Raw genomic sequence first — 57,671 nt, 5'->3', positions numbered from 1 at the left:
CTTTGTATCGCGGTCCAAGCGATGAAGCGTTTGATAAAGATGGGAAACGCATCGAACGTAGTATCTATTCACGACCATGGATTGAAAATGCCAGTAGTGAAATACCTGTGACTGTAACGATAAAAGGGCAATGGAATGTAGAAGAAACTCCGTTTTGCAAGGTGATTTCTTCTGATAAGAAGCAAACAGTTTTGCAGTTCAGTTGTAAAGATGGTGCTAGCTTTGAAGTGGAGTTAAGGAGATAAAAGTCAGACAATAGGAGATCATTTGCTTTTCCTGATAAGGGAACACTAGTTTCTCTTGGAGAAACCATAGTTTCCATGCCGTTGAAACTATTGTTTCTCGGTGCTGAAACTACAGTTTCCCAATGCTGAAACTTTAGTTTCCCGGTACGAAACCTTTGGTTTCAAGCCTTGAAACTAAAAGTTTCCCCACGAGAAACAAAGGTAATGCATTCATGAAATAAATAGGATTGCCTGGAGCTTCCAGAGTGAATACCTCCGCGTTGTGAAATGTAGTTTATCTGTTTCTGGTGACAGCATTATTGTTGTCACACTGCTGTCACCTATTGCTGTCACGGTGTTAATTGTTAATAATCAAACCGTTAAGCAGCAATCGGTGACAGGTGACAGATATATAATTAAAATAATTGTATAGAGAGGTTAGAACATAAACATGGCAACGGCAACAATACGGTTGTTACATACGGCATGGGTATCTTGAATTTTCCCATTGGACGTATTGAGCGAACCATACCATGCAGAGCTTAATGTATATTCCAACCCGAATTTCCAGTGGGGGACATTGTAGGTCAGTTCTGCTCCTGCCGTAACTAATTGGTTAAGGTCTGTTCCTGTTCCATAAAGTTTTGCATCATTTCCTTTGGGAGCATATAGTGCATCACTTGTTCCCAGATTCTTGGCATAGCCTACGAAGATTCCCGGCTTCCATTTCTGTCCGTAGACAACGTTGAACCAAGAGCTGGAGAAACGTATCGGAGTATATTCTTGTTCTCCCGTTTGTTCGTTGACAGACTTGATCCCGAATCCGCCCAAACCGGAAGCTTGTGTCAGATTGGATCCTAATACACTCTTCGCAGCGATGAACCAGTCTTTGTTGGTGTATTTCACATGAGCTTCGTATGAAAGAGTTGTGATGCGTTCGTCTACTTTGTATTTATCTGTATTTACTATAGACTCCGTACGTGGTTTCAATGATAACAACTCAATGCCTACGCCGGCCAGCAAACCGCCATTCTTATAATCAGCTCCGACATAAAATTCGGGAATACAGCTTTGCTTCAGATACTTATGTGTTTTCCCTTCCGGTCCTTGTGAAGTATATTGTGATTGCCACACTGCGGCTCCGGTAAGTTGGAAATTCTTGTTTGTATAGCGATAACGAATTTGTGGCGCACGGCTGAAGGGCTGAAACGGTGCTCCTACGGAGAGATTAAGAATCTGCGGAGACACATCTCCGAATAAGGGATGCCAGTTCTGTCCGAGTAATAAAGCTGATTTTCCCCAATCCAGATTCAAATAAGCATGACGAAGGCGAATGACCGAATAAGAAGTGCCTGTGCCGCGGAAGTCGACTTCTACTTTGGCAGATGTCTTGGCTGTTCCCAGTTTTGGACCGGCAACGTCTACTCCAAGGCGCGAATATAAAGTATAGAAGTTACTGTTGGGTGTTGAGTTCAAATCGTTCCCCTCCGGATCACGCACTTTGTCTTTTGGATACATATAAAACAATCCGTCTACGGTTTCTTCGTTAGCACGACTATTATAATAGAAGTCAGTACGAATCTGTCCATAGAATTTGAACTTGAAATCCTGCATTTGTGCGAAACTGCCTGATACGGTTATCAGACAAAGAAAGATTAGAATGTATTTTTTCATAATGTGCATGTTTGTAAACGGGCGCAAAATTACGTAAAATTACTGGTTATCAGTTCATCGTTGATTAAAAAAGGCAAGGATTGCCTGATTATATTTGTTGAGACTTGTGCTTTTATGAATTGCTTTCAGTAATTTTCTGTCTGCTTGCGGCATTAAATATTCCCAGAAAGTTTTCATTTTGTTCAGAAGTTGTTCGTCTCCTCCTTCCAACTGTTCTGCATATTGATTGTATACGCATTTGTGCATAGATTGCAATTTTTCTCTCATTTCATCGAACTCGAGTGCACGGTTTTGTCTATACTCCAAAGCTAATGCCGGGTTGGCAAGTAATCCCCGTCCTATCATCATTCCGGCTAGTCCGGGAAACTGTTCCTGAATGCGGTGAATATCTTCTACACTATTGATATCTCCATTATAGATGAGCGGATGCTTGCAGGCATTCTGAAAAGCCTCAAACGCTTTAAGGTCAACTTCTCCTTTGTATTGCTGTTTTCCCAAGCGGGGGTGCATAACCACTTGTCGCAAGGGTAGCTCATTGATAATCGGAGCCAGTTTCAGACATTCTTCCGGATCTTCCCAGCCCAACCTCATTTTGATGGAGAAACTTATTTGCGGATATTCTGTAATCAGGCTAAGTAACGCCTGAACTTCTTCGGGATAAGGAAGAATGCCGGAACCATTGTGGCGTTTAGCCAGCATAGGAAAAGGACATCCCATATTGATGTCGACTTCTTTATATCCCTTTTCAATGAATAGGGATAAGATTTTTTCTGCTTTTTCAAAAGAAGGGGCTATCAGTTGGGGAATCAGATGGGCTACCTGATTATTCCCGGGTTCGATTCCTCGCACATCTCTATGGCGGAATCCGCCTTTTTCGAGTCGTACAAATGGGGTATAATAAGTATCTATACCTCCGAAGCAGGCAGCATGAGCATTACGGTAAAACACTTCGGTGTAACCTTGTAATGGGGCAAAATGAATAGGAAGAGTCTTTGGCATTATTTTTATTTTTGTGCAAAGATACAGAAAAAGTAAAAGAGAGGAACCTCGCGGTCCCTCTCTTTCTGATGTTAAATTGATTAAAGTCTGATTTTTATAAACGTTTTCTATGATTGAAGGTTAGAAAAATTGGGGGATATATTTTTATTCTACAACGTTTATAGTCAGTTCACGTACTACTTGACCACCTTGATGGACGTAGTTTGCATTGTTGGCTACGAAAGTAGCGGTATATGTACCGGCCTCTTCATAGGTATGTGAGTATATCTCCAACGATTGCGAGATATTCTTGATAGCTACACCAGCGTCAGGATCGCAGGAACCGTTAAGGAGGATGGAATTGGAGATAAGCCAAGTATCTCCTTTTGTATACCCTGCTGCTCCGCCACTGGTTACGAAATCGCTTGGCTGGCTAATTCTCCAGAAATAAGGAATATTACCGTCTACAGTAGCATATGCTATTTTATCTGCATATTCTGCGCTTTTCATCTCTTCAAGTGTGAGGTTTTTATTTCCTAATGCTTCCTTCAATTTGGTAAGATGAGTGTTGTTTTTTGAAAGATCATCTAAATTGTAGGTTACATTTAAAGCCGAGAATTCGAAGTTCTTTGCATTAATTGTGGTTGATTTTCCATTGTTGAACTCCAGATTAAGCTGTAAGCCTTTAATATGTATTACAGGCATTGTGCTGCTATTATCAAGAGGGTTGAGGCGGAAAGCAATGCTGATTTCTTTACCCAAGTAAGATATTAAAGGACAAGAATAGTCTTTAGTATCTTTGGTTGCTTTAGGAAGCTCATCTTGGCTGACAAGTTCTGTCCATTCGCAATTAGTAACTGCTTCTTTGTCTTTTTCCACATTGTTGCCACTAATTCCTTCGAATTGATCGGATATTAATATGTGAGTAGAACCTTCGATGGTTTTCGCACTACCATAGTCATATACTACGGAGAAGTTGATTTCACATTTTTCTACGTCTTCCGGTTGCATTTCAATTCTGTTCCGGTGTTTGTATTCGTGCCCTATCTCACCGCTGAAGAAACTGATAAAATCAGGGTCACCATCGAAGCTGAACGTTACCGGGCTTCCTTTCTTTACAGTCACAGTTTTGCCATCGAAGCTTACATTGCTGTCTGTCACCACGCCAACTTCCATTGCTGTCTCTTCTTTCAATTCCTTGTCGCATGAAGCGAGACAGAGTCCGGCAAAAGCGATAGTCATCAAACTTTTATATATTGTCTTCATATCCTTTTTCTTTTTAAAGTTAATAAGAGATTTACCAACCCGGATTATTCGTTTTAATAGCACCGTTCGATCCTATTTCATTGGCAGGAATCGGGAAATAGTTGTAAGACTTCGGAATATTGAAGTAAGTGTATACATTGATTCCGAATTTCCAGGATTCGTCAGTCTGTGCCTTGTCCACTTGTTCCTGCATCAGTTTGTAATAGTCTCCCCAACGGATCAGGTCGAAACGTCGTGTATATTCGAAGCAGAGTTCCATAGCGCGTTCGTCTTTGATAGCTTTGCGGAAGTTCTCTTCATCCAGATTTGCTTGAAGCTTGCTGATTCCTGCACGTTCTCTTACTGCATTGATACACTCATAAGCAAGATCATTAGGACCATGGTTGACTTCATTTTCAGCTTCTGCAATCATCAGCAGAATGTCAGAGTAGCGGAGAAGAGGAAAGTTGATGGAAGTATCGTTCTTGCTCTTCTTGTCTGCTTCATATTCTCTACGATATTTGGCAGCAGCTCTGTTACGGTTCTTATTAGCATCATTCTTCGATTCGCGATCACCGTAAGTAGAACCTGGATCTGTTTTGCCATAGCTGAAGGATTGATCCCAATATTGTTGTTCCACTTCATCTCTTTTTCCTTTCACAAATTCACGACCGTCTACCGGAGTGCCTTCTCCTGCTGATTGGGTGTAGGTGAATGGAGCTATATTCCAGTTGCAACGGTCAATGTCACCGTTTGCTTCATACAATTCCAGTAGCTTAGGAGTATTCCAGATAAAAGCGTATGCATAACCCGGGTCACCTTTACCGGTGATGGAGGCTTTGGAAGAAAGGTCTTTTCCCTGAATACCGATGATATTACCAATTCTACCTTCTGCGCGTACATCCGTTGAACGGTTACCAGCAAATTCTACCTCCCAGATACTCTCATTAGCTTTGGCACCATCCTTATTGAGAGCTGTGTTATACTTGTCAGAACAAATGTCGATAAAGAAATCCCAATATTTGGCAGTCAGTGAATGACCTTCGTTTTTAACTAACTGCGCATAGTAACTTGCCTTCTTGAAATATTCTGTAATCTCGGCGCTGGTCGTACTGTTGGCCAAACCTACTTCCTTGTCACGTTTAGGCTCACCGGCTCTGAACATATACACACGTGCCAGCATTCCCCAAGCTGCCGATTTGGAAACACGTCCCGGCAAATAGTTCAACTCTTGAGCAGATTTAAGATCCTCGGCAGAACCATACATCTCTTTGATGATAAAGTCATAAATCGTCTGTTTGTCCGTACGTGGAATAGAGAGATTGTAAGCATCTTCTGTAGAAGTAGTCTTAAAAGGTACATCTCCCCAACATTCTACCAAAGTGAAATAATAGAATGCGCGTAAGAAGCGGGCTTCCGCTTTATACTGCTTGCGGGTATCATCGTTTATATCGGGCACTGCATCAATATTCTCCAGGAAAATATTGGCTCTGTTGATACCGGAGTATAAGGTATACCACAATGCTGCAACAGTCGGATCACTCGTATTGGCATTGTTGCAGATCAAGCCACTTTTGTTAGGTCCGCGGTTAGCCCCTCCATAGTGTCCCAGATCGTCACCTCCTACAAGGTATAAGAATTCATTTCCGTAGAAGGAACTTTGCCCCAGAATAGCATAGGTTCCTGTTAGCCAAGAGGCAGCATCCGCTTCATTCTTGAAGTAATTTTCAGGGGTAGTGTACGTCGGGTCTTTTTCCAGGAAATCGCAGGAAGTCAGGTTAAGTCCGACAAGAAGTGATATGATGATTATTTTTATTGTTTTCATATACATAATTGTTTGAAGGATGATTGATTAGAAACCTAAGTTTATACCAAAACTGATAGAGTAGGCTCTCGGATAAGCGGAGAAGTCCAGTCCCGGAGTCAGTGCGCCTTCACGGATAGATACTTCCGGATCGTAACCGGAATATCCTGTACATGTCCATAGATTCTGACCTGCAACGAATACACGCGCATTGTCTATCTTCCATTTCTTGGTCAGTTGCTTCGGCAGTGTATATCCTAAAGATACGGTTTTCAGACGAAGGAAAGAACCGTCTTCGATAATACGTGTAGAGAACACTTTGTTAGAGCCGGAGTCGGTAGCTCTCGGAATATTGCTTTCCGGGTTTTCCGGTGTCCAACGATTTGCGTAACTTGCGTATTGGTTCAAGTCGCGTGTCTTATTGCTGTTCTCGAAGAACAGGCGGTTGGCATTCAATACATCGTTTCCATACGACCATTGGAAGAAGATACTCAAGTCGAATCCTTTGTATTCGAAATTGTTGGTAAATCCACCTGTATGTTTCGGCATACCGTTACCGATCATAGTACGGTCGTTATCGTCGATAATGCCGTCACCATTCAAGTCTGCGTATTTCGGCATACCCGGTTGTGTATTGCTTTCGGAAGAGAAGTAAGGAACATTACGTTTCAGTGTATATGTATCGCCCACTTTATCAAAATCTTCATATTTGTATGTACCTTCATAGATGAATCCGTACATCATTCCCATCGGATAACCCACTTTGGCAATGTAGCTGTATTGTGAGTTGTAGTTCTGGTCAAATTTGGCTGCACTCAACAGAGAGGATTGGTTTTCGGCCAATTCCAATACTTTGTTCTTGTTGAATGCGATATTAAAGTTGGTAGTCCAAGAGAAATGGCGGTTCCTGATATTGGTCGTGTTCAAGGTAAATTCGACACCTTGGTTGCGTACCTTTCCTACATTCTTCATGGCACTGAAATAGCCGGAAGAAGTGGGAAGTGCAGTATTCAGCAACAAATCACGAGTCGTTTTACGATACCAGTCTACGGTTAGTCCGATACGTTCGTCCAGGAAGCCCAAGTCCAGACCCAGATTCCACTGCTCGGTCGTTTCCCATTTCAGTTTTCTGTTTCTTAAAGAAGTAGGCACTGTACCTACACTTGTCAGACTGTTTTCGAACGGATATACACCACTTGGTAGGCTACCGATCGAAATAAAATCTCCAACTTTATCTTTTAATATCTGATATAAAGCATATGTGTCATATTCACCTACGCGGTTGTTACCGGTTAATCCCCAGCTTGCTCTTAATTTACCGGAAGAAACAACAGATTTCAATGGTTTCATGAAATCCTCTTCCATGAATCCCCAAGCCAATGAACCGGAAGGGAAGTAACCGAAACGGTTATCACCACGGAACTTGGAAGAACCGTCGGAACGGAAAGAAACTGTTGCGTAATACAATGATTTATAGTTATAATTCAAACGTCCCAGGAAAGAAAGCATAGACCAGGAACTCTTTAATGATTTGGTTGTACTCGGAGTTCCTTCACTCATTCCTGCCATTCCGAGTGCTTCGTTTGGAATTTGCACTGTTTTGTATGAATAGTATTCATAGTCAGAATTTTGCAGGGTTACACCTACCATACTATTAAAGAAATGCTTCCGTTTGATATTGGTCTGATAGGTCAGAATGTTTTCGTTCAACCATGTTGCACGTTGAGAATGGTAGATTTCTGCATTTACCTTATCGGATGATTTCGGATTACCATAGCGGGTCTTCGAGTTGTTGAATGTTTCCCCTTTGCGGGTATCGAACGTGTAACCGCCGGAAACTTTCAACTTCAATCCTTTGATAAATTCATATTCTGCAAATCCGTTGAACTGGATATAGTTCGCGTACGTCTTACGATATTCGTTTTTCAAAGACATGATAGGGTTGAAACGATAGTCGTTGGTATTGTTTATCGCATCGTCCATAATATTGTCCATCAACGAGTTTAATGGTCTGTCCGGTTCTGTCACAGGGCGATATCCCCATACACTATAGAACAGGTTATTCATACCACTGTATGAGTTCTGAGAAGGAGAACCACCGGTGGTTGTAGTGCTTGAATAGTTGGTTGTCAGATAGATTTTCAGTTTCTTCTTTTGAATGGTAGTACCCATACGGCCTTGTATACGCTTGTAGTTTGATTCCAACAAGATACCGTCCTGGTCATAATAAGATAAAGAAGCGTTGTAACGAACTCCTTCCGAACCACCGGTCAGGCTGACATTGTGGCTTTGCATCCATGCGCTGCGGAAGATTTCATCCTGCCAGTTATATTGCGGGATATTCCTATAATCTTCCAGTCCCCATTTCTTGCCGTCATAATTCATGAAGTAGGTAGTTTCCATATCTTTTGGACTACGTTCCGCCTGTAGTTTGACGAACTCATAGGCATCCATCATCGGGATTGTTTTAGTGATATGCTGAATACCGAAACTTCCGTCGTATTTAATTTTAGGTTGTCCGATTGTACCTTTCTTGGTGGTAATCATCACAACGCCATTAGCGCCACGGGCACCGTAGATAGCGGTAGCAGAGGCGTCTTTCAGAAAATCAAGAGATTCTATATCATTCTGATTGATGGCTGCGGCTACGGAAGGGTCTTCCACCGGGAAACCGTCAATGACATAAAGAGGAGAGTTGTCCTGTGTCAATGAGTTGTTACCACGGATAACGATGTTCATCTGTCCGCCCGGCATACCTTCGCCCGAACTTACGTTGACACCGGCGATACGTCCGCCCAATGTCTCGCCGAAAGAAGCGGTCGGAGTGCTAAGCAGTTCTGCCATGCTGGCTTTGGCAACAGAACCCGTCAGGTCTCTCTTGCGTATTTCCTGATAGCCGACTACTACCACTTCATCCAATGTCTTTGTATCTTCCTTCAATGTGATAACCATTGGCTTTTGAGTGTCCGCCTTTATTTCTACAGTGACATAACCAATGAAAGAAATAACCAATATTGAATTCTTATTGGGTACGTTAAAAGCAAATTTACCATCAAGGTCAGTGATTGTTCCTTGTGAAGTACCTTGTACCTGAACACTGGCTCCCGGCACTCCTTCTCCTAAGTTGTCCTTCACTGTACCTTTAACAAGTACCTGTGCAAGTACAAAAGAAACAGAAAATAAGATCAGTCCGATGGAGGAGAGCATCCTTTTTCTAGTTTGAGTGGATAAATGTTTTTTCATATATTAAAAATTAAGTGATTTTATTGAATCTACGCTTGCAAAGATAGACGGATTGAATATTCTAATATGGATAGAATTATTCAAGATTGGTGCAAAATCATACAATTTTTCTGTTCTCATAAACTATTTCTCTTTTATGGATTCTAGTAATTCGGATAACTCTTTCACTATGTCGGGATGTTGTTTTGATACATTCGTTTTCTCCGATGGATCGGAGGATAAATCGTAAAGTTGAGGCTGTTTGTCGTTGCCTAACTCCATTTTCGTCCAATGTTCGATGGCGGGGCCGTCGCTCGGTTCGATGTATTTCCATTGACCTTTTATGATGGCAAGTGTGTTATTGAGATTCTGTTGAACGACATACTCACGGTTTGTATTATTTTTGCCGAGGAGAACGTTCAGATGTTCCTGACTGTCAGGGGCAGCTCCTTTGCGTAAAGGTTGGTCCAAAAGTGAGGCGAGCGATGCATACACATCTATTTGAGAGAAAAGAGCTTGTTGCTTGTTCGGCTTCACCCGGGCAGGCCAACGGACAATAAATGGAACGCGTGTACCCGCTTCGTAAGCACTGTATTTCCCGCCACGGTAGATCCCCATCGGAGTATGTCCGTTGAGAAGTTCGTAAGCATGGTCTTGATAGCCGTCGTCGATAACAGGGCCGTTGTCGCTGGTAAAGATAAGGATGGTGTTGTCTGCGATGTGGAGGCTGTCCAGTGTGTGCATGATTTCACCGATAGTCCAGTCCAGTTGCAGGATGACGTCGCCACGAGTGCCGAGTCCGCTTTTGCCTGCGAAACGTGGGTGGGGGATGCGCGGTACATGTACGTCTTGCGTACCCATATATAAGAAGAAGGGTTCTTCCTGATGGGATGCAATGAAATTCTTAGCCTTGTTGGTGATGATATCAGCTATGTCTTCATCTTTCCAAAGAGCGGATTTTCCTCCGGTCATCCAGCCGATACGGGGAATGCCGTTGATAATTGTATTGTTGTGTCCCTGGCTGGGTTTTAAAGTGACGAGCTCCGGGTTCTCTTCTCCCGTAGGCCAGTCGCCGACTTTGTGGTCGTAACTTACGGTGATAGGATCATTGGGGTCAAGTCCTACGACATGTCCGTTTTCTACAAATACACAAGGTACACGGTCTACGGTAGCCGGAATAATAAATTCGTAGTCAAAACCGATGCTTTGTGCATTAGGGGTAATCCGGTTGTTAAAGTCGGTTCCACCTTTCGGACCGAGTCCCAGATGCCATTTGCCTACTGCACCGGTTGCGTATCCTGCATCTTTCAGCATATCTGCCATGGTGACGCAGGTAGTGTCGATAATGAGTTCAGAGTTGCCGGGAGCGATTCCTGTGTTTTCTTGTCTCCAGGGGTACATACCTGTCAGGAGTCCGAAACGGGAAGGAGTGCTGGTGGCGGAAGTTGCATAAGCATTGGTAAATTGTACTCCTTGTCCTGCCAGCCGGTCGATGTTGGGGGTACTCACTTTCGTTGCTCCATAACAGCTTAAATCACCAATGCCGAGATCATCTGCAAATATATAAATAATGTTAGGCTTTTGGTTATTCTGCCCATTGCTCTTTTGGGGTGCTTGATTGCATCCTGACAGCGTGACGATGCCGGACAACAGGGGAAGTAGACGCGAAACGTTTTTCATAATGCTGAATGTTTTAGGAAATAATGTAATGAACACAAAGATAAGCGATTGGAAGAAAAAGAATGAGTAGGAATGTACAAGTGAAGTACAAAATAGTACACTTAAGAAGTTACCTTCTTTATTCGGGCGAAGATGTCCGGACTAAGAAACCGTTTATATCATAAATTTAGGCACGGATCACACGGATTAACGCTGTTGTTTTCGTAACCATACTATTTTCCGCCACGCCAATTTTATCGGCTGTCTTTCAGCCGATAAAATAAAAATGCCCGTAAGAAAATATTTTTGTTTTAACATTCCGGTTTATAGAAACATGGCAGAAGAGCCTTCTTGTCGCAGTCCTTACCATGAAGAATACATTCAAACAAGTGTTTCAGGTAATTCTGAGGGTCTATGCCGTTCAACTTACAGCTTTCTATCAGAGAGAAGGTGAATGCAGAGTTTTCTGCCGCATCCTCACTGCCAACGTTCATACAGTTCTTGAGCAGCAGCTTTACAGGTTTCATCCTTTGCTCACAGAGGTTGTTCGAGATTTCTGCTGAACCGTCCTTGAGGATATTTCTCAAGGATTTCCACTGGTTTATCGTATAGTTCACGGCCTTTCTCATCAGTTCGTTAGCCATAATCTTCGCATCCTGCATCATAATGACCACCTTATGATGGATACGTTCAAGAATCGGTCCTGTTAGCTTAAGCCTTCTTTCCTTAATCTGCTCACCGCTGAGTTTCATCATACGGAACAGGTCTTCATTTCTGAACATCTCACCGATAGGATCTATTATGTCCATCGCTGTTCTGTCTGAAGGCAGGGCATCAACCCACAACCTTCTACAATGCGTCCAGCATCCTATATGAAGCACCTTTGAGTCGTCTCCGTCAAACATCCTGTAAACCGTATATCCGTCAGTGGATATGGTTCCCATAAAATATTCCAGGAATGATTTTGCCGCATCGGACGACCTGCTGCCGTTATTATAGTGATAATAGACCATCTTAATATGCTTGGCAAAGAAAGCCCATAAGTACTTTCTCCTGTAAGCCTTACCTTCCTTTGTTTCCACTCCAACAAGCTCAGTAGTCTCATCAACCATAAGGTAATTAGCTCTCTGTACAAACTCCTTGAAGACATCTTCCATGAACTCCCTTAGTTTGGCGATTCCGTTATGGATATAGCTGTTCAGCGTGGTATTGCTTATGTGGATACCCTCTCTTGCAAGCAGTCTTATCTGTCTGTTCTCAGGCATGCTGAAGTCATATTTCAGACAAAGCAGACGGGCAAGCAGTTCAGGAGAGAAGATACCTCCAAGGTTTTTCAGCGGATGTTCCATGGTGCTTGTGAAAGTGCCGTCCGCAAGCTTTACCCTTGCCACCTTGTAAACATGCTCCACGTTATAAGCCCTTACATGTTCTATGACCCTGTATTCCCACACATCAGGCATACCGTTGCGGTTCATAAACCGTCCCCCTTCTGGAAGCGTGTAATACTCGTCCACTTCATGTACTACCACCTTGTCAACTTTCAATTTTGTTTTCCCGGCACGTGGTGCGGTTTCCTTTCTCCTTGAAGGTTTGCTGTTCTGGGCAGGTATGTTGCCGGAAGAGGTATTGCTGCCGGTTTCGTTATCATCGGTCTTATTATTATCATCCTTCCTGTCAGAACCGTCATACTCGGATTGTTCCAGAGCGGACTTGTCGAGATTACGGTTGTTCAACAGCCTTCTTTGCTCGGAAGTACGGCCGAAACGGTGTTTCCTGCTGTCCTCAAGCTGAAGTCTGAGATTGGAGATCTCGTTTGCCAGCATCCTGTTCACCTCATCCTTTGCTTCAAGCTGCTTTCTCATAAGTTCCATTTCTTTCCTGTAATGTTCAACCGTGGTTGACTGCTTTTCGATGGTATCTTTGAGATCATTGATGGTATCTATCAGATTTTTAGAGTTCTCCCTGTTGGATTCTTCAATAGACTCAAGCCTCGCAATCAATTCTTTATTCTGTTTGCGAAGACCTGCCTTTTCCTCATTCGCCAGACCCAGCTGGCAGCAAAGTAACTCGTATGCTCTTTCATCAATCATGATATAAAGGTACGAAAAATCAGGCACTTACGCAAACTTTTTACCGTTTATTTTTTATACTATCCTGTTGATAATCAGTATGTTAATATTAGCCTTTCGGACTAACGTACATCTTGTCAACTACAATGCTTTCCGTAAGATAAGCCATGTCCGACCACTGTATCCGGTAGCACCTGGAGACTTCATCAAATACAGGTTTCTTGAATTTGCCCATAACAGGACGTTTTTCGTAAAGCACATAAAAACCGCGTTCGTAATGAAGTATCTTCACAACCTTTCGGTTCCGGGACATGAACATATATACATTGGACGCATCGCTCGGGTCAAGGGACATTTCTTCCCTTATACTCTCACACAGACGGAAAATGCCTTTCCGCAAATCAACATTACCGTTAAACAGGTAATAGTTAAGGTTAGCACTCAGTCCAAGCATATCATCCTATCATTTTATTAAGCAACAGGCTCAAATCAAGAACGGTGGTGTTTCTCAGGAACAGTGTTGCGCCAGACGCCAGCTGTAACTTGATCCATTTTATTGGTGGTTCACCTTCAGGATGTTTCACGTCCAACTTCACAGTTGGACTATTGCATGGTTTCCCGGTTATCTGGACTTTGGCAACCTTGGGCTGCTCAACCTGGACTGTCTTGCCTAACTTCTCACTCCACAACTGGTGACGCTGCCAGTTCATGAACTTGTCGTAATTTACACCATAATCAGCACAGAACTCTCGAAGATCTTTGGTCTCGCTGCATAACTGGTAGAGGTCATATACCTCCTGATAGTTTACTTTTTCTTTTGCCATAATCATTCTTGTTAAAGGTTACGGCGCAAAGATATGGCGGCTAACAACTTATGTCAAGGCGGAAAATAGAATGGTTACGTTGTTTTCATACTCATCGTTTTTTAATCCGTGAAATCCGTGTGATCCGTGCCTAATAATATAAGATTATTTTGCAAGAGTGCTTGTATAGTTACCTGCTAATCTGTTTCTTCTCCGTCTCCTTCTTCTTCGCTCTCTTCTCCTTTACGATAAGCCAGCGGACTGACGTGATAAATCTCCTTGAAACATTTACTGAAATAGCGGGAGGAGGAGAACCCAATCCGGTCAGAGATCTCCGTGATATTCAGCTCCGGGTTATTCCTTAACATGACAGCGCCTTTTTTGAGACGTATGCTTAGGATGAAATCATTCGGGGTCTGGCCTGTAACTGCTTTCAGTTTAGTGAATAGGTTCGTACGTGCCATACCCATTTCGCGGGCGAAGATATTAACGTTGAAATCCGTATTGTCCAGATGGCGTTCGATAATGGCCATCGCGCGGTCGAGCATCTCCTTATCCATCGGGTTGGTAGCCAACATTTGGGCAAAAGCCTGTGGTTGTTTGCTGAACTTCTCTTGCAATAGCCGGCGGGAGTTAACCAGGTTATTGCAGCGGGAAATCAGAAGATTGGTATTAAACGGTTTCGTGATATAATCATCCGCACCAATCTTCAAACCTTCGATATTGTGCTCTATAGCAGTACGTGCGGTTAATAATACCACCGGAATATGGCAAGTGTTAAAGTCCGTCTTGATCTGTTTGCAAAGTTCCGTACCCGACATGCGTGGCATTACGACATCACTTAAAATGATGCTCGGCATATCCTTCTGTATCATTTCTAATGCTTCTACTCCGTCGGAAGCCGTACTGACTTGATAGAATGTTTCGAAAATACCGACTAACATCTGCTTGATAGATTCATTGTCTTCCACTATCAGCATTTTGGCGTCTTCGATGCGCTTGTTATCTTCTTCTTTCCATTCCGAATCAGGGATTATTTCTACTGAAGGAACAATAGTCTCTGTTTGCTGGATGGTTTCCGTATCATCTTTCGCTATTTGCTCTTCTGTGAAGTGTTCCTTGCCTAGTTTGAGGGTGATAATGAAACTGCTTCCTTTGCCCGGTTCGCTTTCTACCCGGATTGTGCCGTGATGAAGTTCCACAATACCTTTTGTCAGTGCCAGTCCGATGCCTGTACCGGCTCCGGTATTCAGCGAGTTGAGATGTTCGGTCTGATAGAAACGGTCGAATATCTTATCAATTTCGGCAGCGGAGATACCTGTCCCGGTATCTTTTATTTCAATGATGACATGGTCTTTCTCCTGCGATACATTAATCGAAATTGTATCTTCGGCCTTGGTATGCTTCACTGCATTAGACAGCAGGTTGTTTATTACTTTCTGCATCTGCTTTTGGTCATACCATACTTCAATGTCATCCTTCTGTTTGTTGAACTTGAAGTTGATTTGTTTACTGCTCGCATATTCGAGGAAGAGCAGATAATTCTCATACAGGAAGTTAACCAGATTGTGCTGGCTAACTTTGATCTTCATGTGACCCTGTTCCTGTTTACGGAAATCAAGTAGTTCCGTAATCAGTTCCCGTAATTGGAGACTGTTCTTGTAGATTCCCAATACCTTATTATATATATTAGGCGTAAATGTCTGCACCTGCAACAAAGTTTCCACTTGTCCCACGATCAGCGTTAACGGTGTGCGGAATTCGTGCGAGATGTTAGTGAAGAAACGGAGTTTCGACTGGTTCAATGCTTCGAGGTCTTCAATATGCTTCTTTTCGTACTTCAAAGACTCACGGAGTTTGATGCGCGAATTATAGTTCTGAATAAGATACCATAACAGGCTGATAGTGACAATGGTATAAATCAGGTAAGCCCACCATGTCTCATACCATGAAGGGAGTACGATAATCAGCAGTCTGGCCTCTTTTATTCCTTCCCTCTGTGATTTGATGACAAGGGTATATTTACCCGGATTCAGGTTTGTATAAGTAATCAGCGTTTGCTTCCGGTAAGTATGGTTCCATTCGTCTGAGAAACCCTCCAGGCGATAGAGAATTTCATCTCTGTTGGCAGGGATGAAGTTGGAAGTGGCATATTCGATGCTAAACATCGATTGATTCGCTTTCAGACTGATTTCCGGAGTATGACAGATCGACTGTTCCAGGATGCCGCTTTCATCTCCCGGAACTACTTCTTTTCCGTTGACAAACAGGCGGGAAAGAATGATATTATATGATTTGGGAGTGAAATGTAATTTTTTCTCCCAGAAAGAAATCATTCCCTGAATACCGCCAAGGAATACTTCTCCGTCATGTGTCACAAATAGTGCGTTTTCATTGACGGCAGTCAACGGGAATCCGTTTTCCGTACCGTAATTATAGAATTTCTTGCTTGGATAGTCGAACTGTGAGAAGCCTTGATTGGTAATCAGCAATAAGTCACCTTTCTGTATGGACGATTCGCATACTTCGTAGATACAGTCACTGGATAGACCATCTGTCTGTACATCGAAGTTTTCAAAGTCATCACTTGCCTTACGGTAACGGTCGAGACCGCTTCCGGAGGTGCAGAACCATAGATTACCGTTACTGTCCTGCATGATACTGTTGATATTATTGTTGCTAAGACTGTTCGGATTAGCGGGATTGTGCGGATAATTAGTAAGTTTACCGCTGTCGAACCGGTAAGAATAAACACCCTCTCCGGTAGCCGCAATCCACAATGTACCGTCTTTATCAATGCAAAGACTGGCTACCATGCCAATACCTCGTCCTTCTTTAGTCTCTTTGAAGAGTTGTTGGCAAGTGCCTGTTGCCGGATTGAAAAGACAAACACCGTTTTGTGTGGCGACAACCAGCTTGTCCTTATAAGGTACAATGTCTCGGACGATATCCGAAGGTAGTGAGGTTGGGTCTCCGGCTTTCATCCGGTAGACTGTGAAACGGTTGGTACGCAGGTCGAGTTTGTTCAATCCTCCCAAGTGTGTACCTATCCACATGATTTCATTAGTCCGGTCGTAGTAGATTGCTTTGACATTGTTATGGGAAATGCTATTTTTGCCCTCTTCGTGGGGATACCACCGATAGGTGTTGTTTTTCCGGTCGTACACATTCACGCCACCGCCTTCAGTACAAATCCATAAGTTTCCGTCTTTATCTTCAGTCATTCTGCCAACAATCGGGCTACTTAAACCTTCTTTTTCTGTATCTCCCGTCTTGTAGCGGGTATAGATTTCATATTCCGGATTGAAATAGTTGACTCCTCCGAAATAAGTGCCCAGCCAAATTGTTCCTTGTTCATCTTTGACGATGCACCAGATAGAGGAGTGGGTGAGACCGTCGGGTTTGTTCGCGTTGGCAGTGTAAAGTTGGAATTTGCCTGTGCTCTTTTCATAGCGATTTAACCCGTGAAAGGTTCCTATCCATAAGTTGCCTGCGTTGTCCTCGCTACAACTTCTTACGAAGTTGGAGCAAAGGCTGTTCGGGTTTCCGGGTTCGTGGTGGAGGTTTTCGATGCTTCCGTCTTTCTTTACGTGGTAAAGTCCTTCTTCCCAACTGCCTATCCATAATTCTTTGGAAGAATCTTCGTAGATGCTGGCAATATTACCTCTTGTGACAGGTTGGGAAATTTTCTTATCGTCGGACAGGCAGTAAAGTCCGTTACTGGTAGTTCCCATCCACAGATTTTTCTTTTCGTCCAAGTGGAGGCAGGAGAGGGTGATATCTTTTCCGGCAAGATGATAGTAGAGATCGAAGTTTCCCGTACTTTCATTATATACAAATACTTCTTCTCTTTTCCCGATATATAATTTCTCATTGAAATAAATAGCATCCACATTGCCTTGCAGCAACGTTTTGAATCTTTGTGTGGTCAGATCGAATTCTGCCACCCCGTCCGTACAGAGCAGGTATACCTTTCCGTTTTTGTTTCCGGTGATGCGCAGCACTGTATTGCTGAACAAGCTGTTCGGATCGTTTTTATTAAGTTTGAAACTTTTGATATCGTTACCGTTATACCGGTTCAGTCCTTCACGAGTGCCGATCCATATAATTCCCCGTTCATCAATATAAAGGCTATTGACAGAAAATTGGGAGAGTCCGTCGTCCGTGGTCAAGTGGCTAAAAGTGATGTTTTGACCTTGTGTGCGGACTCCAGCTACGCTTAAAAATAGCAGAAATAAAAGAATTACTTTTCTCACTAATTTATTTTTTAAGGTGTTTACATCTATGCAAATATATTGTTTTTATTCGATTTCTGTGAACCTTATTAGAAGAAAGTAACTATATTTGTATCATTCAAACGAAAGATATATGAAAGTAAAGAAAATTAGTGCGGCTAACGTGGAGGCTTGTTCGCTTCCTAAACTATTCGATGAAGAAAAAATAGATTTTCAGTCGATTCAGTGTGTCAATTGGGCTGAATATCCTTACAAACCTAAAGTGAATTTTCGAATTGCTCACACACAGAACTCGATTTTGCTACATTTTAAAGTGAAAGAGGAGAGTGTACGTGCCAAGTATGGAGAAGATAACGGTTCTGTATGGACTGACTCCTGCGTGGAATTCTTTTCCATACCTGCAGGCGACGGGATCTATTATAATATAGAATGCAATTGCATCGGAACTATTCTGGTGGGTGCCGGACCTGTGCGTAACAACCGCGAACATGCACCGAAAGAGGTGACTGCTCTTGTACAACGCTGGTCTAGTCTGGGTAATCAGCCTTTTGCTGAACGCATCGGTGAAACGGACTGGGAAGTGGCCCTTATTATTCCGTATTCTGTGTTCTTTAAGCACCAGATTGATTCGCTCGACGGAAAGGAGATAAAAGCTAATTTCTATAAATGTGGCGATGAATTGCAGACCCCTCATTTCCTTTCATGGAATCCGATACAGATTGAACAGCCGGATTTCCACCGCCCTGATTTCTTCGGAACGTTGGAGTTTGAATAGTGAATTGAATCTTTGAATTTGAAGATAAAAAAGAAGGTTGATACTTTTTCAAGTATCAACCTTCTTTATATGGACTCACTTTATTTATTTCACAATCCCTCTTTCCGAGTTCTTCACGAAATCTACAATATTCTCGATCTCCTCACTCATAGGAACCTGATCGATGATCTTCTGTACAGCATCCTGAACGCTAAAATTACCCTGATAAATCAAACGGTATGCGTTGGCGATGTGACGGAGGACTCTTTCCGATGTATTGCGATGTTGCGAGAGAACCACAGCATTTACACCGTGATATGCCACCGGATTTCCTGACATGATAACGTATGGAGGCACATCCTTAGATATACGGCATCCACTTTGTACCAGTGTCCAGCTACCTATATGACAATATTGGTGTAAGGTGACATTGCCACTTAGGATAGCGCAGTCATCCAGCATACACTCTCCTGCAATGGTAGTACCTATGCCTACTACACAGTTATTGCTGATTTGTACATCATGGCAAAGGTGTACCTTATCCATTAGGTAGTTTCCATTTCCGATTTTGGTAGCATTGCCGGCAAATGTAGCGCGGCTGATTACCACATTCTCACGAATATCGTTGTTATCTCCAATAATCAGGCTACTTTCTTCTCCTGTGTAGTGGAAATCTTGCGGTTCCGCTCCGAGGACGGCATTCTGATGTACCTTATTTCCTTTTCCCATTTTAGTACCTTGCAAGATACTAGCGTAAGACATGATGACGCAGTCATCTCCGATCTCTACATTCTTTTCGATGTAGGCAAAAGGCAGAACAGTTACATTCTTGCCTAGCTTTGCTTCGGGATCTACGTAAGCTAACGGACTAATCATAATAGTATATGTTTAAAGTTATTCTTCTCTTCCACCACCCAGTGCCTGGTAAAGGCTTACTACTGCCTGCATTCGATCAAAGCAATCAGAAACCTGAGAGATTTGTGCGCTCAGGTAAGACTGTTGTGCAGACAATACTTCCAGGTAGGTTGAGGTCCCTAAGTTAAACAATTCTTTTGTATCTTCCGAAGCTTTTTTAGCCGATTCTACCTGCATTTGGCGAGATTCTACCTTTTCACTGGTCTTTTGGTATAAACTTAGCGCATTGCTAACCTCACTACCAGCATTCAATAAGGCTTGTTGGAAAGATAATTTCGCTTGTTCTTCCTGCGCTTTAGCAGCTTTCAGGCGAGCGATGTTCTGTCCGCGGTAGAACAATGGCTGTGTCAGTGAACCGACAACAGAGGCCAACAATTTGCCGGGATTAACGATTCCGGCTCCTGAATTATTTGTCCATCCTGCTGAACCGCTAAGTGTGATTTGCGGATAGAAAGCGGCACGAGCCGAGTTGGTATTATAATAGCAACTAGCCAATGACATTTCGGCTGCTTTTACGTCCGGACGATTGGATAATAGCTGGATAGGCACACCGGCGGAAAGTTCGGTTGGAAGTACTTGTGCCTCCAATTCACCACGCTTGATGGCATGGGGAGCCTCTCCCAAAAGAGTAGACAGTGCATTTTCCGTTTCGCGGATACTCTGCTCGATATCAGGAATACTGGCAAGTACCTGTGCGTAAGCGGCTTTACTTTGTTCTACACCAGCTGAATTGATGCTATACATGGCCGCATCTTTCATGGCTTCCATCGTTTCTGCATTCTTTTTCAGAATTTCTGCTGTAGCCTTGGTTATTTCCAACTGGCGGTCCAACATCATTAATGTATAATACATATTGGCGACGTTAGAGATAACCTGTGTCTGTACTGCCTGGCGGTAAGCCTTAGTTTGCTTCAGAGTAACCTGGGCACTCCGTTTAGCATTCAGTAGCTGACCAAACAAATCAATTTGCCAACTAGCTGTGACAGGTAATGAATAAGTTTTTGTAGCTGCGTTCTTGTCGAAGCTGCTAATCGTTCCTTGCGGAGACAATCCCAGTGACGGAGCATAAGCCAAACGTGCCGACATCAGGGATGCTTCTGCCGCTTTCACATTCTGTGCAGCAGATAAGAGGTCCGTATTTTGTTTCAGTCCCGCTTCGATGAGTGACTGGAGTTGCGGGTCGGTGAAGACTTCTCTCCACGGCAGATTTCCGAAATTAGCTGTATCCGAAGCCAGTGTATCATTATCCGCTACCGGATCGCGATACAGGCCGGAAGTAGTGATATCTTCGGGTCTGTCATACGACTTATAGATGTGGCAGCTGCTCAAGAGAGCAGTTGCGCACAACATATATAGAATCTGTTTCTTCATATCGAATTTCATTATTTAGCGTATTGTTCAATCTCTGTTACGGCATCTGCATTGTCAATATCTTCCCATTCCATCGGTTTAACTTTCTCTTGCAGATACTGGAAGATAACAAACAAGGCAGGAACGATGAAAATTTGGCAAATCATACCGATTAACATACCACCGATAGAGGCAGTACCTAGTGTACGGTTACCGTGGGCACCTACACCGAAGGCAAACATCAACGGAAGCAAACCGACTACCATCGCCAATGATGTCATCAGAATCGGGCGGAGACGAGCACCGGCACCCAATACAGCTGCCCAAGTGATACTCATACCCATCTTGCGACGATCTAGGGCGAACTCTACGATCAAGATGGCATTCTTCGCCAACAGACCCATCAACATGATTAACGCGATCTGCATATAGATATTGTTTGACATCGTACCCAGAATCATCTTCAATGCCGAAATATTACCGATAGCACTTACACCATTCACAAACAGGAAACTGCCTAACAGACCGAACGGAATGGATAATAATACGGCCAATGGAAGAATGTAACTTTCGTACTGTGCACTCAACAATAAGTAAACGAATACAAAACAGAGTACAAAAATCAGTCCGGTAGCACTTCCGCTACTTTGAGCCTCTTCACGCGCCATACCTCCTAGTTCATACGTATAACCGGTAGGCAGGTTTTCTTGAGCAACTTCGGCAAGAGCCGTCAATGCCTGACCGGATGTATAACCACTTGCCGGAGCTACCATTACTTTCATAGAGGTATAAAGGTTGAAACGACTAATAATATCCGGACCATATACTTTCTCCACAGAAATGAACTGGGCAATCGGGGCCATCTCGCCTGCACTATTACGCACCTTGATATTTTTTAAAGATTCCAGGTTTTTGCGTGATAACGGATCTGACTGAATCATAACACGATACATCTTACCGAAACGATTGAAGTTGGATGCGTACAAACCTCCGTAATATCCTTGCATAGTAGTGAGGATATCGCTCGGGCTGATGCCAGCTTTTTTACAAGCTGCCGCATCAATGTCAATCATGTATTGCGGGAAATTCGGGTTGAAGGAAGTCTTTGCTGAATTAATTTCCGGACGTGCTTCCAATGCTGCCGTATAATCATTAACCACATCGAAGAATTTGTTCAGATCACCACCGGTCTTATCCTGCATATTCACTTCAATATCCGTAGATGCCGAGTAACCCGGGATCATAGGAGGAGCGAAGAACAATACTTGTGCTTCTTTGATAATCTTCTGTGCACGCATATATAAGGAGCCGACCACAACGTCTGAATTCTGTATCATGGAACGTTCGTCCCAGTCTTTCAGTTTGATAATGAAAGAACCATAGGAAGGTCCCTGACCACCGATAAAGCTGAATCCGGAAATCATAGTACGTGACAATACCGCAGGATCGGAAGCGATCAGACTGTCTACACGTGCCAAAATCTCTTCGGAACGGTCTTGAGAAGTACCCGGAGGTAATGTTACTGCTCCCATCAGTGTTCCGGTATCTTCATTAGGTACCATACCTGTCGGGGTGGTGTTCATGAAGAATACAAGTATCGCAATGGAAGCGACAACTAATCCCATAGACAACCATTTCTTCTGGATAAAGAACAGTACTCGTTTCTTATAACGTTTCAGGATTGATTCGTATGTATCGTTGAATCTGTTTTTAAACTTCTTCGTACTCATTCCAATCAGTGCCAGAACACTAAGCACTACGAAAATAGCAGTAACTATCGGATTGATACTGAACAAACCAAAGATCATGCCGAGAATGGCAATAAGCGTGAAAGTAAGTGTAATTCCCGGATGCAACATCTTCCCGATAGCTTCGGTATATCTGTTGATCATAGTTGTATGGGCTGCCGTATAGGCTACTTTCATACGTTCTTTCAATGTGGAGTCTTCCGTTGTTCCATCTTCTTTTTTGTGAGGTTTCAGAAGAACGGCGCACAAAGCCGGACTCAAAGTCAATGCGTTCAATGCAGACAGACCGATAGCGATAGCCATAGTCATACCGAACTGACGATAGAATGTTCCTGCTGTACCTCCCATGAAACTTACCGGAACGAATACAGCCATCATGACCAACGTAATAGATACGATAGCACCACCCAATTCATTCATGGCATCGATAGAAGCCAGACGGGCAGATGTATAACCTTGGTCAAGCTTGGCATGCACACCCTCGACGACCACAATCGCATCGTCGACCACAATCGCAATAGCAAGCACGAGCGCACATAACGTCAACAAGTTCAAACTGAATCCTACCAGGGACAGGATGAAGAAAGTACCGATCAGAGCTACCGGAATGGCAATAGTCGGAATCAATGTCGAACGTAAATCCTGCAAGAAGATATACACTACGATAAACACCAGGATAAATGCTTCGATCAACGTCTTCAATACTTCATGGATAGAAGCGAAGAGGAAGTCGTTGGCATTCATGGAGATGTTCAGTTTCAATCCGGTAGGTAACGTTTTTGATGCTTCATCCAACAATGCTTCAATATCACTGATGGTCTGTGTCGCATTGGTTCCTGCCATCTGGTATACGATACAAGTCACAGATTTGTGGCCGTCTACCCGGTTGGTAAAGTTATATCCCAAACGGTCCAGCTGAATTTCTGCTATATCTTTCAGACGGAGTACTTCACCGTCAGGAAGAGATTTGATAACGATATTTTCAAACTCTTCAGGCTGTTGCAAACGTCCTTTATAGCGGATAGTATATTGGAAAGTTTGGTTACTTCGTTCACCGAACTGTCCTGGAGCTGCTTCGACATTTTGTTCTGCCAGAGCAGTGGAAACATCACTAGGTACGAGCTTGTATTGTGCCATGACGTCCGGTCGTAACCAGATACGCATAGAATAATCCTGACCCAAAACGTTAGCATCACCTACACCTTGAACACGTTGTACTTGTGGGATTAGGTTGATTTTAGCATAGTTTTCAATAAATGATTCGCTATATGTATCTGTCTCGTCATATAGAGAGAATACTACCAGCATGGAAGTCTGGCGTTTTTGGGTGGTTACACCGACTTTAGTTACTTCGGCAGGCAACAGACCTTGTGCCATAGAGACACGGTTTTGTACATTGACAGCGGCCATGTCCGGGTCTGTTCCTTGTTTAAAATATATGGATATCTCACCGGAACCTGTGTTTGACGCAGTTGAGGTCATATACATCATGTTTTCTACACCGTTGATCTGTTCCTCCAATGGAGCAATCACGGAATTCAATACGGTCGATGCACTGGCTCCCGTATAGGTGGCTCTTACCGAAACGGTAGGAGGCGCGATGTCCGGATACTGCGTGATAGGCAGTGTCGCCAATCCGATAGCCCCCAGGATGACTATCAGGATAGAAATAACGGTTGATAGTACCGGACGGTTAATAAATCTATCTAATTTCATATGATTATCTGATTATTAGTTGAAGGCTGTGGCTAAATTACCGTCGCGTTGGTCTTTCAAATGTTGTTGATAGTTTGCTTCTTTCTGCGCTGGTGTGATAGGTTGAACCTTCTGGCCATCTTTCAGGTTTTGTACTCCTTCGATTACAATTTTATCTCCTGAATTCAAACCGGAAGTAACCAAGTACTCTTTCCCGTTATCCAGATTAAAGATTTTGATTTCTGTATATTTCACTGTGTTGTCCGGTTGCAGAACATAAACGAACTTCTTATCCTGGATTTCTACTGTTGCAGACTGCGGTATAGTGATTACATTCTCCATGGTATAAGGAATCAGAGCGTTTGCCGTGCCTCCACTACGCAATACATGTTCCTTATTCGGGAAGATAGCACGAATGCTTACCGAACCGGTAGATTGGTCGATAACGCCTGTGATAGCGTCTACTTTTCCATCTACATCGTATGTGGAACCGTCGATTAGTTGCAGTTTGATAGTCGGTATCTTGCTGATTTCTTCTTTGATTGTGCTACCGGACTTGGTCATTGCCAGCAATTCCTTTTCTGTCATTGAGAAGTATACGTATACTTCGTCAATTTCGGATACGGTAGTCATCGGTGTAGCGATAGAAGGGCTTACTAGTGCCCCTATACGATAAGGAATATCGTTGATAACACCATCTGACGGGCTTTTAACTTGTGTGAATGACAAGTTCTGTTGAGCAGTGGTCAGTTGTGCTTTTGCCTGTGCCAACTGTGCTTTGGTTTGTGCCAGAGAGTTTTCTGCCATTGCCAGGTCATAGTCACTGATAATTTGCTTCTTGTTCAACTCTTTCTTATTGTCATACGTCATTTGTTGAGTGCTCACTGCTGCTTCGGCTGTAGCAACTGCTGCTTTGGCAGTGCGTACGGCTGCTTCATATTGAGTCGGGTCAACAATGAACAACACTTGTCCCTTACGTACAGTTGCTCCTTCGTCTACACACAGTTTCGTGATGAAGCCCGATACTTGGGGGCGGATTTCTACATCTTGTTTACCTTTGATTGTAGCCGGATAAGCGGTTGTTAAATTGGCAGTTGTTTTTTGTAACTCTTGTACTGCATATTCAGGAGCCTTTCCTGTGTCATTGCCCTTATTGCCACAACTAGACAAGAGGGCTACGCAAAATGCAAATAAAACAATTCTACTTTTCATACTTAATAAATATCTGTTTTTTAATTTAATGCGTTTGTTGCCAGTGTGCTGTTCGTCCATATAGATTAAGGGGGTTAAGGAAGAAAAAGCCGGAAACTAATTCGGTTAAATTAGTTTCCGGCTGCAAAAATACTTTAAATTCGGTATTCTTGTTCTCTGATACCGTGTTTTTTAACTATGTTTTTTACTTTATTTTATGATATACAGGAGTCATAATAAAACTTAACTCATAATCTTGGTAAGGAAGACGGTATTTTTCCAGTGGTATAGCTCCCCAACTGTTCACACAAGCAAGCCCTGCTTGTGCCTTATCGATACAGAAATTGGTGAAGTCTGCCTTTTCTACTTCCGGTGAGTGACGTTGATCTTTACCGTCACCGTCATCCAATGACTCGATGGTATAATTCAGGGCAGAAGCAGAGAAAGGAGCATCCGATATGAATTGCAATCCGTTACCACTAATGTTCAGAAGTCTCCACCAGCGGATATCCGTTTTGGTTCCGGTTTCCTGCGGGCGGATGTAAGGATAGAATTGTTCTTCTATTGTCTGGCGGTATTTGCCTAGCATGGCTCCGTGGTTACGGTCAGCATAGTTTTCTCCCGGACCACGGCCGTAGTACTCCACCTCATTGAAGTTGACAGGCATACGCATTTGCATACCGAAGCGGAACATTTCAGAAACCTTCTTGCTCTTGTCTGCCACCATCTTCTGCGTAACCTTCACTGCACCTTTATTATTAATAGTATAAGTCAGTGACAATGTTCCACCTATCGATTTCATATCATATTCAGCACGAACCACTGCCTGATCGTTTTCAATAGCATGTTTTAGAGAAGTCAGTTTCAGCTCCGGATTCTTCCATGCAGCATATTTATGTTGCAGTCCGGCTCCGAAATCATTGTCGGTCGGTGCACGCCAGAAGTTAGGAGTCAATGCGCTGCCGTCTTCCATCATTTGCATACCATTGACGTCGTAGCGACAAAGGTAACCATTGTGCTTATTGAAGTCCATAGAGAAGTTTTCACCTTTCACAATCAGGTAATTGCGGTCGTTGTCCAAAATACTGGGCACGATAACCGGAATATTGGAAGCCTGTTGATTTTCCAGTTTCAGTTCCGGTGCTTTGTAGTCGCGGATGCTTAACTGGTCGTAAGCGATAGTCGTTCCTGCCGGCAGCAACGTTTCGGCGGCTTTCAGTTTATAGCTCACATTCAGCAACAATTCCTTGCAAGGACAGATATTCTTCACGTTAAACGGAATTTGCACTTTCACAGTTTGCTGGGGTGCAACTTTCAGGTCGGATACAATGCCTGTTTGCACTACTTCCCCGTTTGCCAGTAATTGCCATTCCATATAATATGCAGAGAGGTCGCGGAAGAAATATTCGTTGAAGATATTGATTTCACCTTTGGTAAGATCCGCAGGAGTAGTCCATATATCCTGATAGAAATAAGCTACTTCATAAGCATGCGGATTAGGCACGCGGTCGGGGCTGATTAAACCGTTATCGTTGAAGTTGTTGTCCGAAGCGTCGTATTTGTTGAAATCACCGCCATAACCATAGATATTTACTCCGTCTTTGTTTTTCCAGTGGCAGGACTGATCTACAAAGTCCCAGATAAATCCACCCTGATATTTCGGATATTTGCGGATGATGTCCCAGTATTCTTTGAATCCTCCCTGTGAATTACCCATTGCGTGCGCGTATTCGCATTGGATTAACGGCTTTTGGATGTCGCCTTCGCTATATTTGATACAAGCGTCGTAGTCATAATACATCGGGCAGAAAATATCGGTGAATTCGCTGGTTCCTGCTTGTTCATACTGTACGGCACGTGTCTTGTCTTCGTTCTTAATCCAAGTGTAGCATTCCTCAAAGTTCGGTCCCATGCCGGCTTCGTTGCCCAGTGACCAGAAGATGATGGACGGATGGTTGTATCCGCGTTGTACATTGCGTTGGTTACGCTCCATGTGAGCTTTAGCGTAACTCGGGTTCTTTGCCAGTGTCTGATCGCCGTAACCCATTCCGTGAGATTCTACGTTGGCTTCGGCCACTACATACAGACCATATTGGTCACAAAGGTCATACCAACGGTTGTCGTCCGGATAATGACAAGTACGTACAGCGTTGATATTCAATTCTTTCATCACTTTGATATCCTGCAACATACGTTCGAGAGAAACGACATAACCGCCGTCCGGGTCCATTTCGTGACGGTCGGCTCCTTTGAAGAGTACCGGTTGCCCGTTGACGAGTATCTGTCCGCCTTTCAGCTCAATCTTGCGGAATCCTACTTTAACGGGGATTACTTCTACTACGTTGTTGCCGTTTTTCAGTGTAGCGGTCAGCGTGTAGAGATTAGGCGTTTCGGCAGTCCATTTGGCCGGGTTGGAGATGGATAGGGTAGTGTTTAATTTGCCAGAGCCTTTCAGGTCGGCAGTTGCTACACTGTTACCTTGAGTATCTGTCAAGTCCAAGGCAACTGTGCCGCTTCCTTTCAGATCAACGGCTATGTTCAGCGTACCGTCTTTATATTGGCTATCCAAATCTGGAGTGAGGCGAATATCCTGGATGTATTTCTTGTCACGTGCGTAAAGATAGCAGTCACGTCCTACGCTAGAGTAGCGGAAGAAGTCCTGATCTTCCAGATAACTGCCGTCGCACCAGCGGAATACCTGGAAGGCAATCACGTTTTTACCCGGTTTCAGGTAGTTGGTCAGGTTGAACTCGGCTTCCAGTTTGCTGTCTTCGCTATATCCTACGTAACGTCCGTTCACCCAAAGGTACATGTTGGAAGTTACCGAGCCGAAATGCGCAAAAATCTCTTTGCCTTTCCAGTCGGCGGGAAGGATGATTTCTTTCCGGTAAGAGCCTACGTGATTGTTTTCTGTCGGCACTTGCGGAGGATTGTTTTTGAATTGGCTTCTCCAGGCATATCCTACGTTGACATAGATAGGATCACCGTAACCGTTCAACTCCCAAACGCCAGGCACCTGAAGGTCATCCCAACCTTTGTCGTTGAAATTAGTCTGGTAAAAGTCGGTCGGGCGTGCGTCTGCGTGTCTCACCCAGTTGAATTTCCAAAGACCGTTCAGGGTCATGAAATTTGCGGAATTTTCTTTAATGCCGGCTTTAGCTTCATCAGCCGATGCGAAAGCAAAGTAATTAGTGTGCATAGCGGAGCGGTTTGCGGAATTCACTTCCGGATCTTTCCACTCGTTGAAGCTTTGCGCTTGAATTGCTGTCAGTCCCAATGCAGCCAAGCAGCAAGAGAGTAGTTGTTTCTTCATGGGTTTTTTGTATTAGGTTTGAATTTCGGGAGTCAAAGATAGGGAATAATTTGATTAATAAAAGAGAATAATAAGTCTAATAGGTATGTCAATAGTTCAATTTTAATTTATTTATGAACTATTCAATGGAGTCTGGTAATGGTATGTGGAGTTGGCATAGATTTACGGTGAAAGAAGAACTTGGTAAATTAACTTTTTGAGTATCACCTCTCGAGTATGGTAAAGTCAAGAAGAAACGATGAATAGGCTGTATTTTTCTAGCGTGACATCCTGATACTATGAGTAATACAGCTAATTTTAATGCTTTTTATTTCTTATTTGTACTATTTTGTCCCTTTTTAGTATGATAATTGTATCTTAAAAACTATTACAATCACTTAATTTGTGGCGAGTGTTTTTAACAAACCTATTTCAAATTCTTAAATTTATTATTATGAACAAACTGACGAGACTAAAAAGATGCAAGAGGTGCATCAGTACGTTAATGCTTATGTGTTGTTCGCTCTTGGCATGGGCGCAAAATACAGTAACGGGAACTGTATTGGATGAATCTAACTTAGAGGTGATTGGTGCCAATGTAAAGGAAAAAGGTACGGCCAACGGTGCTATTACTGACATGAATGGTGTTTTCCATTTAAAAGTAAGCAATCTTCAAAAAGCAGTTCTGCAAATTTCGTTCATGGGATATGAACCTCAAGAAGTGCCATTAAATGGACGCAAACAACTGAAAATTATTTTAAAAGAAACGGCCAATGAACTTCAGGAAGTTACAGTTGTGGCCTATGGTACACAAAAGAAAGAAACTCTGACAGGAGCTATTTCTGCTGTAAACAATGAAGCGTTGATACGTTCGCCGAATGCAAGTGTGGCCAATTCCCTGGCGGGTCAGATTACAGGACTCTCATCCGTCCAGACTAGCGGTCAGCCGGGACAGGAAGACCCTAAGGTGTTTATTCGCGGAGTGGGGTCCTTGACAGAAAGTGCTTCCTCTCCTTTGATTTTGGTGGATGGTATAGAACGTTCGTTTTATCAAATGGACCCGAATGAAATAGAGAGCGTGACGGTTCTGAAAGACGCTTCTGCTACTGCCGTGTTCGGTGTGCGTGGTGCAAATGGCGTAATTTTGGTGACTACACGTCGTGGTAAGGAAGGCAAAGCGAAAATTTCCGTAAATTCTTCGGTTGGTATCCAGATGCCCACCCGTATGCTTGAAATGGCAGACAGCTATACGTATGCTACTTTAAGAAACGAGATTATAACAAATGACAAACCAAATGCTACCGAGAACGATTTGGTGTTCAATAATTATGCAGTTGAACGGTTCAGATTGAATGATGAACCTATTATGTACCCCAGTATCGACTGGAGAAAGTATCTGCTTAATAAAACATCTATGCAGACACAGCATAACCTGAATATTTCCGGAGGAACAAAGGATATACGTTACTTCATATCTTTAGGTTTCTTATATCAGAATGGTCTGTTGAAACAGTTTGAAGGAGTGGGGTATGATAATAATTATAAATACAAAAGATACAATTATCGTGCGAATTTAGACTTTAATGTAACTAAGACTACCACGCTGAAGATTGGTATCGGCGGCATTGTAGGTAACCGGAATGAACCGATGATTAATGATGCGACTAATTCGATCTGGACACTGATTAATCAGACAACTCCGTTCAGTAGTCCGGGTGTAATTGACGGACAACTCATAGTTACCCCCGAGGAACGTTTTGATAATAAAATAAATCTGGGCAACAGTGCTTTGCCTAAATGTTATGGAACGGGTTACTCAACTGCTATTAATAATACGATGAATCTGGACCTTCTGTTGAATCAGAAGTTGGACTTCATAACCAAAGGATTGTCGGCGGAAATAAAAGGTGCTTATAATACGAGTTATGGTTTTACCAAAAAGCGTAAAGGGCAAGTGGAACAATTTATGCCTTTCTATCAATCTTCTTTGGAAGATCCGTCACTTGGTTATGATTCGCCAGATTTCAACAAGAATATTGTTTATAAGATCAAAGGAGAAAATAAGAGCTTGCAATATGAGGAAACTTCCTCGCGGGCACGAGACTGGTATCTGGAAGCAAGCTTGAGATATAACCGTAAGTTTGGTTTTCATAATGTCGGGGGATTGTTCTTGTACAATCAGAGTAAGAAATACTATCCCGCTCAATGGGTGGGAGTACCGTCTGCTTACATCGGTTTTGTAGGCCGTCTGACGTATGATTACAAATCCCGCTATATGGCAGAAGTTAACTTCGGTTATAATGGTTCTGAGAATTTTGCTCCGGGTAAGAGATTCGGTGCGTTTCCTGCCGGTTCCATCGGTTATATCCTGTCGGAAGAGGCCTTCATGAAAAAACAGAAGGTGGTTGATTATCTGAAATTCCGTGCTTCTGTCGGCTTGGTCGGAAATGACAATCTTGGAAATAACCGCTTCTTATTCCTGCCGGATTCTTATGATGTGAATCTGAGCGGAGTAGACGGGTGGAATAACAATAAGTATGGATTCAACTTTGGTTATAACAGCAAGGCGTTAATTCTGGGTGCATTGGAGAAGCGTCTGGGCAATCCGAACGTGACTTGGGAAACTGCGCTGAAACAGAACTATGGATTGGACGTTCATTTCTTGAAGAGCCGTCTGAAAATCTCTTTGGACTATTTCCTCGAAGAACGTAAGGATATTCTCATCAATCGTAAGACAGTACCTTTATTAACGGGGTTGACTTCATCAATTCTACCTGCCGTAAATATGGGTAAAGTGAAAAACCGTGGATATGAGGTAGAAGTGAGGTGGAATGACAAGATCGGGCAGGTTCAGTATAATGTTCAGGCAAACGTTTCCTATTCAAAGAATAAGATTATTTTCCAAGACGAAGTTGAGCCTAATGAACCTTATATGTGGCGGACAGGAAATCCGGTCGGAACACTCTTCGGGTATGTGGCGGACGGTTTCTATACAGAAGCGGACTTCGGAGAGAACGGCAAACTGGTGGCAGGTCTGCCCGATCCGGGTGTGTCCGTGAAGCCGGGTGATGTGAAATACCGGGATTTGAACGGTGATGAGGAAATTACTTCCGACGACCAGACTATCATTGGAAACCCGACTCGTCCGGCTTATACATTCGGATTGAATTATGGTATCAATTACAAAGGCTTTTTCCTGACGATGAACTGGACTGGTGCTGCACAACGCTCTTTGTTGCTGGACGGAGCTTTCAGAGAACCTTTTGGTAATGGTAAAATCCGTGGTTTGATGCAGTTCCATGCAGATACGCGCTGGACACCGGAAACGGCTAATACAGCTACTACACCGCGGTTTACAGAGACAAATGCAGTCTATAATATGCGTTCCTCCTCTTTGTGGGTGCGAGACGGTTCTTATTTGAAGCTGAAGAATGTGACAATAGGATATAACTTCACAGATAAGAAGATGTTGAAGAAACTGGGTATCCAGCAGTTAGGTATAAAACTGACAGGCTATAATCTGCTGACTTTTGATAAGTTTGACATCATGGACCCTGAATGTAATCCGAATAATGCGGATTCTTACCCTATCATTAAAATATATAATTTAGGTATTAATCTAACCTTTTAATAGTGCTGACAATGAAAAACTATAAAAAATATATAGGCTGTCTTTCTCTCTCTGTATTGACACTGATAGGGTGCGAAGACCTTAAATTTGGAGAGAAATTTCTGGATAAGCCGATAAGTAACGAACAGAATATCGATTCTGTTTTTAACAAAAAGGTATATGCTGAGCAGGCACTGGCGGAAACTTATCATTCCCTGCCGGATTATCTGCCGATGCAAGGACGTCTGGGATATGGCGTTCTGGAAATGCTAACCGATCTGGGTGACTGGACGAAAAAGGGAGCGCCTAAATTCTATACAGGAACAGTGGACGGAACAAATACATATCTGGAACATCTTCCATATCGGTTGGATGTCGCCAGTGCTACGATAGGAGTAGGGCCGGTTTATGGTATTCGAAGAGCCTACATTTACATTGAGAATGTGGATAGAATGCCGGATATGACTGCGGATGAGAAAGCGATAGGAAAAGCGGAAGCGCAAGTAATCATTGCCTATCATTATTCTCAAATGCTCCGTTATTATGGTGGTATGCCGTGGATAGACCATGCATATACGGCAGAAGATGCGATGAAATTTCCTCGTATGACAGTGGAAGAAACCGTACAGAAGATTGTTGGATTACTGGATGCGGCAGCCTCTGTACTGCCTTGGCAGGTGAATGCAGATAATGACGGACGAATGACGGCTGCTTCTGCTTTAGCGTTAAAGTCCAGGGTGCTTCAGTTTGTGGCGAGTCCTTTATTTAATGCTGAAAGACCCTATTTGGAAGGAGATGCTTCGTCTCAATTCCTTACTTGGTATGGTAACTATTCACCAGACAGGTGGCAGAAGGCGTTGGATGCCGGATTAGAATTTATGCGGGCTAATAAAAAGAACTCGGACGCTTATCAACTGGTGAATACAGGTAATCCCCGCGATGATTTTGCAGCAGGATATTTCAATCGCCATAACGGTGAAGTCTTGATTTCTTCCAGAAGATTCACCACTTATGCTACGGGAAACCTTCCGTTTGCCCAGGTGCGTTATGGAGTTGCTTCTCCTACATTGACTTATGTCGATATGTTTCAGATGAAAGACGGAACAGAATTCGACTGGAACAATCCGGACCATAATAAATTCCCTTTCTTTGATAAGGACGGAAACCCCAGAAGAGACATCCGCTTATATGAAACGGTTGCTGTGAATGGAGATAAGTTTAAGGGCGCCCAGAAAGTGCAGATTTACGAAGGAGCCACCCAGGCGCCTTATAAAGACGGACGAATGAGTTACAATGGGGTTGCCATGAGAAAATTCATACGGAACTTCAATGACGAAGTGAATGGTAAATTTTATTCTTGTCCGTTGATCCGCCTTCCGGAGGTTTATTTGAATATGGCCGAAGCGATGAACGAATTGAATAAGGCGGAAGTCCGTGATGAGTTTGGCAATACGGCTTATGATTATCTGAATAAAACCAGACTGCGTGCAGGTATGCCTGCGATTTCGGCAACAGATGTTCCGGCTGGCAAACCGTTGCGTGAAGCGATATTACGCGAAAGAGCCATTGAATTCGGCTATGAAGAAGTACGCTATTTCGATCTGGTACGTTGGAAACGCGCAGATATATTTACCGGACAATTGTCACGTCTGATTATTAAAAAAGCGGCCGGTGAGCCAAGCGGCTTTTCTTATGCCGTATCTCATGCAATGGCGGAAACGCGTCAGTATGCAAAACCTGAAAAGTGGAACGACAAGTATTTCCTGTTGCCTCTGCCTATAGATGAGATAAACAAGAAATATGGATTGATTCAGAATCCGGGTTGGTAATAATCAAATCGTTGAACAATAAGAAGAATGATTATGAATAAATCACTTTATATCGTAGCTTTCTCGTTGGCATTTGCCACTACGGGTATAGCGCAAAATAATGAAGGACAAGATAAGGTAATCGATCTGGGCACACAGACGACCACTGAATTACGGAAGACACAGGCTGTCTCTACCATTTATTCGGATGAATTAGATAAAAATGCTACCACTAGTCCTTACAATGCCATTTATGGCCTGTTGCCGGGATTGAGTGTGATGCAGAACACTAGTTGGGGCACAGATAAATCTCGTCTCAATGTGCGGGGACGCGGTTCTTTGAATGGAGATACACCTTTATTTGTAGTAGATGGTTTTGCACGCCCTCTCGAATATATCAACCTTTCGGAAATAGAATCAATATCCGTTTTGAAAGACGGTGCTGCTACTGCTCTTTGGGGAGGCAGAGGCGCTAACGGAGTGGTATTGATAACTACCAAACGCGGTATATATAACCAGAAGGATATAAAAGTAGACTACAAGTTCGGTTTAGGCTTACCTGTTAATCAGCCGGAATTTGCCGATGCTTATACCTATGCCAAAGCCCGTAATGAAGCATTGAGATATGATGGCTTGCAACCGGACATGGATGAGGCTTCTTTCCTGTCCGGAGGCAATAGCGATCTTTATCCGAATGTGGACTGGCAGAAAGAAGCGTTACGCAATCATACAACCAGTCATCAACTGGACATCACTTTCCGCGGAGGTGGCAAGCGGCTTCGTTATTTCAGTGTCCTCAATTACAAAAACGATATGGGACTGCTGAATAGCAAGTACACTGATTATACAGATCGCTATAACTCCCAGATGAAGAAATACTTCCTCAATCTTCGCATGAATCTGGATGTGGATATTACGGACGCGACAAAATTGAAATTGAGTATGCTCGGTATGCTGCGAGAGACCAAGCGTCCCACCACATCGGAAGCTACTTTGTTTGAACAGATTTTCAACACCCCGTCCGCCGCATTTCCCGTGCAGACACAGAATGGATTCTGGGGCAGTAACAATGTGCTGAAAACAAATCCGATAGCCAATCTGGCGGACGTAGGTTATTATAAACTGAATCAGCGTATGTTGCAGGCGGATTTGCGGTTGGTGCAGGATTTGTCTGTATTGACTCGCGGGTTGAGTGCGGAACTCGCTATTGCTTATGATAATAATGCAACCTATCAGGAAACAGCTAAGAAAAGTTTTATGTACCAGACCATTGAAAAAGGCATAGACGGAGAACCGATTTACACGAATTACGGAAATCCTAACGATGAACTGGAAATCAGCAACAAAGGATTGGCCAATCAATACATACATGCCAATTTTGAAGCGAAGGTCAATTATCACCGGACATGGGATAAACATGATTTTACGGCCAGTGCTATGTTTCGTCAAGAATCAATGACGTTGACAGGGGCTAATAACAGTCGTTACCGTCAATACATCATCGGAACCGCAGGTTATAATTTTGACAACCGTTATATGGTGGATATCGTAGCCAACTGTTTTGGCAGCAGCGTGTTGGGGAAGAACGACAAGTATCGTGCATATCCCGCCATTTCTGCCGCCTGGATACTTTCGAACGAGAATTTCATGAAAGAAATTTCCGCTTTTGATTATCTGAAACTTCGTGCTTCTTACGGACGCTCCGGATATGATATTTATGATTATGACATGGATAAGCAATATTGGGTAGGAAGCGGTGCTTACTATTTTCAGGCCGGAAATACTTCTGCCGGAAGTAGCCTGAAGGAAGGAGTGTTGGCAATGGAACAACTGGATCTGGAAGTTGCGGATAAATATAATATCGGTTTGGATATGAGCCTGTTCAAGGGACTGACTTTTTCTATTGACGGTTTTTATGACAAGCACACTAATATCCTGATTGACGGAAGTGGGCTGATCTCATCGGCAATCGGGGTTACTATTCCGCAGATGAATGCAGGAAAGGTGGAAACAAAAGGAACGGAACTCTCTGCCATGTGGAAAAAGGAATACAAGGACTTCAACTATTATATCGGAGCCAACTTCTCCTATGCCAAAAGTAAAGTCGTAGAAAATGCTGAGGGATATCAGCCGTATGGCTATTTGTCTAAAAAAGGTTACCCTGTCGGGCAGTGTTTTGGCTGGGAGGCTATCGGTTATTTCAGAGATGAGGCGGACATAAAGAGCAGTCCGGTGCAGAAATTCTCGGAAGTACGTCCAGGTGATGTCAAGTACAGGGATCTGAATGGCGATAACGTGATTGACAACAATGACCAGAAGGCGATAGGATATTCCACTGCCATACCGGAGATTTATTATGGCATTAATTTGGGATTTGAATATAAAGGTTTCGGCGTGGATGCTCTTTTTCAAGGAGTAGCCCATTATAGTGTGATGTTGAACACTGCCAGCGTATACTGGCCGTTGAGAAACAACACGAATATTTCCAACTGGTATCTGAATGACAGAATCCGCTGGACGGAAGAAACGAAAGACATCGCAAATGTCCCCCGCCTGACCACGCTGGATAATGCCAATAACTTCAGAAACAGTACACAGTGGTTGGAAAACGGGAGCTATTTCAAACTTCGTAACCTGAATGTCTACTATAACCTTCCTTCCTCTTGGGTGAAGAAAATGAAAATGGAGAAGATTCAGGTATATGCGAGAGCTAATAATCTTTTTTCGCTCGATCATGTGAAGTATATGAACAGTGAAGATCTGAAAATCAATTATCCGGATATGACTTCTGTTTATTTCGGGTTGAATATTAACTTCTAAAATGTGAGATGACCATGAGAAAATATATCCTATTATATACAGGTTTGCTATTATCCGTATCGGGGTGTAGCTTGCTCGAATTGGACGAATCGACAGGCTTGGACAGGGAAGAGGCCTATTCCTACTTTAGCAATGTGAAAGGTTTGGCTACCTACGTTTATAGCCAGTTGCCCGGAGATCTCGGAGTGCTCGACGGGGCTTTGAGGGAGTCTGCAACGGATAATTCTGTTTATGTCTGGAGTGATAATAGTGTTCACGACTTTTATAACAATGCCTGGAGTCCCAACAATGCAGTCGATAATATGTGGTCGAAGTGCTATGGAGCTATCCGTTCCGTCAATTCATTTCTTGAAAACTATTCACAGGAAAAACTGGAGCGTTTCCGCTGGAACGACACGTATGAAGAAGACATTGCCAAAGCTACCATGTATCGTGAAGAATTACGGGTGTTGCGAGCTTTTTATCTGTTCGAACTGGCTAAACGATACGGTGATATTCCACTTTTGACACGTACGTATGCTTTGGATGAAATCAACGGTGTGGAAAAGGCTTCTTTCAATGAAGTGATAAAATATATCTGTGATGAATGTAGTGACGCGGCCAAAACTCTGCCTGTCAGTCATCAGGACTTTTGGGCGGAGACGGGACGTGTGACCAAAGGTACGGCGTTGGCATTGAAATCCCGTGCTCTTCTTTATGCGGCGAGTTTGTTGCATAATCCCGCACAGGATGCCGATAAATGGAAAGCGGCTGCCGATGCGGCTTATGCTATCATAAAAGAGAACTGGTACAGTTTGCCGAAGACGAATGTAGATCCTCTGTATGACAAGAATGGTGGAAACGATGTATTGAAATCTCCGCAATTAATTTTTGAACGTAGAAATGGGGAAAGCTTTGATTTTGAAGCTAACAATTTGCCCATCAGTTATGAAAAGGGGAAAACAGGCAACGTGCCCACCCAGAATCTGGTGGATGCCTTCCAGATGACTAATGGAAAAGACTTTGACTGGGAACAGATTACACCGGGGCAGAATCCGTATGAAGGCAGAGACCCAAGATTCTATAAAACGGTGCTTTGCAATGGCGATACATGGATGAACTCGACCATCCAGTCTTATGAAGGAGGAAAAGACGGTGCCGGAACAACCGGAGCGACTACCACAGGTTATTATTTGAAGAAGTATATGAATGAGACTGTTTCTCTAGCTCCTTCCAATGAGAAAAAGAAACCGCACCATTTCATCATATTCCGTTATGCGGAAATTCTCCTGAACTATGCGGAAGCAATGGATGCCTGGAAAGACGCTGATTATACGGATAATGATCATCCGTTGTCTGCACGTGCGGCACTGAATCAGGTGCGTGCTGCTGCTGATATGCCTGCCATTACAACAAGCGGCGACGCGTTTACTGAAAGCGTCCGTCGTGAAAGACGAGTGGAACTTGCGTTCGAAGACCATAGGTTCTGGGATATCCGCCGTTGGAAAATCGGTGATAAAACCAAAGCTATTTATTGCATCAAGATCACTATGGAAAACGGCTTGCCTGTTTATAAGAAAGAATTGCTTGAAACACGTAACTGGGATGATAAGATGTATTTATATCCTATACCACAGACTGAATATTATAAGAATCCTAATTTAGGTCAAAATACAGGCTGGTAACTATGACTAAGCGAACCCTAAAAGTTTTTGTCTAACTTTTAGGGTTCATTTTTATGGGAAGAAGTCCTTTTCTATGTGTGGTCCCTTGTTCCAGTTTTATGCTGCAGGATCCGGGGCCTCACCGCTACCGCCTTCGTCCGGATTTTCCGGTTTATTTCCCCCTCCATTTCCGGAAGAGGTGCCGCCGTTTCCTTCCGTCTTGTAGATACTTACATTATCCAGCATATCCTTAAATTTATATCCCGGAGTAAATACGATTTTCACTCGTCGAACGGTATCGGCATCTACATCTTTTTCTTCATTCTGACTTTTACAGTTCATGCCCGGACGGAAACATCCGAAGTCACCTAATTGCACAGACAATCCTTTGTTTAGGTTCGTGTTCAACGCATCAATCAGTGCGTCAATCACGTGTTTCACTGCGCCTTCGGGAATCATACCGAACATGGATACTTCCTTGCATAAATCTCTGAAATTTACCGTATTGGTAATTACATTCTGTGCTACATACTTTTCAGTCTTTGTTTTGTCAAAGCCGAAAACTCTTTTCTTGACAACATACTTTAATGCCATAGTCTTTCTTCTTTTAATAGTTAGTTAATCTGTTTTATTGTTGTTTTGTGATCACGATGCAAAGATATGGTTTCCGAAATTCATGACCAAGCTAAAAAAGAATTGTGCGTTAATAAATTAGTTAATAAGTAGAATGCTGCTGTATTGGGGAATTTTATGTAAAAAAGATTTGGCAGAAAGATAGAAGAAGAGGATGCCGATTAAGATATTGGGGTATCAAGTGTGGGGAAGGCATCCTCTTCAAAGATAGAACGAAAGGACTACTTGCACAAGCAATCTTTTTCGCTTTGTTGTCTATCTTCTATATATACTGGTAAGGGTTATGATTCTGAATTATTCCGTGTCTTCTTTGGTTCGCAGGCTGACTAACTCTGTCCACTTGCTTATACTTAAGTCGAACCCTCCTTTCTCCAGATGTTGGAGGGCGGTTCTAAAATGTCGTATTACTTTTTCTGTATCATTGGTTGTTTTATACTCAAGCTCTCCAAGTGCATATTCAAGACGTGCCATTTGGATGTAATCTAACAAGGTATAGTTTTCGTCAACGGATAAAGTTGAAAGATAGTTCAACAAGTCAAATGCTTTTTCTCGTTCTTCATCTGATAAGTTGGAGATGGGGCGGCGCGCGATAGGGTGCTGCATTACTAAAATAATGTTTTCTTTCAGGTCGTCGTACATATCTTTGTTATGTTTGTCGCATCATTTCCCTGTGGTGCGCGGTTTAAAAAAAGAGAGCTCTAAGTTTGCAGTTAATAGATAAGAGGTCGGAAATTTATTTTAAAAAAGTCAAGCGAGACGAATAATTACCTCCGCATCTTATCAGGAAAATATCAGTCTTATTATCTTTGTTGTATTAAGATAAAGACTGATAGGCGGGAAGAGGACACCATAAAAGAGAAAGCACTTGAGGCTAGCCCACGTAACGGCCTCTCTCCGCCAAGCTGCAAAGCTCCGATAGAATATCAAGGTTGCGAGCCTATTTAGAGTTTAGAGTTCAAACAGCTTTTACCAGTCTTAGAAAAGTACAGCAAAAATATGAAAAAATTATTTATTGGAATTGATTTTTCAAAGGAGAAACTTGACGCGACGATAATTCTCGCATGTGGAATGAACGAAATAGGCTCCCGTGAGTATGGGTGTTTCCCAAATAACACTACGGGCTACCGCAAGTTATGTAATTGGGTTAAAACAAACGCTTGGAATACAATTGCTGAGGAATGGCTATTCTGTGGAGAAGACACAGGTTCATGTAGTATAGGACTGAGCAAATGGCTTTACGGAAAAGGCTATGACATATGGATTGAGAACGCTTACGCCATAAAACATAGCAGTGGTATCCAGCGTGTGAAAAACGATAAGGCGGACTCAGCAATCATTGCTGAATACGCATGGAGACAACAGGACAAGGTTGTACCCTTTGAACCATTGAATGAATCCCTTGCGCAACTAAGGGAGATTTTCCTCTATAGGCATAAGCTAGTTGGGCAAAGAGTGGCAATGGAATTACGAAAAGAGGACAAATCACAATCAAACAAGTCAAAAGCAATATCCTTCATCAACCGCAAGAGCAAACACCTTATTGCGGAGATAAACAAAACAATTGCCGAATGCGATAAGGCCATTGATAGCATAATAGAGGCGGATGAGGAACTGAAAGAAAATTATGCTATTATAACCTCAATAAAAGGCGTAGCCAGGCAAAACGCAACCTGTATGTTGGTCTACACAAACAACTTCAAAAAATTCGGATATGACCCAAGAAAGATTGCATGCTATTATGGAGTTGCCCCCTTTGGTAAACAATCCGGAACGAGTGTAAATACACCTGCTCATACAAGCCATTTCGCCAATAAACTTATTAAATCATTATTAGGACAAGCAGCTCATATAGCCAAAATATATAATCCCGAAATTAGAGATTACTATCAAAGACTGATTAGTAAGGGAAAGAAGCCTCAAGTGGCTTTAAATAATGTCAAGAACAAACTCATAAGAATCATAGTGGCATTAGTCAGGAAGAAAGTACCATATGATCAAAATACATACAAATATTATGAAGAACGAGAAGTTATAGAAAGGAAAAAGAACGAGAAGTTAATTTATTGTTAAACGGAATAAGAGATTAGGATATTAGCATAGAATACGTGGGAAACTACCAACTGTACGCCAACCATAGGCTCGGCAAAGACCCTCCGCGACATAAGTGATAGTCCCACGCCCATTGGGTATATAAACAAATTATATACAGAAGTGTGCGCGAGACCTGACATCACTTATTGCCATTCGCGGTAAATTTTTGCCGAATTTATGGTTGAATGCAATAAATAATCGTTCTCTATAAAAAATAAAATGTTCCTCTCTACGTATGAAAGGAAACCGCTACAAAAGTAGCAATAAATATTGATAAAGCAAGTAATCTTGTTTTATAATTTCATAGATAGTTCTGATTTACTAAAAGTCAGTATAAATATGATTAATATAAAAAGAACCCTACACTGAATTATTGTTTTTTTGTTCAGTTCAGAATTGGAATTCTAGGTAATTCTGCTAGATGATTTTAACTTAACTTTCTGTTTTCTTTGCATAAACCACCTGTTTGCCTGTTCCATAACGGATTAAGAGTCCACGTTCGATAAAAGCATTCAGTTCTTTCAAAGCACGTTTTTTGTCGTGTCCTGTCAATCGGCTATAGTCGGTGCGGGTCAGGCAGGGATATTTGTTCAGATGCTGGTTGATTATTGTCAAACATTCTTCTTCACTGTGCCCTTTCCCATGGTGACGAGTCATCGATTCTCCACGTTCCAGTCTCATTTGCTGGCCTACTTCTTTCTTAAACTGGCTGCCTACCCGGAAATTGACATTCTTCAGCTCAATAGATTGTGCGTGCACATCTTTTTTCTTCATTACACGAGGTCCCTTTAAAGACACTGAAAAATATCCGATATCTCCCAGTTCCACAATCCATCCGTTGGCAATCAAATCTCTCAACTCGTTTTGGAAAGACTGCATGGCGCCCGCCAGTAAACTGCGGCTTATTCCTGTGAATTTGTGTACACGGTCTAGAAATTCTTCCTGATCGACGGTTCCTTTGAATACTACGCGGGGATGAAGCGGTTGTGCGTCGCCTGTTTGTTGAATGTCAGGCGTGTCGTAAAGGTCATATTGTATACTCATATTCGTTTTTATTTAGTGTAGGCACATTGATAAATCCGTTTGCCTATCCGGATTTACTTCACTTGCTACTTTTATTTCGTTCCACTATAGTTTCTCTTTCGTCCCACTATAGTGCTCCGCAAGGGAAACTATAGTGTTCTTTGCGGAACACTATAGTGGAACGAAAAAAGATTAGGCAACAAAGGTAATCTCTTTAGGCAATAAAACTAATTATATTAGCAGGAAAAAAATAAAAACGTCGCAAATATTGTTTATTACCTTAAGTCACCCTTTCCTTTTTTAATAAATTAGCTAGAAAGTGTGGTGTTTATTGAATAAGAACGCTTATTTTTGCAGCATGTTACAATTTGAGAATCAAAAGATAAAGCAAATAGTTCGCAAGGTGCTTCCGGTAGTAACGCTGGGAGCTATGTTATATTCCTGCGCCAGTATTGGACGGCCGGACGGAGGCCCTTATGATGAGACGCCGCCCCGTTTCATCGGTAGTACTCCTGCTGCGGGCGCTCTGAATAATGAAAGGACTAAAATTTCTTTGATGTTTGATGAGTTTATTAAGCTGGAGAAAGCAACCGAAAAAGTCGTTGTTTCTCCTCCCCAGATACAGCAACCGGAAATCAAGGCTTCCGGCAAGAGAATACAAGTCAACCTACTCGACTCTTTGAAGCCTAACACGACCTATACGATTGACTTCTCGGATGCAATTGTCGACAATAATGAAGGTAACCCGCTAGGGAATTTTGCATTTACGTTCTCTACCGGTACGGAAATCGATACGATGGAAGTAGCAGGAACGATGCTCGATGCCTCTAACCTGGAGCCTATTAAAGGTATGCTTGTTGGACTACATTCCAACTTGAACGATTCGGCTTTCAACAAATTGCCTTTCGACCGTGTGGCACGTACGGACAGCCGTGGGCGTTTCTCTATCCGGGGTATAGCTCCCGGCAAGTATCGTATCTACGGTTTGATGGATGCCGACCAGAACTTCACTTTTAATCAGAAGAGCGAGATGATCGCTTTCCATGACTCGTTGATTATCCCTCGTATGGAAGAACGTATCCGCATGGATACGGCTTGGGTGGATTCATTGACTTATGACACGATTGTTGAGAAGAAATATATGCATTATTTGCCGGATGATGTCATCCTCCGTGCCTTTAAGGAACTCAATTATTCGCAATACCTTATCAAGTCGGAAAGACTGGTTCCGCAGAAGTTTACGTTCTATTTTGCAGGTAAGGCAGATACTTTGCCTGTATTGAAAGGCTTGAACTTCGATGAAAAGGATGCTTTTGTTATCGAAAAGAATCAGCGGAACGACACCATCCATTATTGGGTAAAAGACTCCCTGCTCTTTAAGCAGGATACGCTGGCCATGAGCCTGACTTATCTTTATACGGATACATTGAATCAGTTAGTGCCCCGTACGGATACGCTCAACCTCGTTTCGAAGCAGAAATATAAGAAAGAGGAGCCGGATAAGGACAAAAAGAAAAAGAAGAAAAAGAAAGGTGAAGAGGATGAACCCGAACCGACAAAATTCTTGCCGGTAAATGTCGGTGCTCCTTCGTCAATGGATGTATATGGTTCTATCTCTTTGAGTTTTGAAGAACCGATAGCCAGTTTCGATACTGCGGCCATCCATCTACGGCAAAAGGTAGATACGCTCTGGAAAGATATACCATTCGACTTTGAACAGGACTCTGTGAATCTAAAGAGGTTCAATCTGTATTATGATTGGGAGCCGACACTGGAATATGAATTTTCGGTAGACTCGACTGCGTTCCATGGTATATACGGATTGTTTACAGACAAAATAAAACAAGGGTTCAAGGTGCGTAGTTTGGAAGAATATGCCAAAATCACGTTTGTGGTGACGGGAGCGGAACCTAATGCTTTCGTTGAACTGTTGGATGCGCAGGATAAAGTGGTACGCCGAAGAAGAGTAGAGGAAGGAGGTTATGCCGACTTTTATTACTTAAATCCCGGTAAGTACTCCGCCCGGTTGATTAACGACCGGAATGGAAACGGTGAATGGGATACCGGCAATTTTGAAAAAGGGGTGCAGCCCGAAGAGGTGTATTATTATAATCAGATTTTAGAGCCGAAAGCCAACTGGGATCTAGAACAAAGTTGGGATATTCATGCAGTTCCGCTGGATAAGCAAAAGCTGGATGAACTTAAAAAACAAAAACCAGATGAAGACAAGAAGAAAAAGGATCGGGAACGAAATAGTCAGAACCGCCGTCGTTAGCGTTCGACGCAATTTTATTATCGGATTAGTGGCCTTACTGATCGGAGCTTTCGCCCTCCCAGCCAGTGCTCAATGTGAAGCGAAGAATGATGCGTTTCAATCCGGCGAACACGTAATGTATGATTTATATTTTAACTGGAAGTTTGTCTGGGTGAAAGCCGGACTTGCCAGTCTGACGACGAATGCTACTACTTATCATTCACAACCTGCCTACCGGATCAATCTGCTTGCTTTGGGCAGTAAACGGGCAGACTTCTTTTTCAAGATGCGCGATACGCTGACTTGTGTGATCGGTGAAAAACTGGAACCGCGCTATTTCCGCAAAGGTGCTGAAGAGGGAAAACGTTACACGGTTGATGAGGCTTGGTTTTCTTATAAGGACGGTCTTTGCCTCGTAAACCAGAAACGTACTTATCGGGATGGAGCGTTTGATGAATCTGAAGCTAGCGATAGCCGTTGTATATACGATATGTTAAGCATCTTGGCGCAGGCACGTTCTTACGACCCTGCAGATTATAAGGTGGGAGACAAAATCAAGTTCCCGATGGCTACGGGCCGTAAAGTGGAAGAGCAAACGCTTATCTACCGTGGAAAAGAAAATGTGAAAGCGGAGAATGGAGTTACTTACCGTTGCCTGATCTTCTCATTGGTAGAATATGATAAGAAAGGAAAAGAAAAGGAGGTGATTACTTTCTTCGTGACGGACGACTTGAACCATCTTCCTGTCCGTCTGGATTTATTCCTGAACTTCGGTTCGGCAAAAGCATTCCTGAATAATGTGACGGGTAACCGGCATCCGCTGACTTCTATCGTTAAATAGATATAGAGAAAAAACGAAGGCATATCAGAAGTAAATGGCCCTGCCAACCTGTTATTTTTTAGACGCGGATAACGCGGATGACACGGATTTATTATCTTTTTATCCGTATCATCCGCGTTATCTGTTTCTAAAAGGTATACTTTTAAAAGTGTTGATGCGCTTTCCTGTTTTATTCCTGAACTTCGAAAGGCACTTTCTGATCCTTTCGGAATACGCTAGATTCAAAAGTTGCAATCAACTCTCCGTCTTGGTTTGTTATATCTACCTGATAGCAACCTGTACTTCGACCGATATAGCGTTCGCGTGCTTCGGCAAAGAGAGTATCTCCGGGGCCGCTGGCACGCAGAAAAGTAATAGTGGACGAGAGAGAGAAAGCTAGTGTGCCGTGCGAGTTGGCAGCTGCGGCAAGCGCAAGGTCTGCCAGCGTAAAGATCGCTCCTCCTTGTGTGCGGGCACCTGCGTTAAGATGTTCGGGTTTTATTTCTAATTTGGCTTTACTGTAACCTTTGCGTACTTCCAGCAGTACTACTCCTGCATTTTCGGCAAACAGATCGTTCTTAAAAAACTCTTGTGCGGTCATGATATTATTTTTGAAGATTCTTTAATCGTTTCTTATTTTTTCAATGAATGGATATATACCTTATCTTTTTCAATTGAGTAGCTAAATTTATTTGTTTCAGACATAATATCCAATATTTTCTCTAAATTATTTGTTTCTATAATAAAACTTCCATGGAAAATCAAATTCTTGAGTTGCTCTGACTCAAATGCGAATGTCACATCAAACTGGCGCTCCAACTCTTTAGAAATGATCGACATAGGAACTTCATCCCAGAATACTTTGCAGTTGATCCACTGTTCAGCATAGTCAGCACTCTCGGTCAGCTTATAAGTTTGGTCAAGCTTATTAACTGTCATCGTTTGATTAGGCTTCATTATAAACTCTTGGTTGATGCACAATAAGACAATGGAACCTTCTAGGAGTGATACCTTTATATAATTCTCATCACCATAATTTTTAACGTTAAACTTAGTACCCAGTACCTTGATCTGTGCGGAATCTGTTTGTATAACAAATGGATGCTCTCCATGCGCTACCTCAAAATACCCTTCGCCTTCCAGCCGGACATTGCGATTCTTTCGACTAAAACTCTCGGAGTAAGAAAGCTTGGAATCTGCGTTTAACCACACTATAGAACCGTCAGGAAGCTTCATTTTTAATTTCGATTTTCTTGGAGCGTATACTTCGGAAATCAAAGAATCATCAGGTGTTGTAAAATTATAAATTATAAAAGGAGTGGTAAACAGTAATATAATGATTGCCGCTGCGTAACCTGCATACTTCACAAATAAGGCTCTTCTCATCTTTCCTGCCGGAGCACTCTTATGTTTGCGGATTCGTTTCGCAAATCTGTTATAGGCTTGTTCTTCGTGTACAGATACATTTTTATACTCGGCAGACAGAAGCCAGATTCGTTTCTGCTGTTCAAAATATTTCTGATTCTCCGGATCGGAGTATATCCATTCGTTCAACTTATGCAAGTCCTCTTTGGTGATACTTCCCGAGAGGAAATCATATATCAGTCTGTCAAATTCTTCTTTCATACCATCTTAAACTTAATATCTATTGAAAATCATATACCTGCGCTATCATCAGGACAGTTTGTCAATAGAAGAAGTATAGTGAATTACTTTGCTTTTTAATATTAATTAAATATATTCGTAATAAACATTACAATCAGGGCAAGATAAGATTTTGCTGCTTCTTTCAGCTTATCCAGTGCACTTCGCATGTGATATTTCACTGTATGAATAGTGATTCCCATGATTTCGGCAATTTCTTCTTGTCTTTTGTTCTCAAAACGACTCAATAAAAATACCTTCCGGGTTTCCGGAGATAAGCCGTCAATCGTCTTCTGGATAATAGAATGTAGCTCTTTACCCTCTAAATGCTCAACCGGATTTTCGCCCAAGGACCATAAATCGCTGTAAATGACCAGGTCTTCTGACGAGCAGGCCGTTTCCCTTCTCACATATTCAAGCTGAAGATAATTGATACACTTATTGGCTACACTTCTGAAAAGGTAGTTCTTCAATGAGGTGTTAATTGTTATTTTAGAGCGGTTTTCCCATAGACTATACACCAAATCTTCTACTATAGATTCTGATAGATAAGAGTCTGTCAAATACCCTCTCGCTATCCGGCAAAGATCTGTATAGTAAGTTTTATAGATGTATCGGAATGCCTCCTCTTTACCCGATTTCAGGGCCTCGATAATCTCTGTTTCCAGGTTTTTTTCCATTATGTCTTTCAGAAATCGTATATTTGATTTATTAGTTAATATATTAAGGTGAATACTCACAGGTTCTGTTTCTCCGATGGATAATTCGGGGGCAAGGTATTGAAAAAATGTAAGATGACCAAACTCACTAATAAAAAGATGAGTTGAAGGGCTGAACGAATAAAAAAATCATTTCTCACTATACTTTTTATTAATCTGGCTGTCATATTAATGAATAGGCCAATAAAGCATATTTTAACCTGAATTTCTATGAATGGTAAAAAGAAGGATTGTAAAAGAGCATAGCGCGACACTCTTTTTTAAGTTATAAGGTATACAAACAGCTGTTTTAGTTTAGTCATGCAGGATAAAGATTGTTTTCAGGAATAACAGAAAATAAGCTATTTCTTATTTAAATAATATTGTATGAAGAAACTACATTTTCTATTAAGCACATTCCTTGTGTTTATATTCACGTCATGCGGAGAAGATGAACTGAAAGGTGTTGTCTTATCCGAAGATCCGGGGTACGTAAAAGAACCATTGGTAGCCATACAGGCAGAAGATGGCACAGGGAACTGGATAAATGGTCTTATTGACCAGAACAGTAGGGTCATAGCCTTAGATTTTCGCATTTTGGACGACCAAAGTGCGGTGAATGTGAAACTCAAACTGGCGGATGAATGGGCAAAGCCCATTGATCCGCTTACTACTGATGCTGTACTGGACTTGAGCAGCGGTATCACCCGTATTAAAGTGAATGATGGAGCAGATGATATCGAATATACCATTTTCAGCACTTCTACTCAGCTACTTCGAGGCGTAACGGCTACTTGTAACACAGAGCAGGTTAGTGCTAACTTTATTAATGGCATCGCTTCGTTACGTTTCAAACAAAACACTGCATTTGCAAACGTTGTGTTGATGCCGACTTTGGCAGATAACGCAGAAATCATCTCTACGGATCCCTCCAGTCAAAAAGATGAAAATGGAAACCTGATTGTTGACCTAAGTAGCACACTTACTATTACTGTAAAAGACAATACGAACAACATGACTAAAAAATATCAGTTGAGTGCTGTAAATGGAATTATTGACGCAGGGGTAAACTGGAAAAATATTACTGCTGATCTAAAAAGCCAACACAGTAGTATTTGTATTCCTGATTTCATGATTGTCTATGAAAATAAAAACTTGCATGGAAGGAGCGGTAATACGGGATGGTTGATAACTATTCCTGCCGGTAGAATAAATATGAAGGTTAGCTGGGATATGAATAAAGACAATGTAACATGGGCTGAACCCACTGCTCAACATCGTACAACAGCTATCATGAATGATAATATGGATTATTCATTGTTTGTTCCGGGATTGTCCGGGCAATTCTGGGTACCGATATTTTATAGCCTCGGGTGGAATGATAGTGGGCTGCTATCCGCACCGCGTCTCGGATATAACCTATCTACTTCTTTGAAGTATTGTCCGGGAACTCTGGGAATTACAGCTGATGGAAAAGCGGAGATTTCGTATGCAGAAGTGATAGATAATAACTTGTATAAGTTTACCAGCGGCGGAGCCGGCAAACAAGCTGCCAATGGAGTACAGTGGTCCCCAACCAGTGCTGTCAGTGGATATTCCTATCCGTTGCAAAAAGGGCAGATCATGATTGCCGGAGAAAATGCAGAACTTTACAAGACATTTGCTACTAATGAAGGAAGAAATACTTCGACCCGTAACAGAGGAATGGATGGAGCATTGTCAGGAAGTAATTCATGGGCTGCTAATCCGGTAAGCATTTGGACTTTTGATGGCAAGCCTGTAGGACGCCGGGCTGTCGGTATCACGGAAGAAGGAGACTTGGTCATTTTTGTAAGTAATCGTTTTACGAATTCTTATAACTCGGTAAAAGCAGCTTGGAATGTCTTTAGTGATGGCTCTTCTTTACGGGAAGTTGCTGTGGCATTGCAGGAAGTGGGTTGTACGGATGCCATTGTGTTTGGTGAGAACTATCATAGTCCTGTTGTTATTCGGGATGATAGTAGAGGGGTGCCTTTAGGAAAGGTAGCCGGTAGATACGACTGGGAAACGAACGGCAATGTTAAAAATGCGGATAATGAGGCTAGTTCGCAATCCTGGATAATGTTTAAATAAGAATATTGTAAAACAATGAGTTAGTAACAAAAGATATACACATAAAAACTTAAATCAATGAGTAAAATCATCAAATGCATGTTCTTCGTGCTATTAGCTGCAGTTCTTCCACTGTCGGTTCATGCACAACAGGTGACCTTACATTTGCAAGACGTAACGGTGCGCAAAGCGTTCCGGGAGTTGGAGGTCAAAGGAAATGTATCCTTAGTATATGAGAAAAATGATGTGGACCTGACCCGTAAGGTAACTGTAAAGGTAGATAATCAACCGATAAGCAAGGCACTGGATCAGATTCTGAAAGGGCAGGAGTTGATTTATAAAATAAAAGATAATCATATTATTATCACCCGGCCTGTCGTTCAGAAATCGGATAAGAAACGGCGTATCAATGGTGTCATCAGCGATGTCAATGATGAATTGTTAATTGGAGTATCGGTATCAATTCCCGGTACTAATATTGGCACGGTGAGTAATATGGAAGGGAAATTTGAATTGGAAATACCGGAGGACGCTAAGAAATTGCAAGTGTCTTATATCGGTTTTGACACGCAGGAAATTTCATTGTCGCCCGGCAAGACGACATTCAACATTGTAATGGGAGAGAATGTGAAAATGCTTTCAGAAGTAGTAGTGGTTGGTTATGGCACGCAAAAGAAGGTGAACCTGACCGGTTCGGTTGCTACGGTAAATTTGGAAAAGGAATCACTTTCCCGTCCTTTGGTCAGTGCTTCGCAGGCGTTGAGCGGTATGACAGCCGGTTTGCAGGTGATGCAAAGCTCCGGGATTCCATATAATGAAGGCTTTTCTTTCAATATTCGGGGAGTAGGTACCCTGAACAGTTCTTCACCACTCGTGTTGGTGGATGGGATGGAACAAAGTCTGAATAATGTAGATCCCAACGATATTGCTTCTATTTCCATCCTGAAAGATGCGGCCTCGTGTGCTATTTATGGTAACCGGGGGGCAAATGGGGTTATTCTGGTTACTACCAAAACCGGACAAACAGGAAAGGTCAGCGTATCTTACAATGCTACTTTTTCACTGAATCAACCTACCAAACTGATAAAAACGGTATCTAACTACGCCAAGTATATGGAATTGATGAACGAAGCTGCTACTAATATAGGAGAATCTGCTCCTTTCAGCGACATTACCATCAATCAATGGCGTGAGGCGGAAAAAGATCCGAATGGCATTTCGGCTTCCGGCTATCCTAATTATGTAGCTTATCCTAATACAGATTGGTACGATGAGATATATAGTAACGACTGGATGATGAAACATTCGCTTTCCGTCACTGGACAGGAGGGACGTACCGGATATAATCTTTCTATATCTTATACTGACAATCCGGGATTAATCAAGGATACCGGATACCAACGCTATTTTTTGCGTGCCAATGTTTATTCGGATATTACTAAGTGGTTACGTATTGGTACTCGCGTATGGGGGTATCACACTGACCAGAAGAAAAGCGATACCGGTTCACTCACCAATATTAATACTCAAAAGATGATATCGGGCGTATATCCATATTATGACGGAAAATATGGTGCGCCGGAAGCGAACGAGGAAGATCCGCAATCTCACAATCCTCTGTGGGACATGGCGCAATCGGAAGGGCATATCAAGAACACGCAGTTCTTCACTACTTTCTATGCCAACGTGAAGTTTCTGAAACACTTCTCATACGATGTTAATCTGAACTATAAGGATTATCGTTATGAATCGATGTCCGTAAATACGGATTATGGGAAATATAGTTTTAGTACAGATCAGTGGATAGCTGCCCCCAAAGATCCTGCCGATTTGTATACCCGTATGGCGTATGTCCGTGAGAACCACTGGAAATTAACGCACTTGCTCAATTATAACCAGACTTTTTATAAGCATGATATTGGTATGTTATTGGGCTTTGAAGAAGAACGTTTTGTCAAACGGACTACCGACACTGCCAAACTTGGATTAATAGATTCGTCTGTGGGTGATTCAAGTTCTGCTACTACTCCTTCTTCCATAGGTGGTACAGGTGAGGAATTTACATCCCGTTCTTACTTCGGTCGTATTAACTATGCTTTCGACAGCCGTTATTTATTCGAGGTTAATATGCGTTATGACGGTTCCTCCCGTTTTGCTCCGGATAATCGCTGGGGGCTTTTTCCATCTTTCTCTGCCGGGTGGAGAATCTGTGAAGAGAGATTTATGAAAGGACTTCCTATCGACAATCTGAAATTACGTGCTTCGTGGGGTAAGTTAGGGAACAATGCGATTGGTAACTATGAATGGCAGGCTGTGTACAACTCGGCAAAGTACGCGTTTGGAGGTAGCCTTAATAATGGTTTGGCAATTACTTCTATTTCCAACAACCTGTTGGAGTGGGAAAGTACTGCCATTACGAATATTGGTATCGACTTTGCAACTTTAAGAAACCGTCTGACGTTTGAGGCTGAATTTTATAATAAAGTAACGGATGGAATCTTATATCGCCCTGATATGTATATGTCTCTCGGGACAGCCAGTGGCCCTCGTCAGAACATTGCGGAAGTGACTAACCGCGGTATTGAAATGACCCTGAATTGGCAAGACCGTATCGGTAAAGTAGAATATCGTGTATCCGGTAACTTTGCCTATAACCAGAACAAGGTCAGTAAATACAAAGGAGAGTTGCAGCGTGGCTGGGTGACAGATGAAAACGGGAACCGTGTTTATCAAACCAATATCGGCGATGTCTCTACCGGAGGATCTACCCGTGTAATAGAGGGTAAAATGATTAATGAATACTATATGTTGCAACCATATAAAGGCAGTGGAAACGGTTTTAACGCAGATGGAACAGTCAATATCAACGGTGGTCCGAGAGACGGAATGATCCGTACAGTAGACGACATGAAATGGCTGAATGCTATGGTAGGGGCAGGGTATAAGTTCTATCCGCGTCAGAACGTCAGTAAGAGTGGCATTTGGTATGGTGATTACATCTATGCTGACTTAAATGGCGACGGTGTATATGGTAATGACGCTGATAATGAGTTTCAGGGATGCTCCAATGTGCCCAAGTATAACTTCGGTCTGCAGGCAAGCGCTAATTGGAAAGGCTTCGATTTCTCCATGAACTGGTCCGGTGCGGCAGGTTTCAAGATTTACTACTATCGTTTGGCATTGAACAGCAGTGCTACCATCAAAGGATATGCTATTGGGGAAGCAATAGCAAACGATCACTATTTCTTTGATCCCAAAAATCCCAATGATCCGCGCACGAACTTGAGTTCAAAGAATCCTCGTTTGACAAATAACTCCGGTAACGACCAAAGTGGTATGACACAGTCATCAGTACATTTGCAAAAAGGGGATTATATTAAACTGAAGAACCTGACTATCGGATATACATTGCCTGCTGTCCTGTCGAAAAAAGTATATGCACAGAATATCCGTTTCTTTGCTTCCGGTGAAAATTTATTTACCATTACCGGGTATGAAGGAATGGATCCGGAAATGCGTACCGCAGTGGGATATTCTACTATGAGACAATATGCATTCGGTGTAAATATCACTTTCTAAACTTACTCTAAAACGATTTTATGATGAAAAACAAAATAAAAATATTTCGGAAATTAGTAAGATGTGCATCTATTGCCTTGCTGTCTTTCTCTATGGCTGGATGCGGTGCGGACTTTTTAGATACTACTCCTACCAATAACATAAGCGGTAGTAGTATCTGGACGAAAGCAACTTTGGCCGAACAGGCTGTTATCGGCGTATATAATGTCTTTCTGGATCAATATTGTCCTAACTCCGGCATTTTGGATTCGCACCGGATTCCATGGGATGCTTATTCTTCTGTGATGGATACAGACAAGAACTGGATTAAGCGAATGCCTAATTGTACAGGAGCAGCTACTCCCTCAAGTGGCCTGTTCAGTGATATTTATAAACGTTTTTATACTTTTATCTATCGTGCTAATGATGTGATAGATAATATTGGTCAGGTTCCTGATATGTCGACCGGAGAGAAGCAACGGGCTATCGCCGAATGTAAATTCTTGCGTGCATTTGCTTATATGCGCTTGAATATCTTGTATAAAGGAGTGCCGTTATATATGAATGCAATCACGAGTCCTGAAAACGGTAACAAAGCCCGTTCTTCAGAAGCGGATGTTTGGGCGGCTGTACTCCAGGATCTGACAGATTGTGTGAATGAACCCAATCTACCGGGTAAATATAATTCGGGTGACTCTAACTATGGACGGGTAACCAAAGGAGCTGCTTATGCATTACGCGGACAAGTATATATGTGGCAGAAGAATTGGGAGGCGGCGGTTGATGATTTTAATTCTGTGGCTGACTGTGGCTTCGGGTTATATACTAAGGCTGGTGCTACCAGTTATAAGCAGTTGTTGAAAATAGCAAATGAGCAATGTGAAGAAATGATATTCTCTGTGCAATGCATCAAGCAATACGGCTACTCCAATACAAGGAACATCACTTACGGCAACCGTTGTACAGCAGGTTCTATGTGGAATAACTATTTGCCTAATCCGCATTTTGTAGAATCCTTTGAAACGGCAACCGGAGAAAAATTTAATTGGGATAACTACTTGCCGGGCTATAGTACGATGAAAGAAAAAGAACGTGTGGTGTTTTTTCTACGTGACGGACTGTCCGCGGCAGAAAAGGAACGTATGACTGCCTATGGGGCCGATATGAGCAAATATCTGGATAGTGGCAATGAAGCACGTATCAAAAAAGCTTACGAGAGCCGTGATCCACGTCTGCAAATGGCTATCATTACCCCTTACGCACAATACAATGGTGCTTCTTCTGGAATAGCTCATACTTATACATTGCGTTGGCCTTATCGTGGCTCCGACAGTGCAGAGCCTTTTGATATCCGTACTGATACAAACGATAAGTTTTACTACCTATGGAGAAAGTTTGTACCTGAAGGTCTGGAACAGACAGAGCGTGATACTTATGGATTGGATATTCCATTAATACGCTATGCGGAAGTATTGCTCCTGAAAGCAGAAGCGCTAAATGAATGGGGAAGTACCCATGAAAGCGAAGCAATCAGATGTGTTAATGAAGTAAGACGTCGTGCAGGGCATGTCGAATTGAATAATGCAACTTATCCTGCTACGAAAGTTAACGGGCAGAGTGATTTGCGTGAACGTATCCGGAATGAGTATTACTGGGAAATCGGTGGCGAAGATTCCATGTATTTCCATGAATTGCGTTGGGGAACGTGGAAAGATAAGAAGTTTGATAATAATCGTAACGGTCTGATGCAGATGTGGGGTGAAACGACTTATACCTGGTACTGGTTGGGGGATCAGTGCTGGAGCTGGCCTATTCCTGCTAAAGAAATGGAAATGAACTCGAATTTGGAACAGAATGAAGGTTGGATAAATTAATCTTAGTTTTAACTAATAAAGTATATATGAAAAAATTATCTTTTTTAATTGCAACAGCATTGTGTATCATGGCATGTTCCGGTGGCTCTGACGAACAACCGGATGGGCCGGGTAACGGTAATGGAAATGGGGGTGGGGGGAGTACACCTAACCCTGTTTCATTCTCCAATCCTATAGTCGGCAAACAGTTGCCTGATCCGACAATAATTCATGCGGCAGACGGGAACTTTTATTTGTATGTTACCCAACAGGATAATATCTATATTCCGATTTACAAATCTACTAATATGACACAGTGGACTTATGCTGGGGCAGCCTTTCTGCAAAAACCGAACTGGCAGCCGGACACTCGCTTATGGGCTCCGGACATTAACTATATCAATGGCAAATATGTGCTCTATTATACTCTCGGGCACTGGGACTTGCCTAAGAATAGTTGTATCGGGGTGGCGGTCAGCGACTCTCCTGTAGGGCCTTTTACGGATCACGGAAAACTTCTTGACTACAATTCTGGTACTATGCAGTGCATCGACCCTTGTTATTTTGAAGATAATGGTAAGAAGTATCTTTTCTGGGGAAGTTATAATAGTACTTCTAAAGGCTATGAAGGAGGTATCCGTTATGTAGAGTTAAGTGCTGACGGTCTATCCATTAAAGGGGCTGTTTCCGAAAAGATAGCGGGTCCTTCAATAGAAGGCATCATGGTTCATAAACGCGGGAATTATTATTATCTATTTGGCTCTACGGGTAGTTGTTGTGAAGAGGAAAGAAGTACGTATCGTGTAGTGGTGGGGCGTTCTAAAAATATCGAAGGTCCTTATGTGGGTAAAAACGGTACTGTGATGAAAGAAAATAGTAGTTATAATGAAGTAATTCTACAGGGTAATAACCTGTTTGCCGGAACCGGACACAATTCCGAAATTATCACGGATGATGAGGGTAATGACTGGTTCTTCTATCATGCCTGGCAGAAAGCGAAAATAGATAATGGCCGTCAATTGATGTGTGACCGCATACAATGGAGCAGTGATGGCTGGCCTTATATTACTAATGGCACACCGGCATCCGTATCTCGTGCACCTGTATTTAAAAACGAAGAAGAAAAAGAGTAATCTATGAAACTATTCAACTATTTATTGGCCGGGATATTGTGTGCTTCTGTCACTTGTCTCCCGGCGCAGCATCGGGCTGATCCCCAGAAATTGGTCAATCCGGAATCCTTTTCTATGATTTTGCTCGGTGATCCACAGGGATATACCAAGTATGATATTAACCAGCCGCTTTTTGATCTTTGTACCGCATGGATTGCGGACAATATAGAGTCGCTTAAAATTAAAGCTGTCCTTTGTACAGGCGATTTGGTGGAGCAGAATGATAATAATGTATTAAACCGTAAGATGCTGAACCAGACCAGTCGTGAAATGTGGGAGGCAGCATCGCAGGCTTTGAAAAGACTGGATAACAAAGTACCTTATATTATTGCCGCAGGCAATCATGATTATGGATACAAAGCCGCAGAAAACGGTCGTACTTATTTTCCTGATTATATTCCTTTTGAACGAAATTCTACCTGGCGGAATATCTGTGTCAGTGAATTTCCTAATCGTGAAGGCAGGGCGTCTTTAGAGAATTCGGCTTTTGAGTTTGATGAGCCGGGATGGGGAAAGATTTTGGTTATAGCAGTAGAGTTTGTGCCTCGTGATGAAGTTCTGCAATGGGCGAAAGATTTGGTAAACAAGCCGAAATACAAGAATCATAAGGTGATTTTTATCACTCATTCTTATCTTGATATAGGTAATAAGCGCGTTACGAAAGATGGGTATAAGATTTCTCCACAAAACTCGGGGCAAGCTATCTGGGAGAAACTTATTTATCCTTCTTCCAATATCCGTCTCGTACTTTGCGGACATGTGGGAAGAGGCACCGGTGAATATGAGAATAATGTGGCTTATCGGGTGGATAAGAACAGTGCCGGGAAAGATGTATCACAAATGACGTTTAATGTACAATATGTAGGAGGCGGTCCGGAAGGGAACGGAGGGGATGGTTGGCTTCGCATTCTGGAATTTATGCCGGATGGTAAAACGATCAAAGTACGTACTTATTCTCCCTTGTTTGGGATTTCAAAATTGACCAGGCATCTGGCACATCGTACGGCACCTTACGATCAGTTTGATATTATATTGGAATAACTTGACCTAGTAAAAATACTCTTAATAGAAATAATGTAGATGAGAAAAATTGTA

Annotated in this window: 36 protein-coding genes (2 of these 36 cut by a window edge); 15 read left to right on the top strand and 21 right to left on the bottom strand. The window is 42.5% G+C overall.

What is annotated here, in order from left to right; all coding sequences use genetic code 11:
- Positions 1–245 carry the end of a chondroitinase family polysaccharide lyase gene (locus CJF29_RS22945; RefSeq protein ID WP_099147527.1) on the top strand. The gene continues 2,827 nt to the left of window position 1, outside the view, so 245 of the gene's 3,072 nt are visible here — the last part of the coding sequence; the start codon falls outside the window, past its left edge; its stop codon occupies positions 243–245.
- A gap of 417 nt (positions 246–662) precedes the next feature.
- On the opposite strand, the gene CJF29_RS22940 is transcribed toward CJF29_RS22945, so the two are convergent.
- From CJF29_RS22940 to CJF29_RS22895, 10 genes are all read right to left on the bottom strand, one after another.
- Positions 663–1,898, bottom strand: a complete 1,236-nt coding sequence (locus CJF29_RS22940; protein ID WP_032844415.1) for a DcaP family trimeric outer membrane transporter — start codon at positions 1,896–1,898, stop codon at positions 663–665.
- 54 nt (positions 1,899–1,952) lie between these two features.
- Positions 1,953–2,897: a tRNA-dihydrouridine synthase family protein gene (locus tag CJF29_RS22935; RefSeq protein WP_099147528.1), complete on the bottom strand. Its 945-nt coding sequence runs from the start codon at positions 2,895–2,897 to the stop codon at positions 1,953–1,955.
- A gap of 144 nt (positions 2,898–3,041) precedes the next feature.
- Positions 3,042–4,142: a DUF5017 domain-containing protein gene (locus tag CJF29_RS22930; RefSeq protein ID WP_099147529.1), complete on the bottom strand. Its 1,101-nt coding sequence runs from the start codon at positions 4,140–4,142 to the stop codon at positions 3,042–3,044.
- A gap of 31 nt (positions 4,143–4,173) precedes the next feature.
- Positions 4,174–5,946, bottom strand: a complete 1,773-nt coding sequence (locus CJF29_RS22925; protein WP_099147532.1) for a RagB/SusD family nutrient uptake outer membrane protein — start codon at positions 5,944–5,946, stop codon at positions 4,174–4,176.
- Positions 5,947–5,973: 27 nt separating this feature from the next.
- On the bottom strand, positions 5,974–9,132 hold the full coding sequence (locus tag CJF29_RS22920; RefSeq protein ID WP_099147530.1) for a SusC/RagA family TonB-linked outer membrane protein: 3,159 nt from the start codon (positions 9,130–9,132) through the stop codon (positions 5,974–5,976).
- A 159-nt stretch (positions 9,133–9,291) separates the two neighbouring features.
- The gene (locus tag CJF29_RS22915) at positions 9,292–10,827 is read right to left on the bottom strand and encodes a sulfatase-like hydrolase/transferase (RefSeq protein WP_099147531.1); all 1,536 of its coding nucleotides are present in this window, start codon (positions 10,825–10,827) and stop codon (positions 9,292–9,294) included.
- A 290-nt stretch (positions 10,828–11,117) separates the two neighbouring features.
- Complete coding sequence (tnpC, locus tag CJF29_RS22910) at positions 11,118–12,896, bottom strand: IS66 family transposase (protein WP_004300191.1); 1,779 nt, start codon at positions 12,894–12,896, stop codon at positions 11,118–11,120.
- A gap of 88 nt (positions 12,897–12,984) precedes the next feature.
- Entirely contained in the window at positions 12,985–13,329 is a 345-nt protein-coding gene (gene tnpB / locus CJF29_RS22905) for an IS66 family insertion sequence element accessory protein TnpB (RefSeq protein ID WP_004297053.1), read from the bottom strand.
- Between the two features lies 1 nt (position 13,330).
- Positions 13,331–13,699, bottom strand: coding sequence for a hypothetical protein (locus CJF29_RS22900; protein WP_170834904.1), 369 nt, complete (start codon positions 13,697–13,699; stop codon positions 13,331–13,333).
- A 176-nt stretch (positions 13,700–13,875) separates the two neighbouring features.
- Entirely contained in the window at positions 13,876–17,934 is a 4,059-nt protein-coding gene (locus CJF29_RS22895) for a two-component regulator propeller domain-containing protein (RefSeq protein ID WP_099147478.1), read from the bottom strand.
- Positions 17,935–18,046: 112 nt separating this feature from the next.
- On the opposite strand from CJF29_RS22895, the gene CJF29_RS22890 reads away from it, so the two are divergent.
- Positions 18,047–18,688 (top strand): carbohydrate-binding family 9-like protein, encoded by a 642-nt coding sequence (locus tag CJF29_RS22890; protein ID WP_099147479.1) that lies wholly within the window; start codon positions 18,047–18,049, stop codon positions 18,686–18,688.
- Positions 18,689–18,772: 84 nt separating this feature from the next.
- Here CJF29_RS22890 and lpxA read toward each other — a convergent pair whose 3' ends face one another.
- The 5 genes from lpxA to CJF29_RS22865 form a co-directional block, all read right to left on the bottom strand.
- Positions 18,773–19,543 (bottom strand): acyl-ACP--UDP-N-acetylglucosamine O-acyltransferase, encoded by a 771-nt coding sequence (lpxA, locus tag CJF29_RS22885; RefSeq protein WP_099147480.1) that lies wholly within the window; start codon positions 19,541–19,543, stop codon positions 18,773–18,775.
- Between the two features lie 18 nt (positions 19,544–19,561).
- A complete protein-coding gene (locus CJF29_RS22880) occupies positions 19,562–20,953 on the bottom strand; it encodes a TolC family protein (RefSeq protein WP_004307480.1) in 1,392 nt (463 codons plus the stop codon).
- Positions 20,954–20,964: 11 nt separating this feature from the next.
- Complete coding sequence (locus CJF29_RS22875) at positions 20,965–24,396, bottom strand: efflux RND transporter permease subunit (protein WP_008998205.1); 3,432 nt, start codon at positions 24,394–24,396, stop codon at positions 20,965–20,967.
- Between the two features lie 15 nt (positions 24,397–24,411).
- Complete coding sequence (locus CJF29_RS22870; RefSeq protein ID WP_032841908.1) at positions 24,412–25,587, bottom strand: efflux RND transporter periplasmic adaptor subunit; 1,176 nt, start codon at positions 25,585–25,587, stop codon at positions 24,412–24,414.
- 184 nt (positions 25,588–25,771) lie between these two features.
- Positions 25,772–28,879: a glycoside hydrolase family 2 TIM barrel-domain containing protein gene (locus CJF29_RS22865; protein WP_099147481.1), complete on the bottom strand. Its 3,108-nt coding sequence runs from the start codon at positions 28,877–28,879 to the stop codon at positions 25,772–25,774.
- Between the two features lie 484 nt (positions 28,880–29,363).
- Here CJF29_RS22865 and CJF29_RS22860 point away from each other — a divergent pair, with 484 nt between their 5' ends.
- Genes CJF29_RS22860 through CJF29_RS22845 form a run of 4 tightly spaced genes read left to right on the top strand, consistent with a single transcriptional unit; the run spans position 29,364 to position 38,760 of the window.
- Positions 29,364–32,489 carry a SusC/RagA family TonB-linked outer membrane protein gene (locus CJF29_RS22860; RefSeq protein ID WP_004298342.1) on the top strand — a complete coding sequence of 1,042 codons (3,126 nt, stop codon included), beginning with the start codon at positions 29,364–29,366 and terminating at the stop codon, positions 32,487–32,489.
- An 11-nt stretch (positions 32,490–32,500) separates the two neighbouring features.
- Positions 32,501–34,297: a RagB/SusD family nutrient uptake outer membrane protein gene (locus CJF29_RS22855; RefSeq protein ID WP_099147482.1), complete on the top strand. Its 1,797-nt coding sequence runs from the start codon at positions 32,501–32,503 to the stop codon at positions 34,295–34,297.
- Positions 34,298–34,324: 27 nt separating this feature from the next.
- On the top strand, positions 34,325–37,096 hold the full coding sequence (locus tag CJF29_RS22850; RefSeq protein WP_099147483.1) for a SusC/RagA family TonB-linked outer membrane protein: 2,772 nt from the start codon (positions 34,325–34,327) through the stop codon (positions 37,094–37,096).
- A gap of 8 nt (positions 37,097–37,104) precedes the next feature.
- The gene (locus tag CJF29_RS22845; protein ID WP_099147484.1) at positions 37,105–38,760 is read left to right on the top strand and encodes a RagB/SusD family nutrient uptake outer membrane protein; all 1,656 of its coding nucleotides are present in this window, start codon (positions 37,105–37,107) and stop codon (positions 38,758–38,760) included.
- A 96-nt stretch (positions 38,761–38,856) separates the two neighbouring features.
- On the opposite strand, the gene CJF29_RS22840 is transcribed toward CJF29_RS22845, so the two are convergent.
- Together CJF29_RS22840 and CJF29_RS22835 are read right to left on the bottom strand one after the other, a co-directional pair.
- Positions 38,857–39,333, bottom strand: coding sequence for an HU family DNA-binding protein (locus tag CJF29_RS22840; RefSeq protein ID WP_004307476.1), 477 nt, complete (start codon positions 39,331–39,333; stop codon positions 38,857–38,859).
- A 333-nt stretch (positions 39,334–39,666) separates the two neighbouring features.
- Positions 39,667–40,011: a hypothetical protein gene (locus tag CJF29_RS22835; protein WP_004307475.1), complete on the bottom strand. Its 345-nt coding sequence runs from the start codon at positions 40,009–40,011 to the stop codon at positions 39,667–39,669.
- 357 nt (positions 40,012–40,368) lie between these two features.
- On the opposite strand from CJF29_RS22835, the gene CJF29_RS22830 reads away from it, so the two are divergent.
- A complete protein-coding gene (locus CJF29_RS22830) occupies positions 40,369–41,442 on the top strand; it encodes an IS110 family transposase (RefSeq protein WP_008645115.1) in 1,074 nt (357 codons plus the stop codon).
- A 453-nt stretch (positions 41,443–41,895) separates the two neighbouring features.
- Here CJF29_RS22830 and CJF29_RS22825 read toward each other — a convergent pair whose 3' ends face one another.
- Entirely contained in the window at positions 41,896–42,507 is a 612-nt protein-coding gene (locus tag CJF29_RS22825) for a DsbA family protein (protein WP_004307474.1), read from the bottom strand.
- Between the two features lie 337 nt (positions 42,508–42,844).
- On the opposite strand from CJF29_RS22825, the gene CJF29_RS22820 reads away from it, so the two are divergent.
- Together CJF29_RS22820 and CJF29_RS22815 are read left to right on the top strand one after the other, a co-directional pair.
- Entirely contained in the window at positions 42,845–44,761 is a 1,917-nt protein-coding gene (locus CJF29_RS22820; RefSeq protein ID WP_008649040.1) for an Ig-like domain-containing domain, read from the top strand.
- The gene (locus CJF29_RS22815; RefSeq protein ID WP_099147496.1) at positions 44,706–45,581 is read left to right on the top strand and encodes a DUF3108 domain-containing protein; all 876 of its coding nucleotides are present in this window, start codon (positions 44,706–44,708) and stop codon (positions 45,579–45,581) included. Before CJF29_RS22820 ends, CJF29_RS22815 begins: the two co-directional genes overlap by 56 nt.
- 169 nt (positions 45,582–45,750) lie before the next feature.
- Here CJF29_RS22815 and CJF29_RS22810 read toward each other — a convergent pair whose 3' ends face one another.
- The 3 genes from CJF29_RS22810 to CJF29_RS22800 form a co-directional block, all read right to left on the bottom strand.
- The gene (locus tag CJF29_RS22810) at positions 45,751–46,161 is read right to left on the bottom strand and encodes a PaaI family thioesterase (RefSeq protein ID WP_004298330.1); all 411 of its coding nucleotides are present in this window, start codon (positions 46,159–46,161) and stop codon (positions 45,751–45,753) included.
- Positions 46,162–46,193: 32 nt separating this feature from the next.
- Positions 46,194–47,186: a FecR family protein gene (locus CJF29_RS22805; RefSeq protein WP_099147495.1), complete on the bottom strand. Its 993-nt coding sequence runs from the start codon at positions 47,184–47,186 to the stop codon at positions 46,194–46,196.
- Between the two features lie 101 nt (positions 47,187–47,287).
- Complete coding sequence (locus CJF29_RS22800; protein WP_004298328.1) at positions 47,288–47,884, bottom strand: RNA polymerase sigma-70 factor; 597 nt, start codon at positions 47,882–47,884, stop codon at positions 47,288–47,290.
- 405 nt (positions 47,885–48,289) lie between these two features.
- Between CJF29_RS22800 and CJF29_RS22795 the strand changes: the two genes are divergently transcribed.
- The 6 genes in view from CJF29_RS22795 to CJF29_RS22770 are tightly spaced (at most 57 nt apart) and all read left to right on the top strand, a layout consistent with a single transcriptional unit that may run on beyond the window.
- The gene (locus tag CJF29_RS22795; protein WP_099147494.1) at positions 48,290–50,014 is read left to right on the top strand and encodes a hypothetical protein; all 1,725 of its coding nucleotides are present in this window, start codon (positions 48,290–48,292) and stop codon (positions 50,012–50,014) included.
- A gap of 57 nt (positions 50,015–50,071) precedes the next feature.
- The gene (locus CJF29_RS22790; protein ID WP_099147493.1) at positions 50,072–53,572 is read left to right on the top strand and encodes a TonB-dependent receptor; all 3,501 of its coding nucleotides are present in this window, start codon (positions 50,072–50,074) and stop codon (positions 53,570–53,572) included.
- A 20-nt stretch (positions 53,573–53,592) separates the two neighbouring features.
- Complete coding sequence (locus CJF29_RS22785; protein ID WP_394811791.1) at positions 53,593–55,425, top strand: RagB/SusD family nutrient uptake outer membrane protein; 1,833 nt, start codon at positions 53,593–53,595, stop codon at positions 55,423–55,425.
- Positions 55,426–55,451: 26 nt separating this feature from the next.
- A complete protein-coding gene (locus tag CJF29_RS22780; RefSeq protein ID WP_004307466.1) occupies positions 55,452–56,537 on the top strand; it encodes a family 43 glycosylhydrolase in 1,086 nt (361 codons plus the stop codon).
- A 3-nt stretch (positions 56,538–56,540) separates the two neighbouring features.
- Entirely contained in the window at positions 56,541–57,617 is a 1,077-nt protein-coding gene (locus CJF29_RS22775; protein WP_099147492.1) for a metallophosphoesterase, read from the top strand.
- 39 nt (positions 57,618–57,656) lie between these two features.
- Positions 57,657–57,671, top strand: the start of a protein-coding gene (locus tag CJF29_RS22770; RefSeq protein WP_074559892.1) for a glycoside hydrolase family 2 protein. The gene runs 1,794 nt beyond the window's last position; the window shows 15 of its 1,809 coding nt (coding positions 1–15); the start codon lies at positions 57,657–57,659; the stop codon falls past the right edge of the window.

It is taken from the genome of Bacteroides celer (assembly GCF_002632415.2).
Classification (GTDB): domain Bacteria; phylum Bacteroidota; class Bacteroidia; order Bacteroidales; family Bacteroidaceae; genus Bacteroides.
The sequence above is the reverse complement of the archived record's forward strand: the minus strand, read 5'-3'. Positions and strand labels throughout refer to the sequence as shown.

What these genes read in the sequence shown, in the direction of transcription:
- CJF29_RS22940 (WP_032844415.1), bottom strand. Translation starts at nt 1,898, where the DNA reads ATGAAAAAATACATTCTAATCTTTCTTTGTCTGATAACCGTATCAGGC.
- CJF29_RS22935 (WP_099147528.1), bottom strand. Translation starts at nt 2,897, where the DNA reads ATGCCAAAGACTCTTCCTATTCATTTTGCCCCATTACAAGGTTACACC.
- CJF29_RS22930 (WP_099147529.1), bottom strand. Translation starts at nt 4,142, where the DNA reads ATGAAGACAATATATAAAAGTTTGATGACTATCGCTTTTGCCGGACTC.
- CJF29_RS22925 (WP_099147532.1), bottom strand. Translation starts at nt 5,946, where the DNA reads ATGAAAACAATAAAAATAATCATCATATCACTTCTTGTCGGACTTAAC.
- CJF29_RS22920 (WP_099147530.1), bottom strand. Translation starts at nt 9,132, where the DNA reads ATGCTCTCCTCCATCGGACTGATCTTATTTTCTGTTTCTTTTGTACTT.
- CJF29_RS22915 (WP_099147531.1), bottom strand. Translation starts at nt 10,827, where the DNA reads ATGAAAAACGTTTCGCGTCTACTTCCCCTGTTGTCCGGCATCGTCACG.
- tnpC (WP_004300191.1), bottom strand. Translation starts at nt 12,896, where the DNA reads ATGATTGATGAAAGAGCATACGAGTTACTTTGCTGCCAGCTGGGTCTG.
- tnpB (WP_004297053.1), bottom strand. Translation starts at nt 13,329, where the DNA reads ATGCTTGGACTGAGTGCTAACCTTAACTATTACCTGTTTAACGGTAAT.
- CJF29_RS22900 (WP_170834904.1), bottom strand. Translation starts at nt 13,699, where the DNA reads ATGGCAAAAGAAAAAGTAAACTATCAGGAGGTATATGACCTCTACCAG.
- CJF29_RS22890 (WP_099147479.1), top strand. Translation starts at nt 18,047, where the DNA reads ATGAAAGTAAAGAAAATTAGTGCGGCTAACGTGGAGGCTTGTTCGCTT.
- lpxA (WP_099147480.1), bottom strand. Translation starts at nt 19,543, where the DNA reads ATGATTAGTCCGTTAGCTTACGTAGATCCCGAAGCAAAGCTAGGCAAG.
- CJF29_RS22880 (WP_004307480.1), bottom strand. Translation starts at nt 20,953, where the DNA reads ATGAAGAAACAGATTCTATATATGTTGTGCGCAACTGCTCTCTTGAGC.
- CJF29_RS22875 (WP_008998205.1), bottom strand. Translation starts at nt 24,396, where the DNA reads ATGAAATTAGATAGATTTATTAACCGTCCGGTACTATCAACCGTTATT.
- CJF29_RS22870 (WP_032841908.1), bottom strand. Translation starts at nt 25,587, where the DNA reads ATGAAAAGTAGAATTGTTTTATTTGCATTTTGCGTAGCCCTCTTGTCT.
- CJF29_RS22865 (WP_099147481.1), bottom strand. Translation starts at nt 28,879, where the DNA reads ATGAAGAAACAACTACTCTCTTGCTGCTTGGCTGCATTGGGACTGACA.
- CJF29_RS22860 (WP_004298342.1), top strand. Translation starts at nt 29,364, where the DNA reads ATGCTTATGTGTTGTTCGCTCTTGGCATGGGCGCAAAATACAGTAACG.
- CJF29_RS22855 (WP_099147482.1), top strand. Translation starts at nt 32,501, where the DNA reads ATGAAAAACTATAAAAAATATATAGGCTGTCTTTCTCTCTCTGTATTG.
- CJF29_RS22850 (WP_099147483.1), top strand. Translation starts at nt 34,325, where the DNA reads ATGATTATGAATAAATCACTTTATATCGTAGCTTTCTCGTTGGCATTT.
- CJF29_RS22845 (WP_099147484.1), top strand. Translation starts at nt 37,105, where the DNA reads ATGACCATGAGAAAATATATCCTATTATATACAGGTTTGCTATTATCC.
- CJF29_RS22840 (WP_004307476.1), bottom strand. Translation starts at nt 39,333, where the DNA reads ATGGCATTAAAGTATGTTGTCAAGAAAAGAGTTTTCGGCTTTGACAAA.
- CJF29_RS22835 (WP_004307475.1), bottom strand. Translation starts at nt 40,011, where the DNA reads ATGTACGACGACCTGAAAGAAAACATTATTTTAGTAATGCAGCACCCT.
- CJF29_RS22830 (WP_008645115.1), top strand. Translation starts at nt 40,369, where the DNA reads ATGAAAAAATTATTTATTGGAATTGATTTTTCAAAGGAGAAACTTGAC.
- CJF29_RS22825 (WP_004307474.1), bottom strand. Translation starts at nt 42,507, where the DNA reads ATGAGTATACAATATGACCTTTACGACACGCCTGACATTCAACAAACA.
- CJF29_RS22820 (WP_008649040.1), top strand. Translation starts at nt 42,845, where the DNA reads ATGTTACAATTTGAGAATCAAAAGATAAAGCAAATAGTTCGCAAGGTG.
- CJF29_RS22815 (WP_099147496.1), top strand. Translation starts at nt 44,706, where the DNA reads ATGAAGACAAGAAGAAAAAGGATCGGGAACGAAATAGTCAGAACCGCC.
- CJF29_RS22810 (WP_004298330.1), bottom strand. Translation starts at nt 46,161, where the DNA reads ATGACCGCACAAGAGTTTTTTAAGAACGATCTGTTTGCCGAAAATGCA.
- CJF29_RS22805 (WP_099147495.1), bottom strand. Translation starts at nt 47,186, where the DNA reads ATGAAAGAAGAATTTGACAGACTGATATATGATTTCCTCTCGGGAAGT.
- CJF29_RS22800 (WP_004298328.1), bottom strand. Translation starts at nt 47,884, where the DNA reads ATGGAAAAAAACCTGGAAACAGAGATTATCGAGGCCCTGAAATCGGGT.
- CJF29_RS22795 (WP_099147494.1), top strand. Translation starts at nt 48,290, where the DNA reads ATGAAGAAACTACATTTTCTATTAAGCACATTCCTTGTGTTTATATTC.
- CJF29_RS22790 (WP_099147493.1), top strand. Translation starts at nt 50,072, where the DNA reads ATGAGTAAAATCATCAAATGCATGTTCTTCGTGCTATTAGCTGCAGTT.
- CJF29_RS22785 (WP_394811791.1), top strand. Translation starts at nt 53,593, where the DNA reads ATGATGAAAAACAAAATAAAAATATTTCGGAAATTAGTAAGATGTGCA.
- CJF29_RS22780 (WP_004307466.1), top strand. Translation starts at nt 55,452, where the DNA reads ATGAAAAAATTATCTTTTTTAATTGCAACAGCATTGTGTATCATGGCA.
- CJF29_RS22775 (WP_099147492.1), top strand. Translation starts at nt 56,541, where the DNA reads ATGAAACTATTCAACTATTTATTGGCCGGGATATTGTGTGCTTCTGTC.